We start from the raw sequence: 56489 nt of genomic DNA on the forward strand, positions 1-56489 counted from the left end.
GTGACCTGCCAGGACAGGTCCTGGCAGGTCACCGCCATGGCGACGTGGTGGATCAGACCGTCTTGGGCGCCCCGTTCAGCACCGGGGCGGGGCCGGTCCTGGTGTCGTCGGCGGACGCCGGCGCGGTGGTCGTGGCGGCCGCTGCTGTTTCGCGGGCGAGGAAGGAGCCGAGTTCGCCGATGGTGCTCATCAGGGGGGCGGGGAAGACGACGGTGGTGTTCTTGTCCACGCCGATCTCCACCAGGCTCTGGAGGTTGCGGAGTTGGAGTGCGAGCGGGTGGTTCATCATGATGTCCGAGGCGTCGCCGAGTGCTGTGGCGGCCAGTGACTCGCCCTGGGCGTTGATGATTTTGGCGCGCTTCTCGCGCTCGGCCTCGGCCTGGCGGGCCATAGCCCGCTTCATGCTGTCGGGGAGCTGGATGTCCTTGAGCTCCACCAGGGTGACCTCCACACCCCATTCTGCGGTCGTGACGTCGAGGATCTCGCGGATGTCGAGGTTGATGCGGTCGGTTTCCGAGAGTGTCTCGTCGAGGGTGTGCTGGCCGACGACCTTGCGCAGGGTGGTCTGGGCGATCTGGTTGATCGCCGTGTGGACGTTCTCGATCGCGATGACCGATTTCACCGCGTCCACGACCCGGAAGTAGGCGACCGCCGACACATCGACGCTCACGTTGTCCCGGGTGATGATGCCTTGGGACTGGATCGGCATCGTCACGATCCGCAGCGACACCCGGTGCAGGACTTCCACGACCGGGACGATGACCCGCAGCCCCGGTTCCCGTGATCCGACGAGTCGGCCGAACCTGAACAGCACTCCTTGCTCGTACTGCTTGACGACCTTGATGGCCATGGCGAGTGTCACCAGGACCAAAAGGATCACGCTGACCAGAAGGAAGATCAGAACTTCCATGGTGCTGCTCCTCAGAATGAGGACCGCGTCGTTGCCGCGAGGTCCCGGAGTATGTCGGCGGAGCAGGGGAATGACCCGGGTCCGTCCGCAGGACGTCGGTGCGGTCGGGTGTGACCTTTCCGCGACGAGCCGCCCTGCCGTGTATCCAGCATCGCCCGGTGTCCACGGCCACGGCAGGGGCCGAACGGCCCCAGCGTCCCGCCCCCGGCGGTGAGTCCGCCCGAAACGGGCAGGCGACGGCAGGACCCGGTGTCTGGCACCCGCGGCCTCCGGAGCGGGGCGGGGAAGGGACGTTCGGCCCCTGTGACGGTACGTGTGGGCCCCTGTGGTCCGACTGGCCCGGGCGGGACATTGAACGCAGGACGACGACGGCAAGCGGACAGATATCGCGCTACGCCCACCAGAGCCCAGACAGGGATGAACATCATGTCAGTACACGAAACTCCCGGCCGGCACATGGGTTTCCACCTCCCGTCGCGACGCCGGGCCGGGACGGCGCAGAGGCCCGGCGAGACCACGACTGGCACAACGGCCACGGCCACGGCGGCCCGCGCGCAGGTCTTCGCGGGGCTGCGGATCGTGACCGGGTTCGTCTTCCTGTGGGCCTTCCTCGACAAGACCTTCGGCTGGGGCTACGCCACCGCGTCCGGCAAGGGCTGGGCCGACGGCGGCTCACCCACCAAGGGCTTCCTCAGCGGCGTCTCCGCCGGACCCATGGAGTCCACCTTCCACTCCTGGGCCGGAGCGGGCTGGGCGAACTGGCTGTTCATGCTCGGCCTGCTCGGCGTCGGCCTCGCCCTGGTCAGTGGCATCGCACTGCGGCTCGCCGCGGTCGCCGGCACCGCCCTGATGGCGTTCATGTGGATCGCCGAGTGGCCGCCCGCCAAGCACCTGGCCGACGGCTCGCCGAGCATGTCCACCAACCCGCTCGTCGACTACCACGTCCTGTACGCGGCCGTCCTGATCGCCCTCGCGGTCGCCTCGGCCGGCACCACCTGGGGACTCGGCAGGACCTGGGCCCGCCTCCCCGCTGTCCGCGACCACGCCTGGCTCCGCTGAGCCCAGCCCGCACACCCGGGGGACCGACACCGGGTCCCCCGGACCCATCTCCTCCGCAACGGCAAGCAGAGGCACCGCCATGACCCTACGTGTAGGCATCAACGGCTTCGGACATAGCGGCCGCAACTACCTGCGGAACGCCCTGGCCCGCCCGGGACGGGGGACCGCGGAGGTCGAGGTGGTGGCCGTCAACGACATCGCCCCCGCCGCGGCCCTGGCCCACCTGCTGGAGTACGACTCCACCTACGGGCCACTCGGCCGGGCCGTCGGCCACGACGAGCGTTCGATCAACGTCGACGGGCAGCGAATCGCCGTCACCGCCCCACGCGACCCGGCCGTCCTGGCCTGGGGCAAGCCCGGAGTGGAGATCGTCATCGAGTCCACCGGCCATGTCCGTACCCGCGACGACGCGGCCCTGCACCTGAAGGCCGGTGCCCGCAAGGCGCTGATCTCCTCGCCCGGCAAGGACGTCGACGCCACCGTGGTGATGGGCGTCAACCAGGCCGGCTACGACCCGGACCGGCACCACATCGTCTCGGGCGCCTCCTGCACCACCAGCCGCGTCGTACCGATGGTGCACGCCCTGCACGAGCAATTCGGCATCGTCAAGGGTTTGATGACCACCATCCACGGCTACACCAACGACCAGGCCCTGCTCGACAGCCCCCACAAGGACCTGCGCCGCGCCCGGTCTGCCGCCGTCAGCATCATCCCGACCAGCACCGGCGCCGCCCGCGCCGTCGGTCTGGTCATCCCCGCACTCGACGGCGCCCTGGACGGCATCGCCGTCCGCGTGCCCGTCCCGGACGGATCCCTCACCGACCTCCCCCTGGTACTGCGGCAGGGGGTCACCACCGAAGAGATCAACACCGCCTTCACCAAAGCAGGGGGCGGAGTGGCATGACGAACCCTTCTGGAAGGGGGCTGCTCAGGAACTTCGGGAGCTGAGGCCGGGGAGGAATTCGGTTTCGTCGATGAAGGCGCGGGCGACATCCGATAGGCGGCGGTTGTGGGAGCGGGCGTAGGCCCGCAGGGTGGTGAAGGCCTGTTCCATGTCCGTGTGGCGGCGTTCGGCGAGCTTTCCCTTGGCCTGTTCGATCAGGACGCGGCTGCTGAGGGCTGTCTGCAACTGCTCGTTGAGGAGCGTGCTGCGCTCGCTGGTGCGCTGTTGCAGCAGGCTGATGGTGGCGACGTCGGCGAGGGCCTGGGCGATGGGGGTGGCTACGGGACTGATGGGCGCCGGGGTGGTGTGGAAGAGGTTGAGGGCACCGACGACCTCGTCGCGCAGACGCATGGGCAGCGCCTGGACGGCGGTGAAGCCGCTGCGCCGGGCCTGGGCGGTGAACAGGGGCCAACGGGCGGCCTCGTCGCGCAGGTCGTGAACGGAGACCGCGATTCCGGTGTGGAAGCAGTCCAGGCAGGGGCCTTCGTGGTTCTGGAGCTGGAAGAGTTCCAGAAGGCGCACCCGTTCGTCGGAGGCGGCCATGACGCGCAGCACGCCGTCACGGTCGGCGAGCAGGACGCCCGCCGCGCTCGCGTCGAGCAGATCGACGCAGCGGTCGGTGAGCAGGCGCAGGAAGTCCATGAGGTCGAAGTCGGCGACGAGACTGTCCGCCAGCTCGACGAACGTCCGGGCCATCAGCTGTTCCTTCATCATGCACACCTCTGTGTGTGGGGTGGGAGCATCAGGGCTCGTCGTCGGGAGGTCGCGCATCCGGCGGTTGCCTGTCGGACGGAGTCGTGCCCGGGGGAGGCGGAGCCGATGGGCGACCACGTCGGCGGCGACCACCGAGATCCGTGTCCCCCCGGCGTACGCGTGGGCGCGCAGCCGGACGAAGGCTTCCTCGAAACCGACGCCGAGCTGCACCATGAGGATGCCGGTGGCCTGGTCGATCTCGGCGCGGTAACCGCCCAGGTCGTCGAAGGGCACGGCGTCCGTCCGATCGGTGTCGGACGCGCCGGTGTCGGACGGAACACCCGTCTCAGTGATCCGGTCATGGAGCAGAAGCAGCGCGGCGGTGTCGGCGAAGGCCATCGCGTCGGCCATCTCGTCCGCGTCCAGCTCGACCGAACTGCTGGAGTACAGATCGAGTACGCCGCGGCTGATGGTCCCGGTCCGCAGGGGGAAGGCGAAGACCGCTCTTGCCCCAGCTTCCGGAGCCGCGTCGGCGAACACCGTCCAATGTCGTTGGAGTTCACCGGCCAACAGATCGGGGCAGAGGACCGCCGAGCCCAGGACGTAGGCGTCCACGCACGGCCCCTCTCCCAGTGTGAGCTGGAGTTCTTCCAGCTGCTGACTGACGGAGTCGGTACCGCACAGTGGATGACTCGCCCGCCCCCGGGACATCGCGGACATCCCGGCCCCGCCGACCGGAAGCGCCGCAACCGCCGCCGTACACACGTCGAGGACGCCGACCCGGGCGCCGCGCAGGGCCGCCTGCTCGGCCACGAGAGCCTGGCTCCGCGCCGACCGACTGCCGGGGATCACGGCGACCACCCGGTCCAGGAGTGGTGATCAAGCTCCTCCGGCCTCGCCGCCGTTCCCACCCCCCAGGGGAGGACCAACGACAGGAACACGGCGCCGTCGGCCGCCCTGCGGACGTCTCCGGCATCCTTCCGGCCCCAGGAGCGGAGAGCGGCCGGGACCGGCTGGTCGGCCCGATCCGCCGAGGTGATACCGAGGAATGCCTGGTGCTCGGCGAGCAGCCGTTCCTGCGGCCGCCGGGCCACGTCCCGGTTCCGCGCGTGCGGGTGAACCAGGATCCGGAGAGGGCCGCGGGGACGGTCGGCTCCGGCGAAGGCATCCGGGAGAGCGAGGAAGAGGGAACCGGAGCCGGTGAGGGCGACGAGGCGCTCCATCGCCGGGCTGGGGTGGTCCAGTTGCAGGGAGGACCCTCCGGCCGCGGTGGTGTGCGGCAGGGCGTGAAGGAAGGCGTTGAGGCCGCCGCGGTCGCAGAAGGCGACGGCGGTGACACCGACGTCGATGGCGCGGATGCCGTCGTGGAGGCACCGCTCCGGTGACACGTGCGTCAAAGGCGCCGAACTCAAGTCGATCTCGCCGGTGAGGGTGACCATCCGGTTGTCGGCGTCGTGCCGGTGGACGTTCAGGACGGGTGGGACACTCATGAGCAGGGTGCCTCGGTTCACGAGACCGTGCCGGGCTCCCGGTACGGTCGTACTGTCGAGCAGGCAGGTGAGTGACCGATCCAGCAGCCGAAGTTCCGGGGCGTAGGACCCAGCCGGTTCCCTCGGGGATGCGCTGGGCGACCGGACGAACGATCCGCTCTCCGCAGGCATGTGGGCCAAGCAGTGGTGGCCCGCCGGGGTCTGGGACGTCCGCACACAGCATAGTCCTGAGGCCGGCCCCTCGGTTGGTCCCGGAGTCATGGGCAAGCCGGTGGCGGCCGTGGTCAGGAACGAGCAGGGCAGGGGAACCTCGGTGGGCCGTGGCTCGGCCGGCAGCCGTGGTCCCGCAGACAACGTGCCCCCACCCCGGGTGCGTCCGGTGGCTCGGCGTCGCAGACGGGAGGTTCGGCCTCGCCGGACGGGAGCGCGGCGCCGGACGGGAGCGCGGCGCCGGACACCAGTTCTGGTTTCAGCCTGAGTCACAGTCCCGGCTCCAGCCCGAGTCACCTCCCGGCTCCAGCCCCAGCGCTTCGGCGTCGTCCTGGCCGTCCGGCAGCGGTGCAGTGAGCAGTTCCGACGTCACCGGTCAAGGAGTGGGGCCCTCTGCCGCTCGGCAGTCCGCCGGATCCGGTTCAGTGAGTTCATTCTTTACCGGTCTGGCGTGATGGAAAGTGAACTCGGCCTGCCAAAAAGGGTGTTGGTGCAGGACAAGAGCACGGTGGCGCGCAGGACGAAGGGGACGAAGCCGGAACGATCAGCGTGTACATGTGTACAGCCTGTCGTGAAACGCGTGCGACGCGGCGGGCAGCGGAAGGGTGCCCGCACGGGCGCATCGATGCCGCGCCAGGAGCGAGTGGTGGCGGCCGATGCGGGGAGCGGCCCGTTGGTGACGGGACGGGGTCCGCACTGATGCGGGAGGTGCGCCCCCGAGGAGCGCGAGAGCCGATCGACACTGCCGGGGGCTCGGGCCGCACCGCGCACGGTAGCCCTCGCCGCACTCCCCGGACAGATGCCGAGTGGCCATCCGCTTTCGACCCGGTTCCGTCGGAAGCCGCGGGCATGGGTCGTGTCCGCAACCTCTGGGTAGGGCTAGACTGTTAGAACAGGCCCTGGCCCCCGGCAGCGATACGTCGTTCTGCTCCGAGGAGGCCCGCCGTGTTCGTTCTGCTTGTCATCCTGATCGTGGCCCTGTTCGGCCTCGGCTTTCTCCATCCCCTCTGGTGGGTGGCCGCGGCCGTGCTGCTCTTCGGCGCCACCCGCTACGGCCGCGATCGAGGGGGAGGCTGGATCCGTGGCGACGGTTCCGATCTCGAGGGCTACCGGGCGTACCAGGAGCGCCGGGACCGTCAGGACCGCTGGGACCGCCGCTACAGCCGTCGGAACCGGGCGCGCTGGAGGCGCGAGGACCGTCAGGACCATGACCGCCGCGAGTGACCGGTGAATCGGCCTGTCGTCCAGAGGTTCCGGGGCGGCTTCCGTCACATCGGACGCATGAAGATCGTGGAGAGGTGGATGCCGTGCACAGCACAGCCATGATTCCGAGGCACTGGTGGGGGCGGCCGAGGCCTCGGTGAAGAAAAACCCGGCGGGTCAGGACGTCGTGCCCCTGCGCACGGAGATCGATCAGCTGCGGCGGGGGCTGGCCGCCCGTGCGGTCGTCGACCAGGCGCGCGGCATGGTGATGGTCCTGGCGCCGTGTTCCAGTGAGCGGGCCTGGGACCTGCTGGTGGACGTGTCGCAGCGCTGCAACGTCAAGCTCCGGGACATGGCTGTTGCCCTGGTCGCCCGGACGAAGGACGAGGCGCTCCCGGAACAACTACGGCGGGAACTGCGCCGGGCGTTGCGGCGCCTTCATGCGGCGGAACGGCGGTGAGTGCGCGCCTGCAGGTACCGCGTCTCCCGTGAAAGGCCCTGTTCCGCTTCACGGGTATCTGTTCTAAGCTTCACGCGGGGAAGACGAAACTGCGACCGTGTCAGGTACCAGCAGGTCTTCCCATCCAGGCTCCCAGCCCCCGAGTCGGAAACCAGGCCCGGCCGGAGCCGCATCGCCGCAATGAGCGGCTCCAGTCTCCGTCCTCCCGGCATTTCCAGACGGGGTGTTCTCACCAGTCCCGCCGCCGCGGAGGACAGCGCGCGAGGAAACGGTGGAGGGGGGCCTCCCATCCTCGCGCCCCGTACGGCCGCCGCCGCACTGCGGCGGCGGCCGTACGGACCGTGAATCCCGGCGCGGGGTCGGTGGCGCGGAGTGGGTCAGGACCCCAGTCCGGGGAGGGATTCGGAGCCGTCGATGAAGGCGCGGGCCACATCGGACAGGCGCCGGTTGTGGGAACGGGCGTAGCCGCGCAGGGTGGTGAAGGCCTGCTCCATGTCGACGCCCTGGCGTTCGGCGAGTTTTCCCTTGGCCTGTTCGATCAGGACGCGGCTGTTCAGCGCGGTCTGCAACTGCTCGTTGAGGATCGTGCCGCGTTGGGCGGAGCGTTGTTGCAGAAGGCTGATGGTGGCGACGTCGGCCAGGGCCTGGGCGACGAGTATGTCTGCCGGGTCGAAGGGGCCGGGGGTGGCGTGGAAGAGGTTCAGGGCGCCGACGACCTCGTCCCGCAGGCGCATGGGCAGCGCCTGGACGGCTGTGAAACCACTGCGCTGGACCGCTACCGTGAAGCGGGGCCAGCGCACGGTCTCCGCACTCAGGTCGGGGACGATCACGGGTGTGCCGGTGCGGAAGCACTCCAGGCAGGGGCCCTCGTCGTTCTGGAGCTGGAAGAGCTCCAGCAGGCGTACCTGTTCGTCGGAGGCGGCCATGACACGCAGTTCGCCGTCGCGGTCGGCGAGCAGCACCCCGGCGGCGCTCGCGCCGAGCATGCTGACGCAGCGGTCGGTGAGCAGGCGCAGGAAGTCGATCAGGTGGGGGTCGGCGACCAGGTTGTCGGCAAGCTCGACGAAGGTCTTGGCCAGTAGCTGCTGATTCATCGTGGGCACCCTCGATTGAGACTAGTCCGGCCGGAAGGCGGCGGGAACCACAGCACGTTGATCCGATGGCACCGGTGCATCAGGTTTCCTCGTCGGTCCGTCGGAGTTCCGTGTCCGGGGAGAAGCGGAGCCGGTGGGCCACCACGTCGGCGGCCACGTCGGTGAGCCGGCGTCCCTGTATGAAGGCGTGGGCGCGCAGCCGTACGAAGGCTTCGTCGATGCCGACACCGAGCTGGACGGTGAGGATGCCGGCGGCCTGGTCGATCTCCGCCCGGTATCCGCCCAGGTCCTCGAAGCCTCGGTCTTCCCGTGCTCCGTCGACCGGCGCGTTCGTCTCGTCGATCCGCGCGTCGAGCAGGAGCAGCGTCGCGAGATCGGCGAACGCCAGCGCATCGGCCAGCTCCCCGGCGTCCAGCACGGTCGGCACGTCGACGTACAGGTCCAGAACGCCGGGGCTGATCGCCCCGATCTGCAGGGGGAGCGCGAAGACGGCGCGTGCCCCGGCCTCCAGAGCCGCATCCGCGAACACGACCCAGCGGTCCTGTATCTCACTGGCCAGCAGATCGGGGATCAGGACGGCCGAGCCGTGCCGGAAGGCATCCACGCAGGGTCCCTCGCCGAGGGTGAGCTGCAGCTCCTCCAGCTGTTCGCTGATGCCGTCGGTGCTGCACAGCGGATGACTGGCCGCGGTGCGGGACATCGCCGACAGCCCGGCCCCGCCGACCGGGAGCGCGGCCACAGCCGCGGTGCACACGTCCACCACACCGACCCGGGCACCGCGTCGCGCCGCCTGCTCGGCGACCAGCATCTGGATCCGGGCCGACCGGCTGTCGGACGTCATCCCGGCCGCCGGGTGTCGGCGGTGAGACGGTTCAGAATGTGCCGGCGGCCGGGTCGGCGGTACGCCTCAGGAGGTGGCGTCTCACGGGAGTCCATGTACAGATCCGTCAGCTTCCCGCTCAGGCCCTGCGGCTGTCGGCGGTTCGCCCGACGTAGCCGGACCGTGTCCATGGTGGACGACGCGCTGTCACCGGGCTTTAGCGGCTGCCCTCGCGCCGACCGGGCCGTCACCGCGCATCGCCCGAGAGCACAGAGGCAGGCGGGACAGTCCGGTTCCGCGGGGTTTGGGCGGTCGGGGCCGGGACACCCCCGAGAGGAGGTGACAAAGGTCCGAACGGGACGTCGAGGAGCAGGAACCCGGAGCCGGTGAGGTCGAGGATCAGACTCAGTGTCGGTGGCGGGTGGTGCAGTCGCAGGGTCCCGCCGGCCTCGGCGGTCTTCTGCGCGGCGTCCAGGAAGGCGTTGAGGCCGCTGCAGTCGCAGAAGGTGACGGGGGTGAGATCGATGTCGATGGTGCGGATGCCGTCGCGCAGGCACCGCGCCAGTGCCCTGAGTACCAGGGGGGCCGATTCCAGGTCGATCTCACCGGCCAGGGTGATCAGTGCCCGTTTCCTTCGGTCATGGCGGTGGACGGTGAGCTGCGGGAGGGGCATGACGCCTCAGTTCAGAAGACCATCCGGCAACGGACACGGTGACGCCGGGAATCCCGGCGCCCATGTCGCGCTGCCGGCAGAGCGCACGTTCGGCGGAGGCGGAGCAACGGCCGGCCCGACAGCCTGTGCGACAGGACAACGGACCCGCTCAGATACTTCCAGGGATGCGCCGGGTGACGGACGAAGAGCCCGCTCCCCGCAGCCATCTGCGTCGAGCAACGACAAGCCGCCGGGGTCTGGGACGTCCGTACCGCAGCATAGTCCTCAACCCGGTCCGACGGACGGTCCGAAGCCGTCCGCTTCTCGTACCCGGGCGACGCCTTGACATGATGCCGCGCGGGTATGTCCGGTGTCCCGCGCGGTACTTGGGCAGCCAGCGCGAAACACGGTGACCGACGGCAGCGCGGGTACGACGGTCCGCGGTCCGTGCACCACCTGAGGAGGTGGTGTCGCACGGCGGAGCCGAACAGTTCGACTCCGCAGGCCGCACGGCCCGGACCTGGGGATCCGCCGGAGACCCGTGGCCCGACGGCCATCGCGGACGGGGTGGTGGAGAAGATCGCCGGGATCGCCGCACGGGAAGTCCCCGGAATCAACGCACTGGGCGGCGGATTCACTCGCACTGTGGGCGCCGCGCGACCGGCTCCCCGGCGGGCACACGAGCGCGGGGCGCGGCGTCAAAGTCGAGGTCGCCGCAGAGGTCCGTGTGAACGTGATCGCTGCGGTGGAACGGATGACGGGCCTGGAAGTCGTCGAGGTGGACATCGCGGTCAACGACGTGCACCTGTCGGACGAGGACCCTCCGGAGACCAGCGAGGACCGGGTGCACTGAGCCATGCCCTGGTAAGGATGCGCGCGACGGCCCGCACGTGGCGACTGTGCCGCGTCGGGCAGGAGGCGTGAGCGTTGGCGGGTGGAGCCTCTGCGCGTGGGAATTGATCGGCCAGGACCGCCAAAATCCTCAAAGGACCTGTATCCGGCGTCCGGTGACCCGCTCCGGGGTGATGCGCACCCACAGTTCGCGGTCACCGCCCGCCCACGGCGCGGAGCGGGCCGCGCCGACGAGGTGCCGGGTGGCGGCGGGGTCGGTGACCCATTCGGCACGGCCGACGACGAGGACGCTCCAGCCCTCGCTCAGCGCCTCGTCGATGTGGTCCACCTCGAAGGCGGCCTCGGCTCCGGCGGCCAGGGCGGGCGTGGTGCCGCGCGCGGTGCTGAAGGCGACCGCGCCGTCCACGACCGTGTAGTTGACCGGGACGATGGCCGGGCCGTCGGGCGTGGACACCGAGACGCGTCCGACGCCGTGTGTGGACAGCCGGGCCCAGCACTCCCCGGGATCCAGCTCCGTCAGCTCGGGGTGGTAGGCCGCCTGCCCGATGCCGGGCGGCAAGTCGACATCGCTGCCGCGCAGTTGGGCCACAGTGGTCTCCAGCGCACCGGACAGCCGAATCAGGAAGCCCGTGTCCGGGGACGCGGTCGGCCGCTCCTCCAAATACCGCAGGTAATCCGGAGCCGTGCCCGCCCGCTCGGCCACCTGCTCCCTGGTGAGCCCCAGCTCCTCGCGCCGAGCTGCCACCCGCCGTCCGATGTCTCCGGCGTTCCTCGTCGGTTCCGGCATGGACGATCACTTCCCTTCGCCTTGTCACTCGTCAGTCATGAGACGGGGACGTCAGTCACGGTCCGGTCCCTGTCCGGGCGCCCGACGACCCGGGGGGACCGGCTCTCCGCGCGGGCGGTACCGAATCCGATCAGCCCCGCGGCGAGAGCGGTCACAAGACCGGGCCAGGACGGCGGCGAGGTCTCCAGGACGGCCCTCAGGAACGGCACGTACAGCGCGGCGGCTCCCAGCCCCGCCGCGGCCAGCACCGCCCAGGGCAGGAAGGCGTTCTCACGGGTGAGCAACCGCTCCCGCAGCCCCAGTACAACGCCAAGCTGGGCGGCCAGCAACGCGAGGAACAGCGTCGTCTGCCAGGGCTGCCCGGTGTGCCGGACCCACAGCCCCGCGGCGAGGCTCGCGGCGGTGACCACCGTGCCGAGGCGGAGTATCCGCTGCCACAGCCCGCCGCCGAGCACATGCTGCCCGGGCGGGCGCGGCGGGCGGCGCATGGCGTGCCGGGAGACCGGCTCGGCACCCATGGCGACGCCCGTCAGACCGTGGGTGAGGAGGTTGATCCACAGGATCTGGCCCGCCCGCAGGGGCAGGGCGAGGCCGAACAGCGGGCCGAGCAGCATGACGAGGATCTCCGCGACGCCGCCGGCCAGGGCGTAGAGCAGGAAGCGGCGGATGTTGTCGTAGACCCTGCGGCCCTCCTCCACCGCCGTGACCACGGTGGACAGTTCGTCGTCGGCGAGCACCAGGTCGGCGGCCTGCCGGGCGACTTCGGTCCCCCGGCGACCCATGGCCACGCCGATGTCTGCCTGCCGCAACGCCGGGCCGTCGTTGACGCCATCGCCGGTCATGGCGGTGACGGCACCACCGGCACGCCATGCCTGGACGATGTCCAGCTTCTGCTGGGGAGTGGTGCGGGCGAACACCCGGACCCGGGTGAGGTCCGGGACTTCCCCGGCGGCCAGCTGTCGGCCGGTGACCACCTCGTCGGAGGCGGTGTCGCCGGAAACGCCGTTGCCGGGGCCGAGGATGCCGACCCTGGTCGCGATGGCACGGGCGGTGGCCGGATGATCGCCGGTGATCAGCACCGGGGTGATACCGGCCAGCCGGCAAGCCGTGACGGTCGCCTCGGCCGCCTCCTTGGGCGGGTCGCTGATGGCCACCAGGCCCAGCAGCCGCAGCCCGGTCTCGGCGTCCTCGTACCGGGCCGGGAGGTCCACGCACAGGGCCGATGCCACGGCCAGGACGCGGAAGCCCTCGGCAGCGAGCGCGGCGGCCTCCTTGCGGACGCGCTCCAGCAGGCCGGGGCTCTCGTCCAGGGTCGCGCCATCGAGCACCGCCTCAGGCGCGCCCTTGAGACAGACCTCCACCTGGCCGGAGGGGGCGCGGTGCAGCGTGGTCATACGCTTACGGAGACTGTCGAACGGCACCTCGCCGATGCGCGGGTGCATGGGCAGCAGTTCGTCGCGGTCGCAGCCGGCCTTGACCGCGGCGGCGAGGAGCGCGGCCTCGGTGGGATCCCCGAGTGCGGTCCAGCCGTCAGCGCCCTTCTTACTGTTCTCAGGTGGCCGCAGCGAGGCGTCGTTGCACAGGGCCGCCGCCGTGAGCAGGTCCTGTATGGCACGCAGCCCGGCGGGGTCGGGGGACTTGCCCGCGACCAGGACCTCACCGACGGGCCCGTAGCCGGAACCGGTTAGCGTGGCCGTGCCCCGGGTGGTCCAGACCCGTTCCACGACCATCCGGCCCTCCGTGAGGGTGCCGGTCTTGTCGGTGGCCAGCATGGTGACCGAGCCGAGAGTCTCCACCGCGGACAGTCGCCGTACCAGCGCGTGGCGGGTGGCCATCCGCCGGGCACCGAGCGCCAGGCCGAGGGTGACCACAGCGGGCAGCGACTCCGGTACGGCGGCCACGGCGAGGCTGATCGCGATGACCGCCATGGCCTGCGGCGACTGGCCGCGGGCCAGGCCGAGAACGAAGACGATCAGGCACAGGCCCACCGCCACCAGGGCCAGCACCCGGCCGAGGCCGGCCAGCCGGCGTTGCAGCGGGGTGGGCTCGGGGTGGGGGTGCAGCAGCGCGGCGATGCGGCCGAGAGCACTGTGCGGCCCGGTCGCGGTGACGGTCGCGACGGCCCGGCCCCGCACCACGACTGTGCCCGCCTGGAGCCGTGCGGTGTCCGGCTCGTCGGCCCGCGCGTCCTTGTCCACCGGCACCGACTCCCCGGTCAGCGCCGACTCGTCGACCAGCAGCGCGGACGACTCGGCCAGCGAGGCGTCGGCGGGGACGATGTCACCCTCGCCGAGCACCAGCGCGTCGCCCGGTACGACGGCCGCGGACGCCACCTCGCACTCGGTGCCGCCGCGCAGCACCCGGGCTGTCGGGGCGGTCATGGCGGACAGCGCGGCAACGGCGTTGTCCGCGCGTACCTCCTGGGCCACCCCCACGGCGGTGTTCGCCACGATCACCAGGGCGATGACCACCGCGTCCGCATGGTCCCCGGTCGCCACGGTGAGCACCACCGCCGCCAGCAGGATCAGGATCATCGGATCGCGCAGTTGCGCGCCGATCCGCGACCGCAGCGGTATCCGGCGCTGCGCGTCCAGCTCGTTGGGACCGCATTCCGCCAGCCGCCGGGCGGCCTGGTCCTCGGTGAGACCCACCGGGTGCGCGATGCCGGGTGCAGACGCCGGCTGAGCTGTCATGGGTTCTCTCCGGGTTCGATGCGGTGGCCGCCGGTGGTGCGCGGTCTCGGGGCGTGCACCCTGCTTTCGCGGGGTGCGTGCCGGTCCTGGCACGCGATCACCACTGCTGTCCGCCGCGGTCACGGCGGCGGAACCGTTGGGTCTTCCCGCCGGCCAGGGGCGTTGTCAGGCGTGCTGCCGCTCCACCGGGGACCGGTGAGGGCCCACGTCCGCTCCCACTGCCCCGCACGGTGGCGGTCCAGCCCCATCCGTACGGCCCAGCCGCGGGCCAGCAGCAACAGGGCGACACCGCTCGCGGCCGGCATCCCGGCGAAGGCGCACGGTGCGACGGCCTGCCCAGGGGTGAGCGGCGCACCGACGAGCCGGCCCTGCCCGTCCGTCCAGGTCACAGTTCTGGCGCCCGCCCTGCTGCCCGCCGCGACCCGTACCCCCGCCGTACGGACCGAGTCGCCGGCCGTCCACCGCACAACCGCCCAGGTGCGGGTGTACGTGCCAGGCCCCGGGTCGTCGGCGTCCTCGGTCGGCACGGCAGAGGTACGGTGCAGTTCCTGGCGCTGCTGGAGCAGCACGCTTCCGACCCGCACCGAGCTCAGGGCTCCGGCCAGGGGCATGCCCGCCGCCATCACCACGGACGTCACCAGGACGACCCACGCCTCGACGGCATCCGAGCGGCGCCTGAGCGGGTTGCGCTGCCGACGCCACCACCTCACCTTCGTGCCCATGGCCAACCCCGCCTTCCGAACACGGTGGTACGAGTGACCCCGCAGCGACGGTCGCACATACACCGCACACCGGAGCAGAGCCCATCGGCCCGTACAAGAGGCCGATGGACCCCGTTTGACCGTCGACGGAGACGCCGGGTACCACTCCGACCGACGAACGTCCTTACTGCGGGGCCCAGTTCGGCAGTCCGCCAATGGTTGGGGGAATCCAGGGGACATCCACAAGCACAGTGCGGGATCGGGGCCGACGTGGCCGACGCACCGCAGGTCCTCATTCCCTGGAGCGCACCGCAGTCCCCTGCCCACGGGATGGGGCTGGGCTGAGGCCGGACGCCCTGGACCTCGGCGGCATACCGCCAGTTGACACGGATGCATCGGTGGCGCCCTCTTCGGCCGCTGGTGCCTCCCCTGCGGCCAGACAGCTGCCGGCTCTCACCTCAGCGTCCCAGAGCCAGCAGATCGCAGGACCGCCGACGGGTCCGTGGCGAACCCAACCCCTGGCCCATCCAGCGCCCTTCACCCCCACAACATCCCATAGCACCCGTTTCCAGTCGCCCGCGAACCCACGCGTACCAAGATCCGGACCATGTCCGGACCGGTCCGGGTGGGAGTGCTCCGCCCTCCCCGTGGCTCCGCCCAGTCCGTCCCCCGCGACCAGATTCCGGGGCCGTCGGCGGAGCCCGCTCCTTGGCCTCCGCGGCCCTCCGTGCCGCAAGGGGTCCACCGGCCGGGTCCTCCGGTGGTGCCGTCACCGCCGGCCGCGACCGGCCGGTGATCGCGGGCCGTGTGCTGGAACCCGACCGTGTACGTCCGGGTGACCGAACCGTTGGCTGAGGTCAGCGTGATGGTGCGGGTGGTGAACCGGGGGCCGGTCGATCTGCGGCGGCACGGACGGCAGCCGCAGGGACAAGTACCCGTGTGGGTGTCGGGGCTGGGTTCTACGGGCGGCCGCCCAGGCGGGCGCGCAGCAGATTGGGGTCGGTGGCCGTGGTGTAGGCGGCGCTGAGCACGTACACGTCCTCGCCGCGCAGCGCCACGGAGGTGGGGTTCTGGAGTCCGTCGGCGGCGTCCAGAACGGTGGTGCTGGTGCCGTCCGGCCGGATGCGCACGACCGTGTTGGGGGCATTGCGGGCGGCGAGGATCTCGTCTCCGCGGCCGGTGAAGGCGAAATCGTCGATACCGGCCAGGCCCGAAGCCTTGACCTGTGGTGCTCCCGCACGGTTTCCCGAACGGATCGGAATGCGCAGGACGGTGCCCTGGTCCAGGTTGGTCACCCACAGCGCGCCGCCGTGCACTTTCGCGCCGTTGACGCCGAGGAAGCCGGTCGAGGCGAGTTCGGGAGCGGTGGACCATGCGCGGGGGGTGCCGCCCGCGACGGGGACGGTCCACACGGTGCCGAGCACCGAGTCGGTGATGTACAGCTGTCGGCTGTGCTCGTCCAGTGCCAGCCCGTTGGGCAGGCCTCCCGCGGGCAGGGCGGCGATGCGCTGCGCGGCCTGCCCGGGGCGCAGCCGCCACAGCCCCGTCAGGTCGGCCGTGCCGGTGGCGTACAGCACGTACAGGGTGCCGTCCGAGGTATGGGCGATGCCGGTGGCCAGGGGAAAGCCGAGGACCGGGGTGTCGACTCCGCCGTCGGCGGGGGCGGGCAGCGTCGCAAGGACGCGCGTGGTGCCCTGGCGGGTGACCTGAGCCACCTGGCGGCCGGCGGCGAAGGTGATGGCCGCCGTGCCGTCGGGCAGCAGGGTGATGTTCTCCGGCAGCTGGCCCGCGGACAGGTCGAAGTGGGTGGCGACCCGCACCTGTGTCAGCGGTCCTCCGGTGGATGTCGCGTCGGCGGGCACGGCCGCCGCAAGGGTGGCCGCGGCCACCACAACTGCCGACATGATCAGCTTGATGCTTCGCTCGGACATGGTTCCTTCACTGTTTTGGGGCATGCGGCAGCCGCGGTGCGGTGCCGTGGACCAGGGGTGCTTCGCTGCCGTGGACGAGGGGTGCCTCGGGGGCAGCCGTGATCGTGCTGCGGACCGGCCGACGGCCGACCGGCGGGCGTGGGACCGTCCGACCGGTTGGGCCATAGCACCGAGTGGGCAGCCCGACGAGGTGGACGGCCCGGCGGCGGGACGCTCCGGCGGATGCGCACGCGCCGGGCGCCTTCGGGCGACGGAGGGGCTCGGGTCAGGGGGCGCAGTCAGGTGGTGCGGGTTTCGGCGCCGTGGCGCGGGCGGGTCGGTTCCTGCGGTGCGGTGGTGTGGGCGAGCAGGGTCAGGGCTGTCGCGGACGGGGAGCCTGGGACGGCCGTCGCCACCACCAGGGACGGTCCGGATCCTTGCGGGCTCTGGAGGGTCTGCTGGGTGACCGCCAGTATCCCGACCAGCGGGTGGCGCATCTCGTAGTCGGCGACATCGCAGGCCTGGATCCGGTGGTCGGCCCACATGGTGGCGAACTCCGGGCTGCGCATGGCCAGTTCGCCGATCAGTCCGGCAAGCAGCGGATCGTCCGGGAAGCGGCCTGCCGTCAGCCGCAGATTGCCCACCACGGCCCGGGCCTTGGCGGGCCAGTCGCTGTACAGATCGCGGGTGTGCGCGTCGAGGAACACCAGCCTGGCCATGTTCGGCCGTCGGCCGGGGTCGTCGGGGCTGTCCGGATCGAGATGCCCCGCGAACAACCCGTGCCCCGGCCGGTTCCAGGCCAGGACATCGCTGCGGCGGCCGATGACCACGGCCGGTGTGCCCTCGATGGCCGCCAGCAGGGCGCTCGTTGCCGGGGTGAGGTGTTCGACGGGCGGCCGGCCGGCGGCCCTGGACCGTCTTGGCGCACGGGCCAGCGTGTGCAGATGGGCACGCTCGGACTCGTCCAGTCGCAGGGCGCTCGCCACGGCGTCGAGCACCTCGCGCGAGGCGTTGCGTGACTGGCCCTGTTCCAGGCGTGTGTAGTAGGGCGCGCTGATGCCCGCGAGCATCGCGAGTTCCTCCCGCCGTAGCCCAGGCACCCGGCGCCGCTCACCGTAGGTCTGCAACCCGACGTCCTGGGGACGCAGTTGGCTACGGCGTGCCTGGAGGAAGTCGGCGAGGTGCCCGTGCTTGTTCATGGCACCGAGTATGCGTACCGCCGAGGATCCGCGCCTCACCCCGCCGGGGTAGGGATCGGCGGGGTCTGGCTCGGCCCGGCCCCGGTCTCCAGGATGGGCCGCGTTCCTCTTCACCGCTTCCGGGAGAATCCATGAGCGCCACCACCTCAGACCCCCGAAACCCGCTGGCCGGGCTCGACCTGACGCCCTTCGCCTTCACCCGGCGGTGCTGGGTCGACGCGACACCGGACTCCGTCTACGACCTGATCAGCGATGTGTCACTGATCGAGAGGTGGAGTCCGAGCGCCGGCGGGGTGGCCTACGCGCCGGGCGACGGTCCGTGGGTCGGTGCCCGGTTCAGCGGGCGCAACCGCCGGGACGGGCGCGAGTGGGTCACCCACTCCGAGGTGGTGCGGGCCGATCCGGGCGCCGCGTTCGCCTTCGTCGTCGGTGGGGCCGACCACGGCATCGTGCGCTGGGACTGGCACTTCCAGGAGCAGGGCCGGGGCAGCGTCGTCCGGCAGTCCTGGCGGTTGCTGCGCGCCGACCCGGTCCTGGGCGACACCCTTCAGGACGTCCGTTCGTTGCAGGACCACATGGCCGGCAGTGCGGAGTCCACTCTGCTCGCCCTGGCAGAGTGGATCGCCGACCGCCGCACCCGCTGACAGCTCGGGCCGCTGACAGCTGAGGCCGATCGGGCCGCTCAGGCCACTCAGGCCACTCAGGCCACTCGGGCCGCTTCGGCAGACACGGGGCTGTCGCGGAGCGGATGCCTTGCCCTTGACGCGTACGTCAGGGGTTAGCGTCTGCGCGCCGACGGACGGACCGGTCCGGCCGTCCCGTCCGCGCGCCTACCTTCGAACCCGTTCAGGAGCCCCGACATGGCCGCTGCCCCGCCCGCGACGACCCGCGAGATCCTGCTGACCGAGCTGCCCGGCGGACTGCCGGGACCCGAGCACTTCACGATCACGCGGAAGCCGGTGCACGCACCCGGTCCGGGACAAGTCGTCGTCCGCAACCGGTACTTCCTCGTCTTCCCCGGCCTGCGCACCCTGATCGGCGGCCGGGCCGACGGCGTACCGCTGCCCCGTATCCACGTCGGTGACGCGCTGTTCGGTCCCGCGGTCGGTGAGGTTGTCGCGGCCGGGCCGGGCGGTCCGTTGCGTCCGGGGGACACGGTCACGCACATGCTCGGGTGGCGTGAGCACGCGCTGGTGGCGGCGGCCGACTGTGCTCCCCTGGGCGATGCGCTGCCCGACCCGGTGGCCCATCTGTCGTCCGGTTCGGCCGCCTACGGGGCGCTGACCCGGCTCGCCGAAGTCCGCCCCGGCGACACCGTGTTCGTCACGGGCGCGGCGGGAGGCGTGGGAACGCTGGCGGGCCCCGTGGCGCGGCTGCTGGGCGCGGGGCGGGTCATCGGGAGCACCCGGTCGCCGGACAAGGCCGAGCGGCTGCGGGCCGAACTGGGCTACGACGCGGTCGTGGTCCCTGGACCTCGGCCGCTCGACGAGCAGCTGGCCTCGGCGGCGCCGGACGGCATCGACGTGCTGCTGGACAACGTCGGCGGTGATCAGCTCGCCGCCGCTGTGCGCGCCGGGCGCCGGGGTGCCCGCTTCGCGCTGGTCGGCGCGCTGTCGGGACAGTTGTCGCCGCGCCGGGACGGGGGCAGCGCCCTTGCCGAGATCGACACGTTCCGGATCGTCAACCAGGGCATCTCGCTGCGCGGTTACAGCGGAACGGACCATCCCGAGGTGGCGGAGGAATGGACCGAGCGGTTCGGGCACTGGCTGCGCTCCGGCGAGATCGCCTTCCCGTACGTACGGGTCGCGGGCATGGATGACGCGCCGCGGGCGTTGCAGGAACTGTTCCAGGGGCGGCACTTCGGGACCGTGGTCGTGGAGTTGCCGCCGACGTGAGGCGTCGTCGCGCGCGGTCGCGGCGGCCGAGACCGAGGACGCGAGGACGGACATGCGGATCGGAGACGCGGCGGCCGCCGCGGGCACCACCCCACGGGCGCTGCGGTTCTACGAGGAACGGGGCCTGCTGCCACCGCCGCGGCGCACCGCCACCGGGCAACGCGAGTACGGGCCGGACGAGGTGGCGAGAGTCCGCGTCATCCGTGAGCTGTTGGCGCTCGGGCTCACCGTCGAGGACCTGCGCAGTTTCGCCGACCGGATCGGCCTGCTGGTGGAGAATCCCCGACGCCGGTGCGGGCCCCCCGACGCCGGCGGGCCCGGCTCCGGGGTGGTCGACCGCAGGATCGCGGCCCTCGACGCCGAGATCGACCGCCTGAGCCGACTGCGCGCGGGACTGGCTCTGCGTACCTACGAACGTCCCTGACGCCCCGTCTCGCGAGGCGGACGGCTGCGGGAGGTTTTCAGCAGGCGGCGGTAACGGCGTCGGCGCGCAGCGGGGCGGCGGTCTTCGCGGTGACCTCCTCGAGGGTGACGCCCGGAGCGGTCTCGACGAGGGCCAGGCCGTCGTCGTCGATGTCGAGGACACCGAGGTCGGTGATGATCCGTTGGACGCAGGCCTCTCCGGTGAGCGGAAGCGTGCACTCCTCGAGGATCTTCGGTGAGCCGTCCTTGGCGGTGTGGTCCATGAGGACGATCACGCGGCGGGCGCCGTGGACGAGGTCCATCGCGCCGCCCATGCCCTTGACCGTCTTGCCGGGGATCATCCAGTTGGCCAGGTCGCCGCGGGCCGAGACCTGCATGGCGCCGAGGACCGCGGTGTCGATGTGGCCGCCGCGGATCATGCCGAAGGAGAGCGCGGAGTCGAAGAAGGAGGCGCCGGGCAGCACGGTGACCGTCTCCTTGCCCGCGTTGATCAGGTCGGGGTCGACCTCGTGCTCGTCCGGGTAGGGGCCGGTGCCGAGGATACCGTTCTCGGAGTGCAGGACGACGTGCACGCCGGGCGGGAGGTGGCCGGGGATCAGGGTGGGCAGGCCGATGCCGAGGTTGACGTAGGAGCCGTCGGTGAGTTCGGCGGCGGCGCGGGCGGCCATCTGGTCTCGGGTCCAGCTCATGCGCGTACGGTCCTCTTCTCGATGTGCTTGTCGGCGGCCTGAGTGGTGGTCAGTTCCACGATCCGCTGGACGTAGATGCCGGGGAGGTGGATCTCGTCGGGGGCCAGGGCGCCGGGTTCGACGAGTTCCTCGACCTCGGCGACGGTGATCCGGCCGGCCATGGCGGCGAGGGGGTTGAAGTTGGCCGCGGCCCGGCGGAAGACCAGGTTGCCGTGGCGGTCGCCGCGCCAGGCCCGTACGAGGGCGAAGTCGGTGGTGATGGCGTGCTCCAGGATGTGCGGGCGGCCCGCGAAGTCGCGGGTCTCCTTGGGGGGTGAGGCGATCGCGACCGAACCGCCCCCGGCCGCGTAGCGCCAGGGCAGCCCGCCCTGCGCGACCTGGGTGCCGACGCCCGCCGGGGTGTAGAAGGCGGGGATGCCCGCGCCACCCGCGCGCAGCCGTTCGGCGAGGGTGCCCTGCGGGACCAGCTCCACCTCCAGTTCGCCGGCGAGGTACTGGCGGGCGAACTCCTTGTTCTCGCCGACGTAGGAGCCGGTCACCCGGGCGATCCGGCCCGCGGCGAGCAGGACGCCCAGTCCGCGTCCGTCGACACCGCAGTTGTTCGAGACGACGGACAGACCGGTCGCGCCCTGTGCGTACAGGGCCCGGATCAGCACCTCGGGCACCCCGCTGAGGCCGAAGCCGCCGACGGCCAGCGAGGCCCCGCCGGCGATATCGGCCACCGCCGCCGTGGCGCCGGAACTTACCTTGTCCATAGGGGAGTTGCCTTTCGGTCGGGGTGTCTCACGGCGCCGCCTCGCGCAGGGCGTCGGAGACGGACTTCACGCCGCCGTGCGCGGTGAGGCCGCCGTCGACGGGTATCTCCGCGCCGGTGATGAAGGAGGCCTCGTCGGACAGCAGGAACACCACGAGCGGGGCGACCTCGTGCGCGGTGCCCGTGCGGCCGAGCGGTGTCTCGCGGACGTTCGCGTCGCGGAACGCGGGCACGGCGGAGGCGGTCATCTCGGTCTCGATGAAGCCGGGGTGGATCGTGTTCACGCGGATGCCGCGCGGGCCGAGCTCCGTCGCCGCGCTCTTCGACAGGCCGCGCAGGGCCCACTTGCTCGCCGTGTAGGCGACCGGGTAGTGGCCGGTGAGGGCGGCGGAGGAACCGACGTTGACGATGGAGGAACCCGGCGGCATCAGCGGGGCAAGGTGCTGGATGCCGAGCAGCGGTCCGGTGACGTTGACGGCGTGGACGCGGGCGAAGTCCTCGGGCCGTACGTCACCGACGCGGGCGCGCCAGGTGATGCCCGCGTTGTTGACCAGGCCGTGCACCTCGCCGTACGACTCCCGCAGGACCGCGGCCAGTTCGGCCCAGTCGGCCTCGCTGGTGACGTCGAGGCGCCGGCAGTCGCCTGCGGGCCGGGCGTCGGTGGCGACGACCCGGGCGCCCTCGTGGGCCAGGGCCGCGGCCTCCGCCGCGCCCTGGCCGCGGGCCGCGCCGGTGACGACCACGGTCTTGCCCAGGAGCCTCCCCCGGTGCGGACCGGTCACGGCCGCTCCCGGGTACGGCGGCGGGCGGCGGGGAGCGGCACCGGATCGGCGCCCGCGACCACCGTGTTCGAGAGCGTGCCGATCCCCTCGACGGTGAGGGTGACCGTGTCACCGGGCCGCAGCGGCGGCGGTGACTGCTGTCCGCGTACTCCCCACAGCTCCGCCAGGCAGCCACCGTTGCCGCAGGTACCCGAGCCGAGCACGTCACCGGGGCGGACGACGGTGCCCCGTGAGGCGTAGGCGACCATCTCCTCGAAGGTCCAGCTCATGTTGGACAGCAGGTCCTCGCCGATGACCTCGCCGTTCACGGCGGCGGTCAGTGCCAGGCGCAGGAAGCCTTCGGTGTCCCGGTACGGTTCCAGCTCGTCGGCGGTGACCAGGTACGGCCCGAGGGTGGCGGCCGTGTCCTTGCCCTTGCACGGGCCGAGGCGGACCTGCATCTCCCGGGACTGGAGATCGCGCGCGGACCAGTCGTTGAAGACCGTGTAGCCGATGATGTGGTCCCGTGCCCGTCCGGGGGTGAGGTCCCGTCCCTCGCGGCCGACGACCGCCGCGACCTCCAGCTCGAAGTCGAGCAGGTGGCTGCCCGGCGGCACCGGCACGTCGTCGTGGGCGCCGAGGACCGCGTACGGGTTGGTGAAGTAGAAGGTCGGGGCGTCGTACCAGGCTTCCGGTACCCCGCCGGCTCCGTCCACGGACCGTCGTACCCCTTCGACGTGTTCCTCGAAGGTGACGAAGTCCCGCACGGTGGGCGGCTCCAGCGGCGGCAGCAGCCGTACCTCGGACACCTGGGGTCCGGCCGGAGCGCCGAGGGCGGCGGCGCCGAGGGCGAGCAGCGCGTCGAGGCCGTCGCCGGACCGGAGCAGCTCCGTGAGCGAGCGCGCGCCGGGCACCGGGTGAAGGGTGCCGTCCTCGTCGACGACGGCGACCCGGCGCCGGTGCTGGTGTTCGTAGGTGGCGAAACGCATGGACGGCTCCAGGCTCCGGGGTGTCTAGGGGGTGCTGGGGGCGCTCGGGGGGGCGGGGATCAGACCGGCGGGGCGACGAACACGCCGCGGTCGACGTCGTTGAACGACTCCTTGGCGACGAGTTCGTTCATGGGGTTGGCGGTGCCCCACTGGTCGGCGATCTCGGGCTGGGAGAAGTCATAGACGTGCGGGTGCCAGGTGTCCTCGTCCAGCAACTCCAGTTCCGTCGTGTACTCGACGGTGTTGCCCTGCGGGTCGAGGAAGTAGGTGAAGGTGTTGTCGCCGGCCGTGTGCCGTCCCGGGCCCCAGAGCTTGCGGGCCCCCGAGCGGATCACCCGGCCGGAGCCGCGCAGGTACTCGTCGATACCGCGCATCTCGAAGGAGACGTGGTGCAGGGAGGTGTGCGGGCCCTTGGCGATCGCCATGGAGTGGTGCTGGTTGCTGATCCGCATGAAGTGCATGGCCTCACCCATCCGGGGATGCATGAGGGTGTCCGAGAGCCGGAAGCCCAGGTGGCGCTCGTACCACTCCCGAGTGACGTTCAGGTCGGGGGAGTTGAGGACCACGTGCGAGAGCTTGACCGGGATGGCCTCCTTCTCCTCGATCTTGCGGTGCTGCCGGGTCTCGACGTCCGCCGAGACCTCGACGGTGCGGCCGTCGACGTCGAAGAAGCGGAAGCCGTAGCCGCCGCCCGGGGTCTCGATCCTGTCCGGCCGCGAGATCAACCGCACTCCCCCGGCGAGGAGTCGCTCGGCGAGGGTGTCCACGTCCGCCGCGCTCGCCGCGCCGTAGGAGACCAGGTCGAGGCGCTTCTCGTCGGCCTTGCGCAGCCGTACGACGTAATTCTCGGGGCTGCCCTCGGCGGCCAGGAAGGAGATCCCGGAGTCGTCGGCGACCTTGGTCAGGCCCCAGACACCGGCGTAGAAGTCGAGTTGCCTGTCGTAGTCGGGCACGGCGAGGTCGACGTGCCGCAGGTGGGTGAGCAGACGCATGGGGTCAGTCCTTCCGGAGGAGGTCGGCGGCGTTGCCGCCTCGTACGGCGTGGAAGTCGGCGTCGGACAGCCGGGCCGCGCGCAGCGCGCCGACGGGGTCCTCGGTGCCCATGTCGAAGGGAAAGTCCGAGCCGAGGAGCACGCGGTCGGCGCCGACCGCGCGGATCAACTCCCGCAGGACGTGCGGGTCGTGGACCAGCGAGTCGAAGTACAGCCGCCTGAGGTAGCTGCTGGGCAGGTGGGCGCAGCCGGCTCCCGCGTCGGCGCGTGCCGTCCAGGCGTGGTCGGAGCGGCCGATATGGGTGGGCAGATAGCCGCCGCCGTGTGCGGCGATCACCTTCAGGCCGGGGTGCCGGTCCAGCACGCCGGAGAAGATCAGGTGGGAGAGGGCGACGGCGTTCTCGGTGGGCTGGCCCACGGTGTTGGACAGGTACCAGCGGTCCAGGCGCTCGTCGAGCGTGCAGCCGAAGGGGTGCAGGAAGAGGATCGCGCCGCTCTGCTCGGCCCGTGCCCAGAAGGGCTCGTACGCCGGGTCGGACAGTTCCCGGCCCGGGGCGTGGGAGGAGATCTCCACTCCCGACAGGCCTTGTTCCAGGGCGTGTTCGAGGGCGCGTACGGCCAGCTCCGGGTGCTGGAGCGGAGCGAGTCCGAGCCCCTTCAGCCGGTCGGGCGCACGGGCGCAGTGCGCGGCGGTCGCCTCGCCCGTGAGCCGGTACAGCTTCTCGGCGGTCTCCTCGTCCGCCCAGTAGTGGTAGTGCGAGGGAGACGGGCTGACCAGCTGGATGTCCACGCCCTGCGCGTCCATGGCGGCCAGCCGCACGGTGACATCGGTCAGCCGCGGGACGCGCTCACGGACCATGGGGCCGCTGACGGCCAGGGAGGCGGGGCCGTTGCGCCGGGCGTCCAGCTCCCTGGCCGCGGTCAGTCCGGGAAGCCCGGCGACGAGGGCGTCGACCTCGGGGAGCAGGACGTGGGCGTGCACGTCGACGGTCGGCGAGGGCTGGTCGGTCACGGCAGCTCCTTGAGCATCGTCATCGTCCGGCCGATCAGGCCCGGCACGTCGGCGTCGCGGACGCCGTCCAGCTGCCACTGCCCGAGCTGCACGGACGCCTCGACCACGGCCCGCACCCGGGGGATGCGACGCTCGTGGTACCGCTGGAGCAGGTCGTCGTCCCAGTCCCGGCCGGCGGTGAGGAGTTCGACGAGGACGGAGGCGTCCTCCAGGGACATGGCGGCGCCCTGCGCGAGGGTGGGCGGGCAGCAGTGCGCCGCGTCGCCGACCAGCACCACCCGGCCCCGGTGCCAGGAGCCCTCGACCAGCAGACGGTCGAACCAGGTGTAGTTGACCTTGGCCGGGTCCGTGATGTGCGGGGTGATCGCCGCCCAGTGGCCGCCGTACCCCTGGGTGAGGCGGCGCATCTCGTCGGCGTACGTCGCCGGGTCGATGGTGGCGCGGTCGCGGCACGCCTCGACGGCATAGGCGTAGATGCTGTCCGGGCCGGTCGGGCAGTAGCCGGCGATGTACGCGGGGCCGCCGTAGGCCAGGTCGGTGCGCACCAGGCCTGCGGGGCGCGGGACGGTGGTGCGCCAGATGGCCATGCCGGTCGGCTCGGGTTTCGCCGTGATGCCGATGGCGGTGCGGGTCGCGGAGTTGAGTCCGTCGGCGGCGATCACCAGGTCGTAGCGGCCGGTGGTGCCGTCGTCGAAGCGCGCCGAGACGCCTTCGGCGTCCTGGTCCAGGGTCTCGGCGGTGGTGCCGAGGCGGACGTGGGCGCCACTGGCCCGGACGGCGTCGATGAGGATCTGCTGAAGCCGGGGCCGCTGCATGCCCAGGGTGGCGGGCAGGTCGTCGCCGCCGGTGCGCAGGTCCTCTGCCTCGTGGAGGAGGGTGCCGTCGGGGGCGATGACGCCCAGTGAGCCGAAGGCCCAGCCGAAGGACTCGACCTCGTCCCAGACGCCGAGTTCGCGCAGTACGCGCAGGGCGTTGCCCTGGAGGGTGATGCCGGAGCCGGTGGTGGCATTCCAGTCCGGTTTGGCCTCGATCAGGTCCACGGTGATGCCGGCGCGGCGCAGCAGGACGGTCACGGCGTTGCCTGCGGCGCCGCCGCCGATGACGAGGACCGTGCGGGGTGTGGTCATGGGAAGCTCCCTTGTCACGCGGGCTACTTGACCGCGACCGGGTTGACGGGTGAGCCGACGGCTCCGGTGATGGGCAGGGGCGCGGCGGTGAGCCAGAACGCGTACCGGCCGTCCGCCGCGCAGTCGGCGGCGAGCGCGTCGAGGTCCCACATCTCCCCGATGAGCAGGCCCATGTTGGGGATGGCGACCTGGTGCAGGGGCTGGAAGGCCGCGTCGAACTCGTTCGGCCGTACCTCGAAGCCCCAGGTGTCGGTGGCGATCGCGGCGATCTCGGTGCGGTGCAGCCAGCCGGCCGTGGTGAAGGACAGGCCGGGCGAGTCGCCGCCCGCGTAGTCGCCCCAGCCCTCGCGCCGGGCCCGGGCCAGCCGTCCGGTCCGCACGACGACGATGTCCCCGCGGCCGACCGGCACGCCGTGCGCGTCGGCGGTCGCGGTGAGGTGCTCCTCGGTGATGGCGAACCCGTCGGGCAGCTCGCCGTCATCTCCGATGACTTGGCCGACGTCGAGGAGGACCCCGCGTCCCGCGACGTACGGCGCCATGTGCTCGATGCCGGTGACGAGGTCACCGTCCGAGGTGACGACCTGCTCGGCCCGCCGGCCGTTCCACGCCTTGCCGTGGTCGAAGATGTGGCCGAGCCCGTCCCACTGGGTGGAGCACTGGAGCGGCATCGCGATCACGTCGTCGGCGCCGCCGATGCCGTGCGGGAAGCCCTGGTTGCCGAGGGCGGCGTCGGTACCGGTGTCGAGCATGGTGTGCACCGGGTTGGTACGGCGCCGCCAGCCCTTCTGCGGGCCGTTCATGTCGAAGGACTGCGCGAGCGAGAAGCTGACTCCCCGGCGGACCAGCGCGGCGCCTTCGCGGCGCTTCGCCTCGTCGAGGAAGTTCAGGGTGCCCAGCACATCGCTCTCACCCCAACGGCCCCAGTTGGAACAGGACTTGGCGGCCTCGGCGATCGCACCCTCGGGGTCGTGGCGGTCCAGGCTCACGACGTCGCCTCCGCGATACAGCGGGTGCGCTGGGCGCCGAGCCCGGTGATCGAGCCGTCCATGACGTCGCCGTCGCGCAGCAGCCGTCCCCAGTGCATGCCGTTGCCGGCCGGTGAGCCGGTCAGCACCAGGTCGCCGGGCAGGAGTCGGGAGGTCTGCGAGGCGTACGACACCAGCCGGGCGATACCGAAGAGCATGTCCTTGGTGGACTCGTCCTGCATGGTCTCGCCGTTCAGCTTCAGGGTGACCCGCAGATCGCCCGGGTCGGCGATCGACGCGGTCGGCACGATCCAGGGGCCGAGCGGGGTGAAACCGGGCGCGTTCTTGCTGCGCAGCCAGTCCGTGCCGATGGCCTTCATGTCCCGGCGGAAGACGGTGGCGCGGTCGGTGAGGTCGTTGGCGATCGTGTACCCGGCGACGTGCTCCAGGGCCTCCGCCACGGACACCCGGTAGGCCGGCTTGCCGACGACGACCGCCAACTCCAGTTCCCAGTCCGGCTGTTCGGCCCAGGAGGGCAGGGCGACATCGTCGTAGGGACCGGTGATCGCGCTCGGCAGACCGATGAACACGTACGGCAGGTCCTCCGCCGCCCGCCGGTCCATGATCTCGGCGATCTCCGCCCGGGCCGCTTCCGGTGTGCGCGGGTCGTCGGGCGCGCGGTGGGCGACCTCCAGGTCGATCACGTGCTGCCGGTAGTTGGCGCCGGACTGGAAGACCTGGCGGGGCTCGACCGGGGCGTGCACCCGAAGTCCGTCGAGCGGCTGCCAGGCGCCGGTGGTGCCCGTGGCGCCGGTGGTGCCGGCGTCGGTGGCGCCGGCGTCGGTGGTGCCGGCGTCGGTGGCGCCGTCGGCCGCGAGGGTGCTCAGGCGCGGCAGCACCTCGTCCCAGCGTTCGAAGAGCCGCCGGGTCGTCAGGGCGGGGTCGCGGAAGGCGGTGCGAAGGTCCAGCACCCGCCCTTCGGGGACCACGAGGCCGGGGAAAGGAGCCTGGTCAGGGGCGGAGAGGGTGCCGAGGGCGAAGGGTCCGGAGAAGGACGCGGAAGGGGCTGCGGGTTTCACTGACATGTCCTCCTGGTTGCGATGCGACTAATCTGGCCCCACCTCCCGTAATCTGGGAAATCGATTCTTTGGATATCGATCATCCATCATATGAATAGCGCCGCCTGGGGCGGCATCGGTATGGAGGCGCTGTGTACCTGTCCGGCCTCGATCTCAACCTCGTCCTGTCCCTGCGGGCGCTGCTGGAGGAACGCAACGTCACCCGGGCCGGGCAGCGCATCGGGCTCAGCCAGCCCGCGATGAGCGCGGCCCTGGCGCGCCTGCGCCGCCACTTCGACGACGAACTGCTCTCTCGCGTCGGCGGCCAGTACGAGCTCACAGCCCTCGGGCGGGCGCTGCTCGACCGCACCGCCACCGCCTGTGACCTGCTGGAAAGGGTGTTCAGCAGCAGGGCCGAGTTCGTTCCGGGCAGCGAGGAGCACGAGTTCACCCTGCTCTCCTCCGACTACGCCGTCGCCGTGTTCGGCGCCGAACTCGCCCGGAGGGTGCACGCCGAGGCTCCCGGGGTGCGGCTGCGCTTCCAGCGGCCTCCGACCGACGTGACGGAGGAGACGGCGACCCTGCTCAGCACGGCGGACGGACTGCTGATGCCGCACGGCGTCATCAGCGGCTTCCCCGCCGTCGAACTGTTCACCGACGGCTGGGCCTTTCTCGTCGCCGAGACCAACGACGAGGTCGGCGACCGGCTGACCATGGACGACCTGGCACGGCTGCCCTGGGTCACCTATCAGCGCACCTACGACGCCCCCGCCGCCCGCCAGTTGAGCATGCTCGGCATCGAACCGCGGGTCGAGGTCTCCGTGGACAGCTTCCAGGTGCTGCCGTTCCTGGTGGCCGGCACCCGCCGGATCGCCCTGGTGCAGCAGCGCCTGGCCGAGCAGCTGCGCGGGGTGGCCGCCGTACGCGTCATGACGGCGCCGTACGAGGTGGTCCCCCTCCAGGAAGCCCTGTGGTGGCACCCGGTCCACACCCACGACGCGGCGCACATGTGGCTGCGCGACACCGCGGCCCGCGTGGGGGCGGAGCTGAGCGCGCTCGCAGCCGGCCCCCGGGCCGCATCGACCGCATCAGCCGCATCCAGGGCATGAATGATCCACATCTTCGATCTCGATAGGCCGGGGGCTAGGCAGGTCCTGCGCGGTACCTCATAGTCGTCTCAACCCGGCGCCGGAGCCGCCCCACCCACCGCCGCCGGGGCGGCGCAGGCCCCGGTGAGCCGGACCTTCGCCACGCCACGGCGATCATCGGTGCCCCCACACGCCGGCCCCGCCGAGCGCTCCGGACCCGCCCCGAGTTCCGGATCCGCCCTCTGTTTTGCCGGATCCGCCATGTGTTCCGGACCGCCATGTGTTCCGCATCGCCATGTGTACCGGATCGCCATGTGTTCCGGGCGGCCTCACCGAGACGGCCGCGCCCCCGTCCCCCTCCCGATACGCCAGGTGGAGTTCCCGCATGCCCGCACCCGTGCCCCCGCCGCCGTCCCCGCCGCTCGCCGCCGTCGAGGACGCACCGTCCGAGCAGCCCGTGTCCGGTGCCGGCCACCGGCTTCGCATCACGCTGCTGATGGCCGGCAGTTGTCTGCCCATCCTGGGCGCCGTGCTCATCGCTCCCGTCCTGCCGCGGATGCGGGACCACTTCGCCGGCACTCCCGGCGTCGAGGCGCTGGTCCCCATGGCCCTGACGATCCCGGCCCTCTCCCTGGCACTGCTCGCGCCCTTCGCCGGCGTCGTCGTCGACCGGCTCGGCCGTAAACGCCTCCTCGTGATCGCCACCGCGCTCTACGCCGTCGTCGGCACCGCACCGCTGTGGCTGGACTCCCTCGGCGCCATCGTCGCCAGCCGGGCCCTCGTCGGGGCCGTCGAAGCCGCCATCATGACCTGCTGCACCACACTGATCGGCGACTACTACTCCGGCCGGCAACGCGACCGCTACCTGGCCATGCAGACAATGTGCGCCTCGATCTCCGCAACGGCCTTCTTCGTCCTGGGCGGCGCGGCGGGATCGGCCGGCTGGCGCACACCGTTCTGGGCCTATGCGGTGAGCCTGCTCCTCGCCCCCGCCATGGCCGCCTTCCTGCCCCGCCCCCGGCCGACCGGCACCACCACCGTCCCCTCCTCCGTCGCGCCCGCCGACCCGACCACCGTCCCCGCCCCCACCCCCGCCCCCGCCGCATCCTCGGAGCCGGCCGGGCGTTCCTTCCCCTGGCGGCCGCTGGCCGGGACGTGCGCGCTCACCGTCTTCGGCGCCGTCCTCTTCTACACCGTTCAGGTGGAGATGGCCTTCCTCCTCGACGACATGGGCGTGACCGACCCCGGCACGATCGGGCTCGCCATCGCCGCCTCCAGCCTCGCGACCGTGATCGGCGCGGTCGTCTTCACCCGGCTCGGCCGCACCCCGGACGCCTGGCTGCCCGCCGTCTTCGCCCTGTGCGCGCTCGGCTTCGCGGTGATCTGGCTCGCCCCCGGCCCGGTCGTCCTGACCGTCGGCGCCATGATCAACTGCTTCGGCGGCGGCATCATGCTGCCGAGCCTGCTCACCCTCGCCCTGTCCAAGCTCGACTACGCCGACCGCGGCCGCGGCACCGGACTGTGGACGGGTTCCTTCTTCATCGGCCAGTTCGTCTGCCCGCTCGTGGTCCTCGCGCTGACCTCGGCCGTCGGCAGCCTGGCAGGAGCGCTGGGCGTACTCGCCCTCGCCGGATCCGTCGGGGCGGTCGCTCTCGGCCTCGCCGGCCGCCGGCGGGTCCCCCTCACCGCGAGCTGACGATCTTCCCGCGCGCCCGACCGGCGGGGCGCGGGTCGCCGCGGTCTCAGGGGCCGGCCGGGCCCAGCCAGGCGCCGATGCCGACGAGGGCGCCGCTCCCGTAGTCGGACTCGACGTCGTCGGCCAGGTCGGCGATGGGGACGGACCCCAGGGACGCGCGCCACGCCGACTCGGCGGAGGCCATGGCGCGGACGTGGCCCGTTTCGTCGCCGAGACGGCCGCGGGCGCACCGCTGAACGGTGTCCTCGACATCGCGGGCCCCGACCGGTACCCGCTCGACGACCTCGGCCGGCTCACCCTCACCGCCGAGAGCGACGTGCGGACCGTCGTCACCGACGACAGCGCCGGTATGTTCGCCGCGGTCGACGGTGACGTCCTCACCGCCCCGGGTGACGCCCGCATCGCCCCCACGCACTACACCGACTGGCTCTCCTGACCGCCGACGCGCCGACGGCATACAAGGCACGTCGGCGGGACCCGGTTCGTTCCCGGATCCCGCCGACTCCCCCACGCGCCGTGTGACGCCATCAGCCCTTGGCGGCAAGGTCCTTGAGTGCGATGTTGAGTTCCAGGACGTTCACCCGGGGCTCGCCGAGGAAGCCGAGGGTGCGGCCGTCGGTGTGCGCGTCGACCAGCCGCTGGACCCGGGCGACGGACAGACCGTTCCGCTCGGCGATCCGATGGACCTGGATGTCCGCGTACTGCGGGGAGATGTCCGGGTCCAGGCCCGATCCCGAGGACGTGACGGCGTCGGCGGGCACGTCGGAGGGGCGGACCTTGTGGTCGGCGGTCGAGTTGTCCTTGACGACGGCCGCCTTGGCGGCGGTCACCCAGTCGATCAAATCCTTGTTGTCCGCGGACCGGTTGGTGGCGCCGGACAGGATCAGCTTGTACCGGGTGTTGACGCTGTTGGTGCCGAGACCGTTCTGCGGGCGGCCCTGGAACCACTTCAGATCGGGTTCCGGGGTCTCCTGGCCCTCCTTGAGCGGCAGGTTGTACGACTGCCCGATGAGCGAGGAGCCGACGACCTTGCCGTCCGCCTCGATCTCGGACCCGTTCGCCTTGCTGCCGAACAGCCCTTGAGCGATGCCGGTGACGACCAGCGGGTAGAGGACACCGGTCACCAGGGTCAGCACGAGCAGGGCGCGCAGGCCCGCCCCGAGCAACCGGGCGGTGTTGGTCAGGGAGTTGTTCATGGCGTTCAGCACGCTTTCAGGAAATTACAGCCCGGGGACGAGGGAGATGAGCAGGTCGATGAGCTTGATGCCGACGAAGGGCGCGACCAGGCCGCCGATGCCGTAGATCGTCAGGTTGCGCCGCAGCATCCTGTCGGCGCTCACCGGCCGGTACCGCACGCCCCTCAGGGACAGCGGCACCAGGGCGATGATGATCAGGGCGTTGAAGATGACGGCGGACAGGATCGCGGAGTCCGGGGAGGTCAGGCCCATGATGTTGAGCTTGTCCAGGCCCGGGTAGACCGCCGCGAACAGCGCCGGGATGATCGCGAAGTACTTCGCGACGTCGTTGGCGATGGAGAACGTCGTCAACGCACCCCGGGTGATGAGGAGTTGCTTGCCGATCTCGACGATCTCGATGAGCTTGGTCGGGTCGGAGTCGAGGTCGACCATGTTGCCGGCCTCCTTCGCGGCCGACGTACCCGTGTTCATCGCCACCCCGACATCGGCCTGGGCCAACGCGGGTGCGTCGTTGGTGCCGTCGCCGGTCATCGCGACAAGCCTGCCGCCCGCCTGTTCCCGCTTGATGAGCGCCATCTTGTCCTCGGGGGTGGCCTCCGCGAGGAAGTCGTCGACACCGGCCTCCTCGGCGATCGCCTTGGCCGTCAGCGGGTTGTCGCCCGTGACCATGACGGTCTTGATGCCCATCCGGCGCAGTTCGTCGAACCGCTCCCGCATGCCTGCCTTGACGACGTCCTTGAGGTGGACGACGCCCAGCACCCTCGCTCCGTCGGCGTCCTCGACGGCCACGAGCAGCGGCGTACCGCCCGCCTCGGAGATCCGGTCGGTGAGCGCGCCGGCGTCCTGGGACGCCTCGCCGCCCCGCTCCCGGACCCAGGCGACGACCGAACCGGCGGCGCCCTTGCGGATCCTGCGCCCGTCGACGTCCACGCCCGACATCCTGGTCTGGGCGGTGAAGGCGATCCACTCGGCGCCGGACAGCTCGCCCTGGTGGCGCTCCCTCAGCCGGTACCGCTCCTTCGCCAGGACGACGACGGAGCGGCCCTCGGGCGTCTCGTCGGCCAGGGACGACAGCTGGGCGGCGTCGGCGAGTTCGGCCTCGGTGGTGCCGCGCACCGGCACGAACTCGGCGGCCCTGCGGTTGCCCAGGGTGATGGTGCCGGTCTTGTCGAGCAGCAGGGTCGAGACGTCTCCCGCGGCCTCGACGGCCCGGCCGGACATGGCCAGCACGTTGCGCTGCACCAGCCGGTCCATGCCCGCGATGCCGATCGCGGAGAGGAGCGCGCCGATCGTGGTGGGGATGAGACAGACCAGCAGCGCCACCAGCACGACCATCGTCAGGTGTGTGCCTGCGTAGTCCGCGAAGGGCGGCAGCGTCGCCACCGCCAGCAGGAAGGCGATCGTGAGCGAGGCGAGCAGGATGTTCAGCGCGATCTCGTTCGGCGTCTTCTGCCGGGCCGCGCCCTCGACCAGGCCGATCATCCGGTCGATGAAGGTCTCGCCCGGCTTCGTCGTGATCCTGACGACGATCCGGTCGGAGAGGACCTTCGTGCCACCGGTGACCGCGCTGCGGTCACCGCCGGACTCACGGATGACGGGCGCCGACTCACCGGTGATCGCCGACTCGTCGACGCTCGCGACCCCCTCGACGACGTCACCGTCACCCGGGATGACATCACCGGCCTCGCAGACGACGAGGTCGCCGATCCTCAACTCGGTTCCCGGGACGGGCTCTTCGCCGTCCCCGGCGAGCCGTCGGGCCACCGTGTCGGTCTTGGCCCTGCGCAGGGTGTCGGCCTGCGCCTTGCCCCGGCCCTCGGCGACCGCTTCCGCCAGGTTGGCGAAGACCACGGTCAGCCACAGCCAGGCGCTGATGGTCCAGCCGAACCAGTCGCCCGGATCCTTGACGGAGAAGACGGTGGTGAGCAGGGAGCCGATCCACACCACGAACATCACGGGTGACTTGACCATCACCCGCGGGTCGAGCTTGCGGAAGGCGTCCGGCAGGGACCTGACGAGTTGCCCGGGGTCGAACAGGCCCGCGCCGACACGGCCCTGGTCCTGGTGACCGGTCGGCACATCCTGGTGCGGCGCCCGCCCAGGGACGGCTGTGGGCATCGGGTCCTCTTGCTTCGTTACGTCGGTTTTCATGACGCCAGCCCTTCGGCGAGCGGTCCCAGCGCGAGCGCCGGGAAGTACGTCAGGCCGGTGATGATCAGGATCGCGCCCACCAACAGGCCGGTGAACAGAGGCTTTTCGGTACGCAGGGTGCCGGCCGTCGCCGGCACCGGCCTCTGTTCGGCGAGCGAGCCGGCCATGGCGAGCACGAACACCATCGGCAGGAAGCGGCCGAGGAGCATCGCCACGCCCAGGCTGCTGTTGAACCACTGCGTGTCCGCGTTCAGCCCGGCGAAGGCCGAGCCGTTGTTGTTGGACGCCGAGGTGTAGGCGTAGAGGATCTCGGAGAAGCCGTGCGCGCCGGAGGAGCTCATGGAGTGGCCCGGCGTGGGCAGGGCCATCGCGGCAGCGGTGAGGACGAGCACCAGGGCAGGGGTGATGAGGATGTAGCAGGCCGCGAACTTGATCTCGCGGGTGCCGATCTTCTTGCCCAGGTACTCGGGGGTCCGGCCGACCATCAGACCGGCGATGAACACCGCGATGACCGCCATGATCAGCATTCCGTACAGGCCGGAGCCGGTACCGCCGGGCGCGATCTCGCCCAGCATCATGCCGAGCATGGTGATGCCGCCGCCCAGGCCGGTGAAGGAGGAGTGGAAGGAGTCCACCGCGCCGGTCGAGGTGAGCGTGGTCGCCACCGCGAAGATCGAGGACGCGCCGACGCCGAAGCGGACCTCCTTGCCCTCGTACGCCCCGCCGGCGAGTTGCGGCGCGGGGCCGTGGTGGGCGAACTCGGTCCACATCATCAGAGCCGTGAAGCCGATCCAGATGGTGGCCATGGTCGCGAGGATCGCGTAACCCTGCCTGACCGAGCCGACCATGATGCCGAAGGTGCGGGTCAGCGCGATCGGGATCACCAGCAGCAGGAAGATCTCGAAGAGGTTGGTGAACGGGGTCGGGTTCTCGAACGGGTGGGCGGAGTTGGCGTTGAAGTAGCCGCCGCCGTTGGTGCCCAGTTCCTTGATGGCCTCCTGCGAGGCGACCGCACCGCCGTTCCACTGCTGCGAGCCGCCCATGAACCGGCCGACCTCGTGGATGCCGGAGAAGTTCTGGATGGCGCCGCAGGCGACCAGCACGATCGCGGCGACGACCGAGAGCGGCAGCAGGACACGGACGGTCCCGCGCACCAGGTCCGACCAGAAGTTGCCGAGCTCACCGGTGCGGATGGGGGTCCCCCCGCTCGAGCGAAGCCGAGAGTGGGGGAGGGCGAACCCACGCACCAGCGCCACCGCGACGGCGATGCCGACGGCCGCGGAGACGAAGTTCTGCACGGCCAGACCGGCGGTCTGCACGACGTGGCCCATGGCCTGCTCGCCGTAGTACGACTGCCAGTTGGTGTTGGTGACGAAGGACGCGGCGGTGTTGAACGCCTGGTCCGGGTCGATGGCCTGGAAACCGAGCGAGCCGGGCAGATGCCCCTGGAGCCGCTGGAGCAGGTAGAGGAAGAGGACGCCGACCGCCGAGAAGGCGAGGACACCGCGCAGATAGGCGGGCCAGCGCATCTCGGTGTCCGGGTCGGCACCGATGCCCTTGTAGATCCACTTCTCTACGCGCCAGTGCCGGTCGGAGGAGTAGACCCGGGCCAGGTAGGTGCCGAGGGGGATGTAGGCGAGCGCCAGCGCCGCTATGAGGGCCAGCAGCTGGAGCACGCCGGCGAGTACGGGACCCATGGCCGCTCAGAACCTCTCCGGGAAGATCAGGGCGAGGACCAGATAGCCCAGCAGGGCGACGGCCACGACGAGGCCGACGATGTTCTCGGCGGTCACAGCTTGGTCACCCCCTTGGCGACGAGGGCCACCAGCGCGAAGACCGCGATCGTGGTGACGACGAAGGCCAGATCGGCCATCGCGAACTCCTTGGAGAGGTTCGGAAGAGGTACGGACAGGTCGAGAGAACACCGTCCATGGCCGGAAACGACCGTCGTTGACACATCCCTGACGGGGGCGACCCCGCCTTTGACGCGGCCCTTACGGCCGACGGTCTAGGGCGGGGTCCTCAAGGGGCGCGGGCCGGGTCAGGGGAGCTCCTGCTCGGCCCAGATGATCTTTCCGTCGGCCGTGTACCTGGCGCCCCACCGGTGGGCGAGCTGCGCCACCAGAAACAGGCCGCGGCCCCCCTCGTCGGTGATCCGGGCATGCCGCAACCGTGGGGCCGTACTGCTGGCGTCGGAGACCTCGCAGGTCAGGCGCGCGTCGAGGATCAGCCGCAGCCGGATCGGGGGCGTGGCGTAGCGCACGGCGTTGGTGACCAGCTCGCTCACGATCAGCTCGGACGTCATGGCCAGCTCGGCCAGCCCCCAGGCCTCCACCTGCCGGGTGGCCCGGGCCCGGACGTCACCGACGGCGGCCGGGTCCGCCGGCACCTCCCAGGAGACGACGTGGTCGGCGCCGAGGGCGTGCGTGCGCGCCAGGAGCAGGGCGATGTCGTCGGGCTGGGGCACGGGCACGAGTTGGCGCACCGCCGAGGTGCACAGGGTCGCCAGGTCGGCGTCGGAGCGGGCCAGCACCTCGCCGAGCCGGGACATGCCCTGTTCGATGTCCCGGTCGGCCCCCTCCACGAGGCCGTCGGTGTAGAGACCGATCAGACTGTTCTCGGCGAGCTCGATCTCGGTGGCTTCGAACGCCATCCCGCCGAGCCCCAGCGGAGGCCCGGCCGGGGGCTCCGGGAACGAGACCCGCCCGTCGGGGGCGACGACGACGGGCGGCGGGTGTCCGGCCCGCGCCATCGTGCACCGCCTGGTGACCGGGTCGTAGACGGCGTACAGACAGGTCGCCCCCAGGAAGGCGGTGGCGCCCTGCTGGGCGGCCGCGTCGTGGGTCCGTTCCGCGCCGGTCCGTTCGGCGCTCAGCCGGAGCACGAGGTCGTCGAGGTGGGCCAGCAGTTCGTCGGGGGGCATCTCCATGTCGGCGAGGGTCTGCACCGCGGTGCGCAGCCGGCCCATGGTCGCCGCGGCCGCGATGCCGTGCCCCACCACGTCACCGACGACGAGTCCCACCCGGGCCCCGGACAGGGGGATCACGTCGAACCAGTCGCCGCCCACCCCGTCCGTGGCGTCCGCCGGCAGGTAGGAGGAGGCCAGCTCCAGCGCCGTTCCGCCCGCCAGGGCGTGGGGCAGCAGACTGCGCTGCAGGGTGACCGCCGCCGTGTGTTCCCGGGTGTACCGGCGGGCGTTGTCGACGCAGAGGGCCGCCCGCGCCACCAGCTCCCGGGCCAGCATCACGTCGTCGGACCGGAACGAGACGGGGTTGAGGGACCGGACGAAGGTGGCCAGACCCAGGGCCGTGTTCCGCGCCCGCATCGGCACGGAGATGAGGGAGTGCAGGCCGAACTCGCGGATGCTGACCGCCCGTTCGGGCTGTTCGGTGGTCCACAAGTCGTCTGAGGGATCGAGCACGGGGATGAGGATCGGCTCGCCGTCGATGAGCAGGTGGGCGTCGTGCGGCGGCGGCAGGAAGTCCACCCGGTCCCCGATCCGTGCCACGGCCTCCGGGCAGCCCTCGCGCACCGAGCACATTCCGGCGCGCCGCATCACCGGTCGCGCGGGCGCCGGTCCCGCGTCGGTCAGCCACGCACCGTGCCCTTCGGTGCTGAGCACCGGCTCCAGGAGGTCGACGATGACGAAGTCCGCGAATCCGGGAACGGCGAAGTCGGCGAGCTCCTGGGCCGTGCGCATCACGTCCAGGGTCGTGCCGACGCGGGTCCCGGCCTCGTTGACCAGCGACAGCAGCCGGCGGGCGTGCCATCGCTCGGTGACGTCCTGGACCATGTAGCAGACCCCGGTGACGGAGTCGTCGTCTCCCACCAGGGGGAAGAACGACGTGGAGTAGGCGTGCCGGCGGTGCGGGTCGGCCCAGCTCCACCCGAGGTACTCGTAGTCGGTGACCGGGACCCCGGTCTCCAGCACCTTGCCCATCAGTCCCTCGATGGCGACCGCCTGGAGTCCGGGCAGCAGCTCGCTGAGCCGGCGCCCCAGGCGCTGTTCGCGGGGCACACCGCCGAACCGTTCCAGCGTGTCGTTCAGCCACACATAGCGCAGCTCCAGGTCCATCACCGCCATCCCGACCGGGGAACGGGTCAGGAACCCGTCGAGGACGGACTGGCCCAGCGCCCACTGCTCGCTCCGCCTGCGCGCCGAGAGGAGAAAGCACTCGTCGTCGCCGATCCGGAAGGAGGCGGAGACCCTCAGGTCGACGTCGACGGGGCGGCCGTCGCGGTGCCGTACCGAGACGGCGCCGCTCCACCCCATCCCGGCCCGGCACCGCGCCGCGACACCGGCCACCCGTGCCGGGTCCCGGTCCATCGCCACCAGCTCCGCGACCGAGCGGCCGACGACCTGCGAAGCCGGGCGGCCGAGCAGCGCTTCCGCACCACGCGTCCAGCCGACCACGACGCCTGCCGCGGACACGATCGCCGCCGCGTCGGTGGACGCGTCGAGGACATCGCGTGGTTCCGCGGGCGTCGGAGCGTCGAAAGCATCTCGCGCAGAATCCATGGGTTCCGTCCTTTACACGACCATGGTCCTGCTTGTCCGCCCGATGCGCACGGCGCCGTCGGCTCCTCCTGCGGGGCTCCCCGAGAGCTCCCGGTTTTCGGACACGCCGAACCAGAGGCAGCATGGAGGTACAGGAGGAGGCTCCGCGATGACAGCCGAACCCACCCGGTCGGGCGGGGACGCGTACGGCGTCGAGACGCCCGCGCGCACCGGTCTGCTGGACTTGCTGAGCGTGTCCGCGATGGTCATCGACATCGACGGACGCATCGTGTTCTGGAGCCCCCAGGCGGAGGATCTCTTCGGCTACACCGCGCAGGAGGCCCTCGGCAAGTACGCGGCACGGCTGTTGATCCACCCCGAGCACCTGCAGTCCGTGGTGAGGCTCTTCGCGGAGGTGCTGGAGACCGGCCGGAGCTGGGCCGGCGCGTTCCCCATCCGGCACAAGGACGGCAGCAGCCGGCTGATGGAGTTCCGCAACATGCGGCTGCAGGACGATCTCGGGGACGTCTACGCCCTGGGCATCGCCGCCGACCACCATCTGCTCCAGCGCGTCGAGACCGATCTGGCGCTGTGCGAACGGCTGATCAACCAGTCGCCGATCGGTCTGGCCCTCCTGGACCCGGACCTGTGCTATCTCCTGGTCAACCCGGCGCTGGAACGCATCGACGGCATCCCCGCCGAGGACCATGTCGGCCGTCGGCTCAGGGAGGTGATGCCCCTTCCCGACATCGACACCATCGAGTCCGCGCTGCGGCAGGTGCTCACCACCGGCACGCCGCTGCTCGACCAGTACCACGTGGGCCGCCCGCCGACCGACCCCGACCACGAGCACGCCTGGTCCCTCTCCTTCTACCGACTGGAGGACCCGGGCGGGCGGGTGCTGGGCGCGGCCGCCTCGGTCGTCGACGTCACCGAACGGCACCGCGCCGCCGCGGAGGCCGACCGGGCCCGGCGGCGCCTCGCGCTCATCGCCGAGGCCTCCACCCGGGTCGGCACCTCGCTGGAGGTGGACCGGACCGCCCACGAACTGGCCGACATCGCCGTCCCGCAGCTCGCCGACGTCGTCGCCGTGGACATCCTGGACTCCGCCCTGGCCTGCCGCCGCTCGCGCCGGCCGGACAACGGTCCGGAGCTGTTCCGCGCCCTCGCGCTGAAGTCGTCCCACCCCACCGTGGCGCTGCGCGCCGCCGACCCGCCGGGCGACGTCGCGGCCTATGAGGGTGACCGCCTGGTCACCCTGTGCGTGCACAGCGGCCGGCCGGTCCTGGTGCGGCACGTCGGCGAGCAGGACATCCCCCGGATCGCGCGGGACGCCGAGGGCGGTGCGCTGCTGGCGCGGGCCGGGGTCCACTCGTACCTCGCCGTGCCGTTGATCGCCCACGGCGAGGTGCTCGGCGCCCTCGACCTCAAGCGCACCCGCAATCCGCTGCCGTTCGACGAGGACGACGTCATCCTGGCCAGTGAGCTGGCCGGCCGCGCCGCCGTGGCCATCGACAACGCGCGCTGGTTCCAGAGCGTGCGCAACACCGCCCTCACCCTCCAGCGCAGTCTGCTGCCCGACCACCCGCCGCATCACACCGGTCTGGAACTGGCCTCCCGCTACCAGCCCGCCCAGGCGACCAGCGAGGTCGGCGGCGACTGGTACGACGTCATCCCGCTGACCGACGACAAGACCGCGCTGGTCGTCGGGGACGTCATGGGCAACGGCATCGACGCCGCCGCCACCATGGGCCGGCTGCGCACCGCGACCTGTGCCTACGCGGACCTCGACCTAGAGCCCGGCGATGTGCTGCGGCACCTCGACAAGATCACCTGCGATCTGGAGCACTACATCGTGACCTGCCTGTACGCGGTGTACGACCCCCGTACCCGGCAGTGCCGCATCGCCAACGCGGGCCATATGCCGCCCGCGCTGTCCGGTCCCGGCCATGATCCGAGGCTGCTGGAGCTGCCCCCGGGAGCCCCGCTCGGCGTCGGCGGTGTCCCCTTCGAGACCACCACGGTCGACCTCGCCCCCGGCGATCTGCTGGTCCTGTACACGGACGGCCTCGTGGAGACCCGCCTGCACCCCATCGACGACCGCCTGGCCGTCCTGCTCACCTTCCTGGACGAGCCCGGCCGGCCCCTGGAGGAGCTCTGCGACCTGCTGCTCCACGGCCTGCGCCACCCCGACGACCACGACGACGTCGCCCTGCTCATCGCCCGGACCCCGTAGCGGGCGCGTCGGCCATGACCAGACCCGCGATGTGGGCGGTCACCGTGTCGAGGATGTCGGTCCAGGCGGTCGCGTCGCCCAGGACGAGGTAGTTGAGGGTCAGACCGTCGGTCATGGCGGCCAGATAGCGGGCCAGGACGGGGACGGGGACGCTCAGCCGGAGGTCCATGCCGCTGCGGAGCTGCTCGATGAGTTCGGTGTAGGCGTCGCCGTACAACTCGTACTGCCGCCGGGCCAGTTGTCCGAGTCCCGGCTCGCGCAGCGCGTACTGGGTGAGTTCGTAGGTGAGCATGTGCTCGTCGGGGTGGGCGCGGACGTGGTCCCAGTACGCCTGGAAGCCCGCCCGGACGGTCTCCTCGAGGGTGGCCCGGGGCCGTAGCGCGTCCTTCACGACACTCACCGAGTGGTCGGTGAGTGTCGTGATGACGGACTCGACGAGGGCCTGCTTGGAGTCGAAGCAGTAGTGGAAGACGCTCAGGGACACCCCGGCCTCGGCGGCGATGGACCGGGTGGTCGTCCTGGGGACGCCGTCCCGGGCCATCGCCCTGATCGCCGCTTCCGTCAGCTGCCGGCGCCGTTGCGCCGACGGCATCCGTGCCATGTGTGTCCCCCCGTGGCTGCCCGCTAGGCGCTGTGGACGCCCACCTCGTACAGCGAGTATCCCCAATCGGTGCCCCGGTCCAGGCCGTGCACCCGGACGTAGCGGGCGGGGGTGCCGGTGAACCGGGCCGTGTCCAGGCCGCCGTCGCCGGAGGTGGTGGACCAGGCGGTCGTCCAGGTGGTGCCGTCGGTGGAGAGTTCGACGCGGTACGACTTCCCGTACGCGCGCTCCCAGTCGAGGGTGACGCGGGAGACCAGGTTGGTGGAGCCCAGGTCGACCTGCCACCACTGGTCGTCGCTCCAGTCGCTGGCCCAGCGGCTGGTGTCGTCGCCGTCCACGGCACGGCCGGGCTGGTAGCTGGTGAACGGGTTGGACTCGGACGAACCGGCCGTGGCGCTACGGCCCTTGGCGAGGTCCACCGAGGCCTGGTGCTGCTCGGTGGAGCCCCAGGTGCCGAGGTAGGACTCGGCGCCCCGGAAGAGGTCGTCGACCACGTCCTGTCCCGCGACGAGCCGGATGTCCTCGATCCAGTCGGGGATCAGGCCCACGTCGGCGGCGCCGTCGGTGTTGTAGTCGAAGGTGCGGGTGCCGACGGTCTGCCGGTCGATGACGGAGCCGCCGTCGACGCTCTTGAAGGGGTACGTGACCTTGTTCGCGGCGTCGGCTCCGCGCGGGGCGGGGTGGTCGCCGATGCCGTTGAAGTCGGTGCCGTAGCCGTAGCCGACGCCGTACTTGTCCCGCAGCGCGTCGGTGCGCTCGGCCTCGGCACCGAAGCCCTCGGAGCCGTGCATGTACTGGGCGACGAAGCCGCCGAGGGAGTAGACCCGCTCGGTCCAGTTCAGGTCCATCCAGCTGTGCGAGGACAGCACGCCGGGGTAGTTCGCGGCCTCGAAGATGTCGAGGGCCTGGCCGGTGGCCTTGACGCTCATGTGGTCGATCTCGAGCATCATCTTGCGCTTCATCATGCCGCGCACGGCGTACTCGCCCAGGGCGGTGAGCCCACGGGTGTTGCACTGGGCGTCCGCGTCGTACGAGGGGACCTCCGTGCCGGCCGGCAGGTCCGCCTCCGCCTCGGAGGCCGCGGTGCCGATGGGGTTGTCGCGCTGCGGTCCGGTGCACTTCTCGGTCTGCCAGAAGGTGCCGGTGGACAGGAACTGGCCGACGTTGATGGCCGTGCCCAGGCCGCCCTCGTCGAAGCGGACGCCGCACAGCGCGTTGTCGAACTTGTGGCACAGGAACATGCTGCGCACGCCCAGCGCGTACAGCTCGTCCAGCCCCTTGTCGACGTCGGCCTGGCTGCACTGCGCGATGTCGAAGATCTGCTTGCAGCCGAACGGTTCGGAGGTCTCGACGCCCAGGACGACCGCCAGCTTGCCCTGCTTGATGACCTCACGCGCCTGAGCGCTGTCCAGGACGATCCGGAACCAGCCCTTGCCGGTGCCGCCGTACATCTTGTCGATGTAGGCCTGGAGGTCGTACGTCAGCTTCGCCTGGAGGCGGATCGACGTCATCTCGTCACAACTGCGGTCCTTGAACGGATAGACGGAGCAGATCATGCCGTTGGTGACCAGGTCGTTGACCAGCACCCGCTGGCCGCCGCGCCAGGCCCGCTCCACCCAGGCGTAGTAGTTCGCCTGATGGGTCATCGAGTCGTAGGCCGGCCAGTCCTTGAAGGTCGGCCAGCCGGCCGGGTCGTGCTTGCCGTCGCCGCCGTGGGTGATGTAGTCGAAGAGCGCGAGCGTGCCGTCGGGGTAGTGCTCGGGACAGTCCTTGAGCGCGTCGGCGATCCCGGCCTCGGAGAACACCTTGCCGCAGATGAGCCGGCCGCCGAAGGCCTCGTTGGAGAACAGGTGGTTGTGCGCGTCGACGAACCCGCGCACATCGCCCGCCGGGTCGGTGCCGGTGAACGGCTCGCCGGTCACATTGACCTGGGAGTCGGGGGCCGGCCTGGCCGTGGGTGTCCACCAGTCCGCGCCGGCCGCCGAGCTCGGTGTGGGGCCGAGGACCGTGGCGAGCACGAGAAGGAGCAGCGAGACGACGGTGACATCTCGGCGTCTGCGGTACGGGCGTCCGGTCATGGTCATAGCCCACGTCCCTCGGTCGGCGGGAAGGCGCGGTCGACGAGGGCTTTTTGACTGCCCATGAGATTGTCATGACCGACGCAAGATAGTGCGACGAGGATCGCGACAGATCCCTACCGAGTCAAGGGTCCGGGACGCTTGACCTGATAGCCGACGGGCCCGCGCGCGGCGCAAACTTCCCACGCCCGCCTTTCAGTTGCGCGGGAAGCACCGCGGGAGCACTCCCGCACCGGCGCGCTTGCACGTTCAGGTGCTGACCCACAGGAGCGCGCCCCGCCGCCTCCGCTCCGCCCCTGTCCCGCTTGATCAACCCGTCCCACCCGGTCGAGGGCAGCGCGGGCGGGGTCGTCCTCGCCTCCTGCAGCTGGGCCGACGAGCCTCCCGCTGGGACTCCCTGGACGACGAGGCGCACTACCCGCACACGCCCCGGGCGGACTCCAGCAGGTCTACGGCCAACGCGTCGAGGTCTTCCGCACGGGGGCGGGCGGCACCCAGAGCCGCCTGCGCGATCCCTACGCCTACGGGGAGGCGTCCGTCCTGCTCCCCGGCCGGTACACGCAACCGCTGAGCGCCATCCGCTCCGCCGAGGGCCCGCTGCTCTTCGCGGGCGACCACACCTCGGTCAAGCCGTCGTGGATCGAGGCGCGCTGGAGCCGGGGGTCCGGGCCGCGTGGGAGGCGCACGGGGCATGGGACGGCCCGAGGTGTTTTGAACGCGTTCAAATAAGAGGTAGGGTCCCTTCCGACAAGAGGGGGCCTTACTCATGAAGATCGTGCTGCCCGGCGGGACCGGGCAGGTGGGGACCGTGCTGCGGCGCGCGCTGACCGCGGCCGGACACGAGGTCGTGGTGCTGAGCAGACGGCCCACGGGTCACGGCGAGATCCGGTGGGACGGCCGCACCCTCGGCCCCTGGGCCGAGGTCGTCGACGGCAGTGACGTCGTGGTCAACCTGGCCGGGCGCAGCGTCAGCTGCCGCTACACACCGGACAACCTCCGGGCGATGATGGACTCCCGGGTGGACTCGGCCCGGGTCGTCGGTGAGGCGATCGCCGCCGCCGCGCGGCCCCCGCGGGTCTGGCTCCAGATGAGCACCGCCACCGTCTACGCCCACCGGTTCGACGCCCCCAACGACGAGGCCACCGGCGTGATCGGCGGAGCCGAACCCGGCGTCCCGGACTACTGGGGCTACAGCGTGGACATCGCGACCGCCTGGGAGCGCGAGCAGGAGATGGCCGACACCCCGCACACCCGCAAGGTCGCCCTGCGGGCCGCGATGGTGATGAGCCCGGACCGGGGCGGGGTGTTCGACGTGCTGTCGCGGCTCGCCCGGCTCGGCCTCGGCGGCCCGGTCGCGGGCGGCCGTCAGTACGTGTCCTGGATCCACGACCACGACTTCGTCCGCGCGGTCGAGTTCCTCGTCGCACGCCACGACCTCGCCGGACCGGTGAACCTGGCCGCCCCGGCCCCCCTCCCCCACCGCGCGTTCATGCGCGCGCTGCGCGGCGCGTGGGGGGTCCCGGTGGGTCTGCCCGCGACGAAGTGGATGGCGGAACTCGGCGCCTACGCCCTGCGCTCGGACACCGAACTGCTCCTCAAGAGCCGGCGTGTCGTCCCCGGCCGGCTGCTCGACGCGGGCTTCGCCTTCGACCGGCCCGAGTGGCCGGAGGCCGCCGCCGACCTCGTACGACGGGTGCGAGGCCGTTGACGGGCCGCGCGGACGTGCACAGGGGTCACGTCCGCGCGGCTGTTCTCGATGGGCGTCAGCTCGTCGCGCGGACCGCGTCGAGGATCAGCTCCGCGACCGCCTTCGGCTGCGACACCGCGACGGCGTGCGAGGCGCCGTCGATCTCGACGATCGTCGCCCCGGCCCGCTGGGCGCCGAAGCGCTCGACCTCGGGGTTGATGGCCTCATCCGCACCGGCGATCAGCGCCCAGGACGGCCTGGTCTGCCAGGCGGCCGCGGTGGCGGTCTCCTCGAACGCGGCGGCGGCCAGCGGGCGCTGGGACGCGGCCAGGATCTTGGTGACGCCCGCGGGCAGGTCGGCGGCGAACACCGACGGGAAGGCGTCCTCGGTGATGGTGACCTCGACGGCCGGCTCGCCGCCCGGCACCGGGTACGTCCACTGCTTGAGGTTGCTGACCAGCGTGGAGAGCGGGAAGCGGCCCTGGAGCTCGCCGAGGCTCTCGCCCTCCGCCAGCGCGTAGGCGGCGACGTAGACGAGGCCGACGACGTTCTCCGTGGTGCCGGCCACCGTGATGAGGGCGCCGCCGTAGGAGTGACCGACGAGGATCACCGGGCCGTCGATCTGAGCGGCGAAGGAGGCGACGTACGCGGCGTCGGAGGCGAGGCCGCGCAGCGGGTTCGGCGGGGCGACCACGGGGACGCCGTGGCCCTGGAGTTCGGCGATGACGCCGGACCAACTCGCGGCGTCCGCGAACGCTCCGTGGACCAGGACGACGGTGGGGGTAGTCATAGCGGTGTGTCTCCTGAGGGTCAGACGTGCAGGGCGTCGCGCAGGGTGCCGACGGCGAGCGTGATGGCGGCCTCGGCGGCGTACGTCGGGCGCAGCGCGTTCAGCATCACGAAGTCGTGGATGATGCCCTGGAAGCGGACCGCGGTGACCGGGACACCGGCCGCGCGCAGCTTGTTCGCGTACGCCTCGCCCTCGTCGCGCAGCACGTCGGCCTCGCCGGTGATGACCAGGGCCGGGGGCAGGTCCTTGAGCTGCTCGGTGGTGGCGCGCAGCGGCGACGCGGTGATCTGGGCGCGCTCGGCCTCGTCGGTCGTGTACTGGTCCCAGAACCACTGCATGCCGTCGCGGCGCAGGAAGTAGCCCTCCGCGAACCGGTGGTAGGAGCCGGTGTCGAAGCTCGCGTCGGTGACCGGGTAGAAGAGCACCTGCTGGACCAGCGGGACGCCACCGCGCTCCTTGGCCATCAGGGTGAGGGCGGCGGTCATGTTGCCGCCGACGGAGTCACCGGCGACGGCGATGCGCGTGGCGTCGAGGCCCTTGGACGCGCCCTCCTCGACGATCCACCGGGCGACCGCGAAGTTCTGCTCGATGGCGACCGGGTAGCGGGCCTCGGGTGAGAGGTCGTACTCGGGGAAGACGACCGCGGCCTCCGCGCCGACGGCGAGCTCGCGCACCAGCCGGTCGTGGGTGTGGGCGTTGCCGAACACCCAGCCCGCGCCGTGGATGTAGAGGATCACCGGCAGGGTGCCCTCGGCCCCGGCCGGCTTGACGATCCGGGCCCGGACGCTGCCCGTGGGACCGCCGGAGACGGTGATCCACTCCTCGTCGACCGCGGGCTTGTGGATCTCACCGGACTGGACCTCGTCCACAGCCTTGCGCCCCTCCGCCGGCGGCAGGTCGAAGAGGTACGGCGGGTTGGCGGTCGCCTCGGCGAACGCCGCGGCCTCGGGCTCGAGCACCGGCGTGACCGGCTCGACGACGTCGGACATGGCATCTCCTGCTGTATTCGATGTGCGTTGTTCGATGTGCGCTGTTCGATGTGCGCTGTTCGAAGTGCGTTGTCTTGCTCCGCCACGCTAGATCCGCCGAGCGGACGGGATGTGTCCGCCCGTGCACCGACGCTGTGCTCACAGTGCACAGAAGCCTTCTCCCGGGTGGGCACGGAATTCTTCCGACCACGAAAGGAAATGCGAGAACACGATTCTGCTCCGCGGGGTGAACAACCGTTCATCACGGCCGCGTTCAGCGGTGACCGCTCCGCGCGCCTCTCCCCGCGGTGTCCCGCCATTCGCGCGGGGACATGCCGTAGGCCGACCGGAAGACCCGGCTGAAGTGCGTGGCGCTCAGGAAACCCCACCGGGCGGCCACGGCCGCGATGGTCCGGCCGCCGCGTCCGTACCGCAACAGGTCGCGTCGGCACTCCTCCAGGCGGCGGCGCAGAATCCACCGGCCCACGCTGGTGCCCTCGTCCTTGAACAGCTTGTGCAGATAGCGCACGGAGATGTGGTGGGCACGCGCGATGACCTCCGGGGACAGGTCCGGGTCGGTCAGGTGCAGTTCGACGTACTCCAGGACGCGACCCAGCACCGGGGAGTGCGCGCCGGGTGTACCCGGGGCCGCGGCTCCTCCGGGTGTTCCGGGTGTTCCGGGTGTTCCGGGTACCGCTGTGCCCAACTGCTCGGCGGCGAGGGTGGCCAGCAGGTTCACCGCGTTCCAGGCGAGCATCTCGCCGACCTGAGGCCGGGCCTCGGCCGTGGCCCGGGCCAGGTCGGACAGCAGCGGCGACAGCAGGGTGCCTAGCCGGGAGGCGCGGGCCACCGGTGTCCGCGCGATCCGCCGCACGTCGGAGTCCACCAGCCCGAGCAGGTCGGCCGGGACGAGGAACGTCGTCGCCCGGAACGGCTCGCGGAAATCGAGCGCGGGCGGGCGCCGGACGTCGTAGAAGCAGACGTCCCCGGGCGCCAGACGCAGGCCGGGGGCATCGGGCGGCTCATGGGCGGGAACGGGGGCAGCGGCGCGGGGGGAAGCGGTGTCGGGGGCAGCGGTGTCGGGCCGCGCGCCGCCGCGCAGGCCGACGAAGAGGTACTCGCCGGCGTCACGGGCGAGCAGCCGGTGCGCGGGGTGCGGCGAAGCCTCGCCCGGCAGCCGGGCGGGCGTGTCCACCCCGGCTGTGATCTCGACACCCAGAGGCGTCCGGACCACGGGCGGGGCGAGGGTGCGGGCACTGTCACAGGTACTGGTGGTGCTGGTAGTGGGCATCTTCCGCCGTAGCCTCCGGGGACCGTCCATCACGTCGTCCGGACGGTAGTTCGGCGGATGTGCAAAAAGAGTGACAACGAAGTGACAGCGCCTTCACCGGCCGCGTGGCCGGCCCTCCGCGGCGGCGCGTTCCGTGGCGAAGACCCGCAGCAGGTCGTGGAGGGTGTAGCGGCCCGGCGCGGGCTCGGTGAGGAGGTGGGCGTCGGCGAGCACGCCGAGCAGCTGCCGGGCCCGGCGGACCGGCAGCCCGGCGAGCGCGGCGGCCCCGGCCGCGGTGATGTCGGGCCCTTCGTGCCGGGGCAGGAGCCGGAAGAGCCGCGCGCTGTCCGTCTCCAGGAGCCGGTAGGAACCCAGGAAGGCGTCGCGGGTGGCGGCGAGGGCGTCGAGAGTGCCGTGCGCCTCGCGCAGTGCGGCGGCCACCGCGGCGAGCGGGAAGTCCCGTCGGCTGACAGCGCGGGCGGCGACGGTGGCCAGCGCGAGAGGCAACCGGCCGCACCGGGCGACGATCTCGTCGGCGGCCCGGGGTTCGGCGGCCACCCGCTCGGCGCCGATCCGCCCGGCCAGCAACGCGTGCGCCTCCTCGGCGGGCGGGGTTGCGAGGCGGAGCGGCCGTGCTCCCGAGGCGACCAGTCCGGGCAGGGCATGGCGGCTGGTGACCAGCGCCAGGCAGCCCGGCCCGGTGGGCAGCAGCGGGCTCAGTTGTCCGGTGCCGGCGGCGTCGTCGAGGACCACGAGGACGCGCCGACGCGCGAGGAGGGTGCGGTACATGCCGGTCAGGGCGTCCAGCCCGTCCGGCATACGGGGCTCGGGCACGCCGAGCGCCGCGAGCATTCCGCGCAGCGCGTCGGCCGGCTCCACGGCGGGCCGGGCCGGATCGGAGCCACGCAGCGCCACGTACAACTGCCCGTCCGGGAAACGGTCGGTGGCCCGGTGCGCCCAGTGCAGCGCGAGGGTGCTCTTGCCGATCCCGGCCATCCCACCGACCAGCACGACCCCCGCCGCCGGGTCGGCCGCCCGCTCCAGCCACTCCGACTCGACGACCCGCCCCACAAAGGAGGGAAGGGCCGACGGCAACTGGGCGGGCCGCACGAACTCCCCGACGCCTCGCCCCTGACCGGCGGGGTCACCGGTCATACGGCCGGGACCGCCCACCTCGGCGGCACGGGCAGGCCCGGAGGCAACAGCGGCCGTGGTGCCGGCAAGCCCGAAGGCAACAGCAGCCGTGGTGTCGGCAGGCCCGAAGGCAACAGCCCTGTTGTCGGCAGGCCCAGGGGCAACATCCCTGGTGTCGGCCGAGCCTGGGCTCGCGGGACCCGGACCGGCAGGACGGGGGGCGCTGAGTCCCTGGACGGTGGGACCGGAGTCGACGTCTGCGAAAGCGGGAGCCCCGCAGTCGGTGAGATGGCACGCGCAGAGTTCCGGGGCGGCAGCCCCGGCAACCCCAGCGGCAGCGGCCCCGGCAGCGGCGGGTTTTGGGGCGGTGACCCCGGCAGCGGCGAGCCCTGCGGAGGCAGCATCGGCCCCGGCAGCGGCACGCCCTTCGGCAGCAGCCCCCGGCTGGGGCGGCCCGAAGGCGGCATCGCCCGAAGCGACCGCGCCCACGCCGGAACCCTCAGGGCCGGGAATCCCGATGCCGGGGGCCTCGACGCAGGGGGTTCCGGTGCCGGGGATCCCGGTGCCGGGAGCCTCCACGCAGGGGGTTCCCGTGCCGGGAGTTCCGGTGCCGGGAGTTCCGGTGCCGGGCGTTCCGGTGCCGGGCGTTCCGGTGCCGGGCGTTCCGGTGCCGGGCGCTGCAATGCCAGACGCCCCTGGGCCAGGCGCTCCAATACTGGGCGCCCCGGTGCCAGGCACCCCGACACCGAGCGCCCCGCTGCCCCTGCCCCCGACACCGAGCGCCCCCGCGCCCGGCACCCCGGTGCCAGTTGTTCCGAGAGTGCGGCTTGCGTTGGTGGCGGGGGCAGGGGCGGTGAGTCCCGGGGTGGTGGGCTCGGGTGGGCCCGAGGTCGTGGGGGCCGAAGTCATGGGCCCCGGGGTCGTGGCGGCCGAGGTCGTGCAGACCGAGGTCGTGGTGGTCATCGTGGTTTCGATCGGTCGGCCGAGGTGGACGACGGGCCCGCTCTTGAGTCGGTGTCCGACGTCCTGACGGAGTACCCGCGTGTGGGCCGCCGCCAGTTCGGTGCCCGGGATGAGGCCGAGGTCGCGGGCGAGCCGTCGGCGGATGTCCTCGTACGCCCCCAGCGCTTCCGCCTGGAGTCCGCAGGCGGCCAGGACCAGCACCAGCCTGGCGTGCAGCGACTCGTCGAGGGGGTCGTGCGCGGTGGCCCGGCGCAGGGCCGGCAGCGCCTGCTCGGCCCGGCCGCACAGCAGCGCCGCGTCGGCGGCCAGCCGGGCCGTCTCGAGGAGTTCCCGTTGCACGGCCGTGAACTGGACGTGTTCGCGCGCGGGCGCCGGGATCCCCATCGCCACCGGCCCACGCCACTCCCCCAGCGCCAGGACGAACTGCCGGGCCGCCGTCTCGGCCCGTCCGGTGGCCGCCGCCCGCTTGCCCTGCCGGGTCAGCTCGCGGAAGCGCAGCAGGTCGACCTCGTCGGTCGCCGCCTCCAGGAGGTAGCCGCCGGTACGGCGCAGCAGACGCCGGCCCGGGGCGCGGGGCGGCAACCCCGGTTCGAGCAGCCGCCGCAAGGCGCCGACGTAACGCCGCACCACGTTCAGCGCGCTGGCGGGCGGCCGCTCGGCCCACAGCACGTCGACGATCTCGCTGGTCGGTACGGTCCGGCCGGCGTGCGTCAGGAGCAGGGCGAGCAGGGCGCGTTGCTGGGGGAAGCCCGGATCGAGCTCCCGCTCCTCCCGCCACACCCGTACCGGCCCCAGCACCTCGAAGCGTGTCACTTCACCCAAGGCGTCGTCCGGTGGCGTGATCGAGCCGGAGCCGGGGGTCAGACCGCACCGGCGTGACCGTCCCGTGCGTTCAGCAGTGCCTCGACCCGCTCGGCGTCGGGATGGTTCAGGCCCCTGAACAGGACCAGGGCGCGCTGCCACGCGGTGCGGGCGCCGTCGTGGTCGCCGGTGGCGAGGTGGGTGTCGCCGACCCGGACCAGGATGTCGGCCTCGACGTAGGGCACGCCGAGGTCGCGCAGCAGAGCGAGGGCGTTGCGGTAGCCGAGGAGCGCGTGCGGGTGGCGGCCGAGGTGGTGGTGGGCGTAGGCGATGCTGTCCCAGGTGGCGGCCTGCCCGTAGCGGTCCCCGAGTTCCTGGAGCATGGTGAGGGCCTCGAAGCAGTGCGTCAGGGCACGCCGGTACTCGCCGAGCTGAGCGTGGTACCAGCCGACCGAGTTCAGCACGCTGGCCTGCGCGGCGCGGTCGCCGAGCGCACGGAACAGGCCGAGGGCGAACCGGTTGTGGCGCAGGGCGCCGGGCAGGTCGCCCTGCTGGTCGCACTCCCAGCCGAGACTGCGGTGGGTGTGGGCACGGCCCGTGTCGTCGCCCAGCTCGGTGAAGAGTTCCAGGGCCCGCTCCAGCCGGGGAACGGCCCGGGAGTGCAGACCGAGCCGGCCCTCCACCCGGGCCAGTCCACGCAGGCCGCGGGCCTCCAGCGCGGGGTCGGCGAGCCGCCGGGCGGCGTCGAGCGCGGTGCGCTGCACGGCGAGACCGTCGTGCCAGTGCCCTCGCCGGTCGAAGAACGGCTCCAGGGACCAGGCCAGTTGGCAGGCGAGACGTTCCTGCACGGGCTGTCCCGACGCGGCGGCCGTCTCGACCACGGCGAGCAGCACCGCGTGTTCGGCGGTGAGCCAGGCCAGGGCGCGGTCGTCGTCGGCGAGGGGTTCGGGAGGGACCCCCTCGGGCACGGGTGGCGGGGGCAACGGGTCGGCGTTGGGGGCCAGCAGCCGGTCCGCGGCGTGGGCGGTGTGCAGGTAGTGGTGGTGCAGCCGGTTCAGGGCCGCCGCGCGGTCGGCCTCGGTGTGCCGCGCGTGGACGAGTTCGCCGGCGTGGGCGCGGAGCAGGTCGTGGAAGGCGTAGCGGCCGGGACTGTGTTCGGTGACGAGGTGCAGTCCGGTCAGCTCGGCCAGCAGCGGTCGGGTCCGGCGTACGGGCAGGCCCGCAAGGGCGGCCGCGGCCGGCAGGGAGAGGTCGGGGCCGGGGTGCAGCGCGAGCAGCCGGAACAGCCGGGCGGCCTCCGCCGAGACCGCGCGCGAGGACCAGGAGAAGACCGTCCCGACGTCCACGGAGGTGTCGGAGCGGACGAAGGCGTCGAGGCTGCCGTGGGCCTCGCGCAGTTCGGCGGCGACGGCGGCGAGCGGGAAGTGGGGGTGGCCGGCGGCGCGGGCGGCGACGCAGGCGAGGGCGAGGGGCAGTCCGGCACACAGCTCGCTGATCTCGTCGGCCGCCCGGGGCTCGGCCAAGACCCGCTCCGCACCCAGTCGGCGGACCAGGAAGGCCCGCGCCTGGACGGCGTCGAACGGGCGCAGGACCAGGGAGTGGGCGCCGTGGGCGGCGACGAGGCCGGACAGTTCGTCGCGGCTGGTGACGATGGTGAGGCAGCCGGGCGAGCCGGGCAGCAGCGACCGCACCTGCTCGGTGTCCCGCGCGTTGTCCAGCACCACGAGGACCCGCCGGCCGGCGAGCACGCTGCGGTAGAGGGCGGCCTGCGCGTCCACCCTGTGCGGGACGCGTTCCGGCGGTACACCGAGCGCGCCGAGGAACCCCCGGACCGCCTCCCCCGGGTCCAGGACGGCACCGGACGGGTCGAAGCCGCGCAGGTTGACGTAGAGCTGCCCGTCGGGGAACCGGTCGGCGACCCGGTGGGCCCAGTGCACCGCGAGCGTGGTCTTGCCGACGCCCGCCATACCGCCGATGGCGCTGATCACCACGGTGCCGGGCCCGGACCCGTCCGCACCGGACAGCGCGAACGCCGCGTCGAGCTCGACGTCCCGACCGGTGAACGTCGTTATGCCGTGCGGCAGTTGGGCAGGCGGCGGAAGTGCGGACGGTGACGGCGGGCCCGACGCAGGCGCAGGCTCGTGCGTCTGCGCCTGCATGGGGGCACCGTCGGCGCCCGCGTCCTCGGGCACCGCACCGCTCGATCCACCGGACGACCCGGCCGTCGTCTCCCGCACCCCGCGCAGAACCGTGTCGCGCGCGTCGCGCAGCTCAGCTCCGGGGTCGATGCCCAGTTCCTCGGCCAGCCGCGCCCGCACCGCCTCGTAGGCGGCCAGCGCCTCCGAGCGGTGGCCGGCCGCCGCCAGCGCGAGGAGCAGTCCCGCCTGGAGGGGTTCGTCCAACGGGTGCCGCGCCGCGGCCTGTCGGAGGTCGGCCAGGACCGCGTCCGGCCTTCCGGCGCGCAGCGCGGCGTCCGCCGCCTGCCGCACGGCCGCGGGCAGTTCGCGGTCCACCGCGTCGAACGCCGGGTGCGCACGGGCCTGCGCGGGAATGCCGGCGGCGAGGGGTCCGCGCCACAGCGACAGCGCCTCGATGAGGAGTTCGAGCGCCTGCGCGGGTGCACGGTCCGCGATCCGGCGCGCCTCCTCGCGCAGCGCGCGAAACCTCAGCAGGTCGGAGGAGTCACCGTCGGTCACCAGCCGGTATCCACCGGCGTCCCGCACCAGCCAGCGCCCCTCCGCGCGGGCGGCGAGGCCGGGCTCCAGCAGTCGGCGCAGCGAACCCACATGGCGCCGGACGACATTGACCGCGCTGCGCGGTGGAGCCGCTCCCCACAGGACGTCGACGATCTCGCTCACGGCGACCGGACGCCCCGCTCCGACCAGCAGCAGGGCCAGGAAGGCGCGTTCCTGCGGTCCTCCGAGCTCCAGTTCCGCGTCCGCCCGGAGCACCCGAACGGGTCCCAGCACCGCGAACCGCAGCGGCTCCAGCGGCACGCCGTCCCTCCCTCCGGTCTTCCTCCCCGGCTTCGACTGTACGACAGGAGAGGGGTTACCCAGAGTTACGCATGACGCGTTCCGGCTGTTCAGAGAGGGCGACTCGAGCGAAAACCTAGTTGCCCTAGGTCAAAACCTAGGGATACTAGGAAACTGTTCGAGGGCGCAGGGTCCTCGAACACACGACAACCCGACTGGAGCAAGCCATGACCCCGCCCCGGACCGGCACCCTGGCAGTGCCCGGCGCCACCCTCCACTACGAGACCCTCGGCAGCGGACCGGTCCTGCTGCTCATCCCCGGCGGCGCCGCGGACGCCGGACTGTACGCGGGCATGGCACCGGAGCTGGCCACCCGCCACACGGTCGTCTCGTACGACCCGCGCGGTCTGTCCCGCAGCCCTCTCGACGGCCCGGCGGACACTCCACGCGCCGACGAGAAGGTGTCGGTCTGGAGCGACGACGCCCACCGGTTGCTCGAACTGCTCTCCCCCGACGAGGAGGCGGTCGTCCTCGGCTGCAGCTCCGGCGCCGTCGTCGCGGTGGAGCTGCTCGCCCGGCACCCCGAGCGGCTGCGCCGGGTGGTCGCACACGAACCGCCGCTGCTGGAACTGCTGGAGGACCCCGCCCCGCATCGAGCGCTGTTCGCCGAGGTACGCGAGACCCTCCGCACCGAGGGCGCCGACGCCGCCATGACCCGGCTCGGCGAGGGACTGGCGGACGGACCGGGGCGGCAGGCGCCCGCACAGCCCACGGAACTGCCGCCCGAGATAAGGGAGATGGCCGTCCGGATGCACACCAACCTGCCGGTCTTCCTGGGCCGCGTCCTCTGCCCGTTCTCCTCGGCCGTACCCGACCTCGCCGCGCTCCGGTCCGTGGCGCACAAGCTGGTACCGGCCGCCGGACGCGACTCCCGCCGCCAACTCCCGCTGTACGGACCGGCCGCGCGCCTCGCGGAGCTCCTGGGATCCGAACTCGTCGAGTTCCCGGGCGGCCACCTCGGAGCCGTCGAGTCCCCGAAGGAGTTCGCCGACCGGCTGCTGACCGTCCTGGACCGTCCGGCCCGGACCGACCTGCCCTGACCCACCTGACCGGACCGACAGGACCGGCCGGCCGGCCGGTGACGGCGTACCGGTGGCCCGCAGCGGGCCGGTGGACGGACACGTGGGGTCCGGGACGACTTCGCCCCGGACCCCGAGAAACCGTGGAGTGAGTGACCGCTCGTCAGCAGGTGCGGCCGGTGTAGTAGGCGCCCTGGATCTTCGCGGCGGAGCCCAACCACGACGTGCCGGGGCCGACGCACCGCTCGTAGTCGGCCGCCCAGGCCACGTCGACCTTGATGACCACGCGTGAGCCGTCGGACGTGCAGTGGTTGTAGAAGGCGTCGGAACCGGTCTCGTAGAAGCCGCACGGGTCTGCGGCCGCGGGGCCCGCGGTGGCGGCCGTCAGCGCACCCAGAGAGGTGAGGACGAGAGCGACGGAACCGAGGGTGCTGAGCACCGTACGACGAACACGCACAGCGGAACTCCTTGCCGGGAAAATGAGGGTCGATAGAGAGAAAAGCCCAGGTCCGCCGAGGGAACGAGGGCCTGCACCAGGATCGCCGCGTGCCCTCGAAGATGATCGGACGACGGGCCCCGTTCACCCCGCGAATCGTTTCGCCGCTACTCCGTCGGAGTGGTCACCCCCGGAAGGGCGACTAGCCGGGGCGGGGTCCCCGGGATGGCGGGCCGCTTCACCCGGGTGAGCGCCTTGAGTGGTGGAGCGGGGCTCGCTGACTGACGGTGGATCACGTCGGGCCGGGTCGTGTCAGCTGACGAAGTGTCGGCTGCCCGGTCGTGACGGAAGGACCATCAGATGCGTTCAGCTCGCATGATCCTGGCCACCGCGGCGGCTTCGGCCGCCCTCGCCATCGGCGCCCCCGGCGCCTACGCCGCCGGTGACACGGACCACGACGACTCGTCCTACAGCAAGGAGGACAGCTCCTCGTACGGCAAG

47 protein-coding genes and 5 pseudogenes (1 of these 52 running past the window's edge) are annotated in these 56489 nt (G+C 71.9%); 16 read left to right on the plus strand and 36 right to left on the minus strand.

Annotation, left to right across the window (positions count from 1 at the left end):
* Positions 1-52: 52 nt before the first annotated feature.
* Positions 53-910, minus strand: coding sequence for a slipin family protein (locus ACFVYS_RS31780; protein WP_389507657.1), 858 nt, complete (start codon positions 908-910; stop codon positions 53-55).
* Between the two features lie 426 nt (positions 911-1336).
* On the opposite strand from ACFVYS_RS31780, the gene ACFVYS_RS31785 reads away from it, so the two are divergent.
* Both ACFVYS_RS31785 and ACFVYS_RS31790 read left to right on the plus strand, forming a co-directional pair.
* A complete protein-coding gene (locus ACFVYS_RS31785) occupies positions 1337-1969 on the plus strand; it encodes a hypothetical protein (RefSeq protein ID WP_389507659.1) in 633 nt (210 codons plus the stop codon).
* Between the two features lie 79 nt (positions 1970-2048).
* A pseudogene (locus ACFVYS_RS31790) lies at positions 2049-2864 on the plus strand (type I glyceraldehyde-3-phosphate dehydrogenase); the annotation flags it as partial.
* Between the two features lie 33 nt (positions 2865-2897).
* Here the strand turns inward: ACFVYS_RS31790 and ACFVYS_RS31795 are convergent.
* The 3 genes and pseudogenes from ACFVYS_RS31795 to ACFVYS_RS31805 form a co-directional block, all read right to left on the minus strand.
* Complete coding sequence (locus ACFVYS_RS31795) at positions 2898-3623, minus strand: GAF and ANTAR domain-containing protein (RefSeq protein WP_389507774.1); 726 nt, start codon at positions 3621-3623, stop codon at positions 2898-2900.
* A gap of 174 nt (positions 3624-3797) precedes the next feature.
* A pseudogene (locus tag ACFVYS_RS31800) lies at positions 3798-4325 on the minus strand (GAF and ANTAR domain-containing protein); the annotation flags it as partial.
* Between the two features lie 128 nt (positions 4326-4453).
* Positions 4454-5095, minus strand: a complete 642-nt coding sequence (locus ACFVYS_RS31805) for an STAS domain-containing protein (protein WP_389507661.1) — start codon at positions 5093-5095, stop codon at positions 4454-4456.
* A 1155-nt stretch (positions 5096-6250) separates the two neighbouring features.
* On the opposite strand from ACFVYS_RS31805, the gene ACFVYS_RS31810 reads away from it, so the two are divergent.
* Entirely contained in the window at positions 6251-6529 is a 279-nt protein-coding gene (locus ACFVYS_RS31810; protein WP_389507663.1) for a hypothetical protein, read from the plus strand.
* A gap of 166 nt (positions 6530-6695) precedes the next feature.
* On the plus strand, positions 6696-6968 hold the full coding sequence (locus ACFVYS_RS31815) for an ANTAR domain-containing protein (protein WP_389507665.1): 273 nt from the start codon (positions 6696-6698) through the stop codon (positions 6966-6968).
* A gap of 377 nt (positions 6969-7345) precedes the next feature.
* On the opposite strand, the gene ACFVYS_RS31820 is transcribed toward ACFVYS_RS31815, so the two are convergent.
* From ACFVYS_RS31820 to ACFVYS_RS31830, 3 genes are all read right to left on the minus strand, one after another.
* On the minus strand, positions 7346-8062 hold the full coding sequence (locus tag ACFVYS_RS31820; protein WP_389507667.1) for a GAF domain-containing protein: 717 nt from the start codon (positions 8060-8062) through the stop codon (positions 7346-7348).
* Between the two features lie 79 nt (positions 8063-8141).
* Positions 8142-8903 carry an ANTAR domain-containing protein gene (locus tag ACFVYS_RS31825; RefSeq protein ID WP_389507669.1) on the minus strand — a complete coding sequence of 254 codons (762 nt, stop codon included), beginning with the start codon at positions 8901-8903 and terminating at the stop codon, positions 8142-8144.
* 226 nt (positions 8904-9129) lie between these two features.
* Complete coding sequence (locus ACFVYS_RS31830) at positions 9130-9555, minus strand: STAS domain-containing protein (RefSeq protein ID WP_389507671.1); 426 nt, start codon at positions 9553-9555, stop codon at positions 9130-9132.
* 435 nt (positions 9556-9990) lie between these two features.
* On the opposite strand from ACFVYS_RS31830, the pseudogene ACFVYS_RS31835 reads away from it, so the two are divergent.
* Positions 9991-10387: pseudogene (locus tag ACFVYS_RS31835) on the plus strand (Asp23/Gls24 family envelope stress response protein).
* A 129-nt stretch (positions 10388-10516) separates the two neighbouring features.
* On the opposite strand, the gene ACFVYS_RS31840 reads toward ACFVYS_RS31835, so the two are convergent.
* The 5 genes from ACFVYS_RS31840 to ACFVYS_RS31860 form a co-directional block, all read right to left on the minus strand.
* A complete protein-coding gene (locus ACFVYS_RS31840) occupies positions 10517-11173 on the minus strand; it encodes a helix-turn-helix domain-containing protein (protein ID WP_389507673.1) in 657 nt (218 codons plus the stop codon).
* A 35-nt stretch (positions 11174-11208) separates the two neighbouring features.
* The gene (locus ACFVYS_RS31845) at positions 11209-13866 is read right to left on the minus strand and encodes a cation-translocating P-type ATPase (protein WP_389507674.1); all 2658 of its coding nucleotides are present in this window, start codon (positions 13864-13866) and stop codon (positions 11209-11211) included.
* A gap of 119 nt (positions 13867-13985) precedes the next feature.
* Entirely contained in the window at positions 13986-14588 is a 603-nt protein-coding gene (locus ACFVYS_RS31850) for a hypothetical protein (protein ID WP_389507676.1), read from the minus strand.
* 938 nt (positions 14589-15526) lie between these two features.
* The gene (locus ACFVYS_RS31855; RefSeq protein WP_389507677.1) at positions 15527-16498 is read right to left on the minus strand and encodes a hypothetical protein; all 972 of its coding nucleotides are present in this window, start codon (positions 16496-16498) and stop codon (positions 15527-15529) included.
* A gap of 278 nt (positions 16499-16776) precedes the next feature.
* Positions 16777-17676: a helix-turn-helix domain-containing protein gene (locus ACFVYS_RS31860; protein WP_389507679.1), complete on the minus strand. Its 900-nt coding sequence runs from the start codon at positions 17674-17676 to the stop codon at positions 16777-16779.
* Positions 17677-17807: 131 nt separating this feature from the next.
* Here ACFVYS_RS31860 and ACFVYS_RS31865 point away from each other — a divergent pair, with 131 nt between their 5' ends.
* The 3 genes from ACFVYS_RS31865 to ACFVYS_RS31875 all read left to right on the plus strand — a co-directional run bounded on the left by ACFVYS_RS31865 (position 17808) and on the right by ACFVYS_RS31875 (position 19995).
* Positions 17808-18320, plus strand: coding sequence for an SRPBCC family protein (locus tag ACFVYS_RS31865; RefSeq protein WP_389507680.1), 513 nt, complete (start codon positions 17808-17810; stop codon positions 18318-18320).
* Positions 18321-18536: 216 nt separating this feature from the next.
* Positions 18537-19571, plus strand: coding sequence for an MDR family NADP-dependent oxidoreductase (locus ACFVYS_RS31870; RefSeq protein WP_389507682.1), 1035 nt, complete (start codon positions 18537-18539; stop codon positions 19569-19571).
* A gap of 52 nt (positions 19572-19623) precedes the next feature.
* Positions 19624-19995: a MerR family transcriptional regulator gene (locus ACFVYS_RS31875; protein ID WP_389507684.1), complete on the plus strand. Its 372-nt coding sequence runs from the start codon at positions 19624-19626 to the stop codon at positions 19993-19995.
* A gap of 37 nt (positions 19996-20032) precedes the next feature.
* Here the strand turns inward: ACFVYS_RS31875 and ACFVYS_RS31880 are convergent, their stop codons facing one another.
* The 9 genes from ACFVYS_RS31880 to ACFVYS_RS31920 are packed head-to-tail and all read right to left on the minus strand — an operon-like array spanning position 20033 to position 28368.
* Positions 20033-20683: a CoA transferase subunit B gene (locus ACFVYS_RS31880; RefSeq protein WP_389507686.1), complete on the minus strand. Its 651-nt coding sequence runs from the start codon at positions 20681-20683 to the stop codon at positions 20033-20035.
* Positions 20680-21438: a CoA transferase subunit A gene (locus ACFVYS_RS31885; RefSeq protein ID WP_389507688.1), complete on the minus strand. Its 759-nt coding sequence runs from the start codon at positions 21436-21438 to the stop codon at positions 20680-20682. Before ACFVYS_RS31885 ends, ACFVYS_RS31880 begins: the two co-directional genes overlap by 4 nt.
* Positions 21439-21466: 28 nt before the next feature.
* A complete protein-coding gene (locus ACFVYS_RS31890; RefSeq protein ID WP_389507690.1) occupies positions 21467-22219 on the minus strand; it encodes an SDR family oxidoreductase in 753 nt (250 codons plus the stop codon).
* Positions 22216-23187, minus strand: coding sequence for a fumarylacetoacetate hydrolase family protein (locus ACFVYS_RS31895; protein WP_389507692.1), 972 nt, complete (start codon positions 23185-23187; stop codon positions 22216-22218). The genes ACFVYS_RS31890 and ACFVYS_RS31895 overlap by 4 nt, the downstream gene beginning before the upstream one ends.
* 59 nt (positions 23188-23246) lie before the next feature.
* Positions 23247-24179 (minus strand): VOC family protein, encoded by a 933-nt coding sequence (locus ACFVYS_RS31900; RefSeq protein ID WP_389507694.1) that lies wholly within the window; start codon positions 24177-24179, stop codon positions 23247-23249.
* 4 nt (positions 24180-24183) lie between these two features.
* Positions 24184-25191: an amidohydrolase family protein gene (locus tag ACFVYS_RS31905; protein ID WP_389507696.1), complete on the minus strand. Its 1008-nt coding sequence runs from the start codon at positions 25189-25191 to the stop codon at positions 24184-24186.
* Entirely contained in the window at positions 25188-26318 is a 1131-nt protein-coding gene (locus ACFVYS_RS31910; RefSeq protein ID WP_389507698.1) for an FAD-dependent oxidoreductase, read from the minus strand. The genes ACFVYS_RS31905 and ACFVYS_RS31910 overlap by 4 nt, the downstream gene beginning before the upstream one ends.
* A gap of 23 nt (positions 26319-26341) precedes the next feature.
* Positions 26342-27304 (minus strand): cyclase family protein, encoded by a 963-nt coding sequence (locus ACFVYS_RS31915; protein ID WP_389507700.1) that lies wholly within the window; start codon positions 27302-27304, stop codon positions 26342-26344.
* On the minus strand, positions 27301-28368 hold the full coding sequence (locus ACFVYS_RS31920) for a fumarylacetoacetate hydrolase family protein (RefSeq protein WP_389507702.1): 1068 nt from the start codon (positions 28366-28368) through the stop codon (positions 27301-27303). The genes ACFVYS_RS31915 and ACFVYS_RS31920 overlap by 4 nt, the downstream gene beginning before the upstream one ends.
* A gap of 125 nt (positions 28369-28493) precedes the next feature.
* On the opposite strand from ACFVYS_RS31920, the gene ACFVYS_RS31925 reads away from it, so the two are divergent.
* Together ACFVYS_RS31925 and ACFVYS_RS31930 are read left to right on the plus strand one after the other, a co-directional pair.
* Positions 28494-29450, plus strand: a complete 957-nt coding sequence (locus ACFVYS_RS31925) for a LysR family transcriptional regulator (RefSeq protein WP_389507704.1) — start codon at positions 28494-28496, stop codon at positions 29448-29450.
* Between the two features lie 364 nt (positions 29451-29814).
* The gene (locus ACFVYS_RS31930) at positions 29815-31125 is read left to right on the plus strand and encodes an MFS transporter (protein WP_389507706.1); all 1311 of its coding nucleotides are present in this window, start codon (positions 29815-29817) and stop codon (positions 31123-31125) included.
* 46 nt (positions 31126-31171) lie between these two features.
* On the opposite strand, the gene ACFVYS_RS31935 is transcribed toward ACFVYS_RS31930, so the two are convergent.
* Positions 31172-31309: a hypothetical protein gene (locus tag ACFVYS_RS31935; RefSeq protein ID WP_389507708.1), complete on the minus strand. Its 138-nt coding sequence runs from the start codon at positions 31307-31309 to the stop codon at positions 31172-31174.
* A 3-nt stretch (positions 31310-31312) separates the two neighbouring features.
* Here ACFVYS_RS31935 and ACFVYS_RS31940 point away from each other — a divergent pair.
* Positions 31313-31561 (plus strand): annotated as a pseudogene (locus tag ACFVYS_RS31940) (LysR family transcriptional regulator); the annotation flags it as partial.
* A gap of 91 nt (positions 31562-31652) precedes the next feature.
* Here ACFVYS_RS31940 and ACFVYS_RS31945 read toward each other — a convergent pair.
* The 6 genes from ACFVYS_RS31945 to ACFVYS_RS31970 form a co-directional block, all read right to left on the minus strand.
* On the minus strand, positions 31653-32321 hold the full coding sequence (locus tag ACFVYS_RS31945; protein WP_389507776.1) for a potassium-transporting ATPase subunit C: 669 nt from the start codon (positions 32319-32321) through the stop codon (positions 31653-31655).
* A gap of 24 nt (positions 32322-32345) precedes the next feature.
* Positions 32346-34439 (minus strand): potassium-transporting ATPase subunit KdpB, encoded by a 2094-nt coding sequence (gene kdpB, locus ACFVYS_RS31950; RefSeq protein WP_389507710.1) that lies wholly within the window; start codon positions 34437-34439, stop codon positions 32346-32348.
* A gap of 29 nt (positions 34440-34468) precedes the next feature.
* Positions 34469-36169, minus strand: a complete 1701-nt coding sequence (kdpA, locus tag ACFVYS_RS31955; RefSeq protein ID WP_389507712.1) for a potassium-transporting ATPase subunit KdpA — start codon at positions 36167-36169, stop codon at positions 34469-34471.
* A gap of 6 nt (positions 36170-36175) precedes the next feature.
* Positions 36176-36265 (minus strand): K(+)-transporting ATPase subunit F, encoded by a 90-nt coding sequence (kdpF, locus tag ACFVYS_RS31960; RefSeq protein WP_016434100.1) that lies wholly within the window; start codon positions 36263-36265, stop codon positions 36176-36178.
* Positions 36262-36429, minus strand: a complete 168-nt coding sequence (locus ACFVYS_RS31965; RefSeq protein WP_157880755.1) for a hypothetical protein — start codon at positions 36427-36429, stop codon at positions 36262-36264. The genes kdpF and ACFVYS_RS31965 overlap by 4 nt, the downstream gene beginning before the upstream one ends.
* An 84-nt stretch (positions 36430-36513) precedes the next feature.
* Complete coding sequence (locus tag ACFVYS_RS31970; RefSeq protein ID WP_389507715.1) at positions 36514-38991, minus strand: SpoIIE family protein phosphatase; 2478 nt, start codon at positions 38989-38991, stop codon at positions 36514-36516.
* Positions 38992-39139: 148 nt separating this feature from the next.
* Here ACFVYS_RS31970 and ACFVYS_RS31975 point away from each other — a divergent pair, with 148 nt between their 5' ends.
* Complete coding sequence (locus ACFVYS_RS31975) at positions 39140-41206, plus strand: SpoIIE family protein phosphatase (RefSeq protein ID WP_389507717.1); 2067 nt, start codon at positions 39140-39142, stop codon at positions 41204-41206.
* On the opposite strand, the gene ACFVYS_RS31980 is transcribed toward ACFVYS_RS31975, so the two are convergent.
* Both ACFVYS_RS31980 and ACFVYS_RS31985 read right to left on the minus strand, forming a co-directional pair.
* On the minus strand, positions 41187-41807 hold the full coding sequence (locus ACFVYS_RS31980; RefSeq protein ID WP_389507719.1) for a TetR/AcrR family transcriptional regulator: 621 nt from the start codon (positions 41805-41807) through the stop codon (positions 41187-41189). The two genes, ACFVYS_RS31975 and ACFVYS_RS31980, sit on opposite strands and share 20 nt — an antisense overlap.
* A 23-nt stretch (positions 41808-41830) precedes the next feature.
* Positions 41831-43891: a discoidin domain-containing protein gene (locus tag ACFVYS_RS31985; protein ID WP_389507721.1), complete on the minus strand. Its 2061-nt coding sequence runs from the start codon at positions 43889-43891 to the stop codon at positions 41831-41833.
* A gap of 299 nt (positions 43892-44190) precedes the next feature.
* Between ACFVYS_RS31985 and ACFVYS_RS31990 the strand changes: the two are divergent.
* Positions 44191-44655: pseudogene (locus tag ACFVYS_RS31990) on the plus strand (FAD-dependent oxidoreductase); the annotation flags it as partial.
* Entirely contained in the window at positions 44652-45593 is a 942-nt protein-coding gene (locus ACFVYS_RS31995; protein ID WP_389507723.1) for a DUF1731 domain-containing protein, read from the plus strand. The pseudogene ACFVYS_RS31990 and the gene ACFVYS_RS31995, both read left to right, overlap by 4 nt.
* A 55-nt stretch (positions 45594-45648) precedes the next feature.
* Here the strand turns inward: ACFVYS_RS31995 and ACFVYS_RS32000 are convergent, their stop codons facing one another.
* From ACFVYS_RS32000 to ACFVYS_RS32020, 5 genes are all read right to left on the minus strand, one after another.
* Positions 45649-46362: an alpha/beta fold hydrolase gene (locus ACFVYS_RS32000; RefSeq protein ID WP_389507725.1), complete on the minus strand. Its 714-nt coding sequence runs from the start codon at positions 46360-46362 to the stop codon at positions 45649-45651.
* 20 nt (positions 46363-46382) lie between these two features.
* On the minus strand, positions 46383-47351 hold the full coding sequence (locus ACFVYS_RS32005) for an alpha/beta hydrolase (protein WP_389507727.1): 969 nt from the start codon (positions 47349-47351) through the stop codon (positions 46383-46385).
* Positions 47352-47604: 253 nt separating this feature from the next.
* Complete coding sequence (locus tag ACFVYS_RS32010) at positions 47605-48621, minus strand: helix-turn-helix domain-containing protein (RefSeq protein WP_389507729.1); 1017 nt, start codon at positions 48619-48621, stop codon at positions 47605-47607.
* A gap of 93 nt (positions 48622-48714) precedes the next feature.
* Positions 48715-51510 carry a BTAD domain-containing putative transcriptional regulator gene (locus ACFVYS_RS32015; protein WP_389507778.1) on the minus strand — a complete coding sequence of 932 codons (2796 nt, stop codon included), beginning with the start codon at positions 51508-51510 and terminating at the stop codon, positions 48715-48717.
* A 47-nt stretch (positions 51511-51557) separates the two neighbouring features.
* Positions 51558-54494: a BTAD domain-containing putative transcriptional regulator gene (locus tag ACFVYS_RS32020; protein WP_389507731.1), complete on the minus strand. Its 2937-nt coding sequence runs from the start codon at positions 54492-54494 to the stop codon at positions 51558-51560.
* A 206-nt stretch (positions 54495-54700) separates the two neighbouring features.
* Here ACFVYS_RS32020 and ACFVYS_RS32025 point away from each other — a divergent pair, with 206 nt between their 5' ends.
* On the plus strand, positions 54701-55573 hold the full coding sequence (locus tag ACFVYS_RS32025; RefSeq protein ID WP_389507733.1) for an alpha/beta fold hydrolase: 873 nt from the start codon (positions 54701-54703) through the stop codon (positions 55571-55573).
* Positions 55574-55715: 142 nt separating this feature from the next.
* Here ACFVYS_RS32025 and ACFVYS_RS32030 read toward each other — a convergent pair whose 3' ends face one another.
* On the minus strand, positions 55716-56009 hold the full coding sequence (locus tag ACFVYS_RS32030) for a DUF6355 family natural product biosynthesis protein (protein ID WP_389507735.1): 294 nt from the start codon (positions 56007-56009) through the stop codon (positions 55716-55718).
* Between the two features lie 339 nt (positions 56010-56348).
* Here ACFVYS_RS32030 and ACFVYS_RS32035 point away from each other — a divergent pair, with 339 nt between their 5' ends.
* A protein-coding gene (locus tag ACFVYS_RS32035; protein WP_389507737.1) for a hypothetical protein crosses the window boundary here: on the plus strand, positions 56349-56489 show its 5' portion. 453 nt of this gene lie beyond the right edge of the window; only the first 141 of its 594 coding nucleotides appear in the window; its start codon is at positions 56349-56351; its stop codon lies off the right edge, out of view.

It is taken from the genome of Streptomyces sp. NPDC058295 (assembly GCF_042880655.1).
Lineage (GTDB): Bacteria > Actinomycetota > Actinomycetes > Streptomycetales > Streptomycetaceae > Streptomyces > Streptomyces coriariae.

Excerpts from the sequence above, each read along its gene's own strand:
- ACFVYS_RS31945 (WP_389507776.1), bottom strand. The coding sequence starts at position 32,321 with ATGAACAACTCCCTGACCAACACCGCCCGGTTGCTCGGGGCGGGCCTG.
- ACFVYS_RS31780 (WP_389507657.1), bottom strand. The coding sequence starts at position 910 with ATGGAAGTTCTGATCTTCCTTCTGGTCAGCGTGATCCTTTTGGTCCTG.
- ACFVYS_RS31845 (WP_389507674.1), bottom strand. The coding sequence starts at position 13,866 with ATGACAGCTCAGCCGGCGTCTGCACCCGGCATCGCGCACCCGGTGGGT.
- ACFVYS_RS31975 (WP_389507717.1), top strand. The coding sequence starts at position 39,140 with ATGACAGCCGAACCCACCCGGTCGGGCGGGGACGCGTACGGCGTCGAG.
- ACFVYS_RS31805 (WP_389507661.1), bottom strand. The coding sequence starts at position 5,095 with ATGAGTGTCCCACCCGTCCTGAACGTCCACCGGCACGACGCCGACAAC.
- ACFVYS_RS31895 (WP_389507692.1), bottom strand. The coding sequence starts at position 23,187 with ATGCGTTTCGCCACCTACGAACACCAGCACCGGCGCCGGGTCGCCGTC.
- ACFVYS_RS31865 (WP_389507680.1), top strand. The coding sequence starts at position 17,808 with ATGAGCGCCACCACCTCAGACCCCCGAAACCCGCTGGCCGGGCTCGAC.
- ACFVYS_RS31820 (WP_389507667.1), bottom strand. The coding sequence starts at position 8,062 with ATGAATCAGCAGCTACTGGCCAAGACCTTCGTCGAGCTTGCCGACAAC.
- ACFVYS_RS31885 (WP_389507688.1), bottom strand. The coding sequence starts at position 21,438 with ATGGACAAGGTAAGTTCCGGCGCCACGGCGGCGGTGGCCGATATCGCC.
- kdpB (WP_389507710.1), bottom strand. The coding sequence starts at position 34,439 with ATGCCCACAGCCGTCCCTGGGCGGGCGCCGCACCAGGATGTGCCGACC.
- ACFVYS_RS31880 (WP_389507686.1), bottom strand. The coding sequence starts at position 20,683 with ATGAGCTGGACCCGAGACCAGATGGCCGCCCGCGCCGCCGCCGAACTC.
- ACFVYS_RS31830 (WP_389507671.1), bottom strand. The coding sequence starts at position 9,555 with ATGCCCCTCCCGCAGCTCACCGTCCACCGCCATGACCGAAGGAAACGG.
- ACFVYS_RS31920 (WP_389507702.1), bottom strand. The coding sequence starts at position 28,368 with ATGTCAGTGAAACCCGCAGCCCCTTCCGCGTCCTTCTCCGGACCCTTC.
- ACFVYS_RS31970 (WP_389507715.1), bottom strand. The coding sequence starts at position 38,991 with ATGGATTCTGCGCGAGATGCTTTCGACGCTCCGACGCCCGCGGAACCA.
- ACFVYS_RS31855 (WP_389507677.1), bottom strand. The coding sequence starts at position 16,498 with ATGTCCGAGCGAAGCATCAAGCTGATCATGTCGGCAGTTGTGGTGGCC.
- ACFVYS_RS32000 (WP_389507725.1), bottom strand. The coding sequence starts at position 46,362 with ATGACTACCCCCACCGTCGTCCTGGTCCACGGAGCGTTCGCGGACGCC.
- ACFVYS_RS31930 (WP_389507706.1), top strand. The coding sequence starts at position 29,815 with ATGCCCGCACCCGTGCCCCCGCCGCCGTCCCCGCCGCTCGCCGCCGTC.
- ACFVYS_RS32005 (WP_389507727.1), bottom strand. The coding sequence starts at position 47,351 with ATGTCCGACGTCGTCGAGCCGGTCACGCCGGTGCTCGAGCCCGAGGCC.
- ACFVYS_RS31985 (WP_389507721.1), bottom strand. The coding sequence starts at position 43,891 with ATGACCATGACCGGACGCCCGTACCGCAGACGCCGAGATGTCACCGTC.
- ACFVYS_RS31840 (WP_389507673.1), bottom strand. The coding sequence starts at position 11,173 with ATGCCGGAACCGACGAGGAACGCCGGAGACATCGGACGGCGGGTGGCA.
- ACFVYS_RS31860 (WP_389507679.1), bottom strand. The coding sequence starts at position 17,676 with ATGAACAAGCACGGGCACCTCGCCGACTTCCTCCAGGCACGCCGTAGC.
- ACFVYS_RS31875 (WP_389507684.1), top strand. The coding sequence starts at position 19,624 with ATGCGGATCGGAGACGCGGCGGCCGCCGCGGGCACCACCCCACGGGCG.
- ACFVYS_RS32025 (WP_389507733.1), top strand. The coding sequence starts at position 54,701 with ATGACCCCGCCCCGGACCGGCACCCTGGCAGTGCCCGGCGCCACCCTC.
- ACFVYS_RS31785 (WP_389507659.1), top strand. The coding sequence starts at position 1,337 with ATGTCAGTACACGAAACTCCCGGCCGGCACATGGGTTTCCACCTCCCG.
- ACFVYS_RS32010 (WP_389507729.1), bottom strand. The coding sequence starts at position 48,621 with ATGCCCACTACCAGCACCACCAGTACCTGTGACAGTGCCCGCACCCTC.
- ACFVYS_RS31995 (WP_389507723.1), top strand. The coding sequence starts at position 44,652 with ATGAAGATCGTGCTGCCCGGCGGGACCGGGCAGGTGGGGACCGTGCTG.
- ACFVYS_RS31870 (WP_389507682.1), top strand. The coding sequence starts at position 18,537 with ATGGCCGCTGCCCCGCCCGCGACGACCCGCGAGATCCTGCTGACCGAG.
- kdpA (WP_389507712.1), bottom strand. The coding sequence starts at position 36,169 with ATGGGTCCCGTACTCGCCGGCGTGCTCCAGCTGCTGGCCCTCATAGCG.
- ACFVYS_RS31910 (WP_389507698.1), bottom strand. The coding sequence starts at position 26,318 with ATGACCACACCCCGCACGGTCCTCGTCATCGGCGGCGGCGCCGCAGGC.
- ACFVYS_RS31795 (WP_389507774.1), bottom strand. The coding sequence starts at position 3,623 with ATGAAGGAACAGCTGATGGCCCGGACGTTCGTCGAGCTGGCGGACAGT.
- ACFVYS_RS31825 (WP_389507669.1), bottom strand. The coding sequence starts at position 8,903 with ATGACGTCCGACAGCCGGTCGGCCCGGATCCAGATGCTGGTCGCCGAG.
- ACFVYS_RS31850 (WP_389507676.1), bottom strand. The coding sequence starts at position 14,588 with ATGGGCACGAAGGTGAGGTGGTGGCGTCGGCAGCGCAACCCGCTCAGG.
- ACFVYS_RS31980 (WP_389507719.1), bottom strand. The coding sequence starts at position 41,807 with ATGGCACGGATGCCGTCGGCGCAACGGCGCCGGCAGCTGACGGAAGCG.
- ACFVYS_RS31935 (WP_389507708.1), bottom strand. The coding sequence starts at position 31,309 with ATGGCCTCCGCCGAGTCGGCGTGGCGCGCGTCCCTGGGGTCCGTCCCC.
- ACFVYS_RS31900 (WP_389507694.1), bottom strand. The coding sequence starts at position 24,179 with ATGCGTCTGCTCACCCACCTGCGGCACGTCGACCTCGCCGTGCCCGAC.